The 56,724-nt window shown below is 37.6% G+C and carries 61 protein-coding genes and 2 tRNA genes; 21 read left to right on the top strand and 42 right to left on the bottom strand.

The window, feature by feature from the left end; translation table 11 throughout:
* Positions 1-45: 45 nt before the first annotated feature.
* From ND811_RS03065 to ND811_RS03040, 6 genes are read right to left on the bottom strand one after another with little or no spacing between them, the layout of a single operon-like run.
* Positions 46-1,185, bottom strand: coding sequence for a carbon-nitrogen hydrolase family protein (locus tag ND811_RS03065; protein WP_265350422.1), 1,140 nt, complete (start codon positions 1,183-1,185; stop codon positions 46-48).
* A complete protein-coding gene (locus ND811_RS03060; RefSeq protein ID WP_265350423.1) occupies positions 1,178-1,600 on the bottom strand; it encodes an NUDIX domain-containing protein in 423 nt (140 codons plus the stop codon). Before ND811_RS03060 ends, ND811_RS03065 begins: the two co-directional genes overlap by 8 nt.
* Positions 1,597-4,047 carry a hypothetical protein gene (locus ND811_RS03055; protein WP_265350424.1) on the bottom strand — a complete coding sequence of 817 codons (2,451 nt, stop codon included), beginning with the start codon at positions 4,045-4,047 and terminating at the stop codon, positions 1,597-1,599. Before ND811_RS03055 ends, ND811_RS03060 begins: the two co-directional genes overlap by 4 nt.
* 4 nt (positions 4,048-4,051) lie before the next feature.
* Positions 4,052-5,494, bottom strand: a complete 1,443-nt coding sequence (locus tag ND811_RS03050) for an MDR/zinc-dependent alcohol dehydrogenase-like family protein (RefSeq protein WP_265350425.1) — start codon at positions 5,492-5,494, stop codon at positions 4,052-4,054.
* A complete protein-coding gene (locus ND811_RS03045; RefSeq protein WP_265350970.1) occupies positions 5,494-6,159 on the bottom strand; it encodes a rhomboid family intramembrane serine protease in 666 nt (221 codons plus the stop codon). The genes ND811_RS03050 and ND811_RS03045 overlap by 1 nt, the downstream gene beginning before the upstream one ends.
* Entirely contained in the window at positions 6,159-6,977 is an 819-nt protein-coding gene (locus tag ND811_RS03040) for an adhesin OmpL37 family surface protein (protein WP_265350426.1), read from the bottom strand. Before ND811_RS03040 ends, ND811_RS03045 begins: the two co-directional genes overlap by 1 nt.
* Positions 6,978-7,076: 99 nt before the next feature.
* Between ND811_RS03040 and ND811_RS03035 the strand changes: the two genes are divergently transcribed.
* Positions 7,077-7,682 (top strand): hypothetical protein, encoded by a 606-nt coding sequence (locus ND811_RS03035; protein WP_265350427.1) that lies wholly within the window; start codon positions 7,077-7,079, stop codon positions 7,680-7,682.
* Positions 7,679-8,716 (top strand): zinc-binding dehydrogenase, encoded by a 1,038-nt coding sequence (locus tag ND811_RS03030; protein WP_265350428.1) that lies wholly within the window; start codon positions 7,679-7,681, stop codon positions 8,714-8,716. The genes ND811_RS03035 and ND811_RS03030 overlap by 4 nt, the downstream gene beginning before the upstream one ends.
* Before the next feature lie 65 nt (positions 8,717-8,781).
* On the opposite strand, the gene ND811_RS03025 is transcribed toward ND811_RS03030, so the two are convergent.
* Entirely contained in the window at positions 8,782-10,734 is a 1,953-nt protein-coding gene (locus tag ND811_RS03025) for a PP2C family protein-serine/threonine phosphatase (protein ID WP_265350429.1), read from the bottom strand.
* Positions 10,735-10,769: 35 nt separating this feature from the next.
* Here ND811_RS03025 and ND811_RS03020 point away from each other — a divergent pair, with 35 nt between their 5' ends.
* Both ND811_RS03020 and ND811_RS03015 read left to right on the top strand, forming a co-directional pair.
* The gene (locus tag ND811_RS03020; protein WP_265350430.1) at positions 10,770-11,066 is read left to right on the top strand and encodes a hypothetical protein; all 297 of its coding nucleotides are present in this window, start codon (positions 10,770-10,772) and stop codon (positions 11,064-11,066) included.
* A gap of 18 nt (positions 11,067-11,084) precedes the next feature.
* Positions 11,085-12,026, top strand: coding sequence for an NAD(P)H-dependent flavin oxidoreductase (locus tag ND811_RS03015; RefSeq protein WP_265350431.1), 942 nt, complete (start codon positions 11,085-11,087; stop codon positions 12,024-12,026).
* Between the two features lie 44 nt (positions 12,027-12,070).
* On the opposite strand, the gene ND811_RS03010 is transcribed toward ND811_RS03015, so the two are convergent.
* The 4 genes from ND811_RS03010 to thyX are packed head-to-tail and all read right to left on the bottom strand — an operon-like array spanning position 12,071 to position 16,453.
* Positions 12,071-13,360 carry a protein-disulfide reductase DsbD family protein gene (locus ND811_RS03010; RefSeq protein WP_265350432.1) on the bottom strand — a complete coding sequence of 430 codons (1,290 nt, stop codon included), beginning with the start codon at positions 13,358-13,360 and terminating at the stop codon, positions 12,071-12,073.
* Positions 13,361-13,370: 10 nt separating this feature from the next.
* The gene (locus ND811_RS03005) at positions 13,371-14,768 is read right to left on the bottom strand and encodes a hypothetical protein (protein ID WP_265350433.1); all 1,398 of its coding nucleotides are present in this window, start codon (positions 14,766-14,768) and stop codon (positions 13,371-13,373) included.
* Complete coding sequence (locus ND811_RS03000; protein WP_265350971.1) at positions 14,765-15,478, bottom strand: FecR family protein; 714 nt, start codon at positions 15,476-15,478, stop codon at positions 14,765-14,767. Before ND811_RS03000 ends, ND811_RS03005 begins: the two co-directional genes overlap by 4 nt.
* A 51-nt stretch (positions 15,479-15,529) precedes the next feature.
* A complete protein-coding gene (thyX, locus tag ND811_RS02995; RefSeq protein WP_265350434.1) occupies positions 15,530-16,453 on the bottom strand; it encodes an FAD-dependent thymidylate synthase in 924 nt (307 codons plus the stop codon).
* 91 nt (positions 16,454-16,544) lie between these two features.
* On the opposite strand from thyX, the gene ND811_RS02990 reads away from it, so the two are divergent.
* Positions 16,545-18,422 carry an alpha/beta fold hydrolase gene (locus ND811_RS02990; protein ID WP_265350435.1) on the top strand — a complete coding sequence of 626 codons (1,878 nt, stop codon included), beginning with the start codon at positions 16,545-16,547 and terminating at the stop codon, positions 18,420-18,422.
* Positions 18,423-18,435: 13 nt separating this feature from the next.
* Here ND811_RS02990 and ND811_RS02985 read toward each other — a convergent pair whose 3' ends face one another.
* A complete protein-coding gene (locus ND811_RS02985; RefSeq protein WP_265350436.1) occupies positions 18,436-18,957 on the bottom strand; it encodes an SRPBCC family protein in 522 nt (173 codons plus the stop codon).
* Between the two features lie 51 nt (positions 18,958-19,008).
* Between ND811_RS02985 and ND811_RS02980 the strand changes: the two genes are divergently transcribed.
* Entirely contained in the window at positions 19,009-19,482 is a 474-nt protein-coding gene (locus tag ND811_RS02980) for a nuclear transport factor 2 family protein (protein WP_265350437.1), read from the top strand.
* 71 nt (positions 19,483-19,553) lie between these two features.
* Here ND811_RS02980 and ND811_RS02975 read toward each other — a convergent pair whose 3' ends face one another.
* From ND811_RS02975 to metG, 4 genes are read right to left on the bottom strand one after another with little or no spacing between them, the layout of a single operon-like run.
* Positions 19,554-19,910, bottom strand: coding sequence for a rhodanese-like domain-containing protein (locus ND811_RS02975; protein WP_265350438.1), 357 nt, complete (start codon positions 19,908-19,910; stop codon positions 19,554-19,556).
* Between the two features lie 2 nt (positions 19,911-19,912).
* Entirely contained in the window at positions 19,913-20,515 is a 603-nt protein-coding gene (locus ND811_RS02970; RefSeq protein ID WP_265350439.1) for a phosphoribosyl-AMP cyclohydrolase, read from the bottom strand.
* Entirely contained in the window at positions 20,515-21,810 is a 1,296-nt protein-coding gene (locus ND811_RS02965; RefSeq protein ID WP_265350440.1) for an adenylate/guanylate cyclase domain-containing protein, read from the bottom strand. Before ND811_RS02965 ends, ND811_RS02970 begins: the two co-directional genes overlap by 1 nt.
* A gap of 4 nt (positions 21,811-21,814) precedes the next feature.
* A complete protein-coding gene (gene metG, locus ND811_RS02960) occupies positions 21,815-23,863 on the bottom strand; it encodes a methionine--tRNA ligase (protein ID WP_265350441.1) in 2,049 nt (682 codons plus the stop codon).
* A gap of 120 nt (positions 23,864-23,983) precedes the next feature.
* Between metG and ND811_RS02955 the strand changes: the two genes are divergently transcribed.
* Positions 23,984-24,475, top strand: coding sequence for a tellurite resistance TerB family protein (locus tag ND811_RS02955; RefSeq protein ID WP_407658861.1), 492 nt, complete (start codon positions 23,984-23,986; stop codon positions 24,473-24,475).
* 98 nt (positions 24,476-24,573) lie between these two features.
* Here the strand turns inward: ND811_RS02955 and ND811_RS02950 are convergent, their stop codons facing one another.
* Entirely contained in the window at positions 24,574-25,284 is a 711-nt protein-coding gene (locus ND811_RS02950) for a class I SAM-dependent methyltransferase (RefSeq protein ID WP_265350443.1), read from the bottom strand.
* A gap of 23 nt (positions 25,285-25,307) precedes the next feature.
* On the opposite strand from ND811_RS02950, the gene ND811_RS02945 reads away from it, so the two are divergent.
* The 3 genes from ND811_RS02945 to ND811_RS02935 are packed head-to-tail and all read left to right on the top strand — an operon-like array spanning position 25,308 to position 27,715.
* Complete coding sequence (locus ND811_RS02945) at positions 25,308-25,781, top strand: TIGR04452 family lipoprotein (protein WP_265350444.1); 474 nt, start codon at positions 25,308-25,310, stop codon at positions 25,779-25,781.
* Positions 25,782-27,038, top strand: a complete 1,257-nt coding sequence (locus ND811_RS02940; RefSeq protein WP_322113426.1) for a serine hydrolase domain-containing protein — start codon at positions 25,782-25,784, stop codon at positions 27,036-27,038.
* Between the two features lie 2 nt (positions 27,039-27,040).
* Positions 27,041-27,715: an START domain-containing protein gene (locus tag ND811_RS02935; RefSeq protein WP_265350446.1), complete on the top strand. Its 675-nt coding sequence runs from the start codon at positions 27,041-27,043 to the stop codon at positions 27,713-27,715.
* Positions 27,716-27,793: 78 nt separating this feature from the next.
* Here ND811_RS02935 and ND811_RS02930 read toward each other — a convergent pair whose 3' ends face one another.
* From ND811_RS02930 to ND811_RS02920, 3 genes are all read right to left on the bottom strand, one after another.
* Complete coding sequence (locus ND811_RS02930; RefSeq protein ID WP_322113712.1) at positions 27,794-28,456, bottom strand: hypothetical protein; 663 nt, start codon at positions 28,454-28,456, stop codon at positions 27,794-27,796.
* A gap of 17 nt (positions 28,457-28,473) precedes the next feature.
* Positions 28,474-29,268 carry a hypothetical protein gene (locus ND811_RS02925; RefSeq protein WP_265350448.1) on the bottom strand — a complete coding sequence of 265 codons (795 nt, stop codon included), beginning with the start codon at positions 29,266-29,268 and terminating at the stop codon, positions 28,474-28,476.
* Positions 29,269-29,779: 511 nt separating this feature from the next.
* Positions 29,780-31,456, bottom strand: a complete 1,677-nt coding sequence (locus tag ND811_RS02920) for an acyl-CoA dehydrogenase family protein (RefSeq protein ID WP_265350449.1) — start codon at positions 31,454-31,456, stop codon at positions 29,780-29,782.
* A 132-nt stretch (positions 31,457-31,588) separates the two neighbouring features.
* Between ND811_RS02920 and ND811_RS02915 the strand changes: the two genes are divergently transcribed.
* Complete coding sequence (locus tag ND811_RS02915; RefSeq protein ID WP_265350450.1) at positions 31,589-32,065, top strand: crossover junction endodeoxyribonuclease RuvC; 477 nt, start codon at positions 31,589-31,591, stop codon at positions 32,063-32,065.
* Here the strand turns inward: ND811_RS02915 and ND811_RS02910 are convergent.
* A complete protein-coding gene (locus tag ND811_RS02910; RefSeq protein ID WP_265350451.1) occupies positions 32,057-32,806 on the bottom strand; it encodes an SDR family oxidoreductase in 750 nt (249 codons plus the stop codon). The two genes, ND811_RS02915 and ND811_RS02910, sit on opposite strands and share 9 nt — an antisense overlap.
* A gap of 138 nt (positions 32,807-32,944) precedes the next feature.
* On the opposite strand from ND811_RS02910, the gene ND811_RS02905 reads away from it, so the two are divergent.
* Positions 32,945-33,535: a TetR/AcrR family transcriptional regulator gene (locus ND811_RS02905; protein ID WP_265350452.1), complete on the top strand. Its 591-nt coding sequence runs from the start codon at positions 32,945-32,947 to the stop codon at positions 33,533-33,535.
* Positions 33,536-33,587: 52 nt separating this feature from the next.
* Here ND811_RS02905 and ND811_RS02900 read toward each other — a convergent pair whose 3' ends face one another.
* From ND811_RS02900 to ND811_RS02890, 3 genes are all read right to left on the bottom strand, one after another.
* Entirely contained in the window at positions 33,588-34,118 is a 531-nt protein-coding gene (locus tag ND811_RS02900; RefSeq protein ID WP_265350453.1) for a DUF1697 domain-containing protein, read from the bottom strand.
* A 38-nt stretch (positions 34,119-34,156) separates the two neighbouring features.
* Positions 34,157-34,429 (bottom strand): YdeI/OmpD-associated family protein, encoded by a 273-nt coding sequence (locus ND811_RS02895; protein ID WP_265365511.1) that lies wholly within the window; start codon positions 34,427-34,429, stop codon positions 34,157-34,159.
* A gap of 296 nt (positions 34,430-34,725) precedes the next feature.
* Complete coding sequence (locus ND811_RS02890; protein ID WP_265350455.1) at positions 34,726-35,730, bottom strand: arylesterase; 1,005 nt, start codon at positions 35,728-35,730, stop codon at positions 34,726-34,728.
* Between the two features lie 134 nt (positions 35,731-35,864).
* On the opposite strand from ND811_RS02890, the gene ND811_RS02885 reads away from it, so the two are divergent.
* Entirely contained in the window at positions 35,865-36,155 is a 291-nt protein-coding gene (locus ND811_RS02885) for an LIMLP_16025 family protein (protein WP_407658855.1), read from the top strand.
* 88 nt (positions 36,156-36,243) lie between these two features.
* Here the strand turns inward: ND811_RS02885 and ND811_RS02880 are convergent.
* Positions 36,244-36,315 (bottom strand) — tRNA-Pro (locus ND811_RS02880).
* Positions 36,316-36,377: 62 nt separating this feature from the next.
* Positions 36,378-36,866, bottom strand: coding sequence for a phosphohistidine phosphatase SixA (gene sixA, locus ND811_RS02875; protein ID WP_265350456.1), 489 nt, complete (start codon positions 36,864-36,866; stop codon positions 36,378-36,380).
* A gap of 72 nt (positions 36,867-36,938) precedes the next feature.
* Here sixA and ND811_RS02870 point away from each other — a divergent pair, with 72 nt between their 5' ends.
* The 4 genes from ND811_RS02870 to ND811_RS02855 are packed head-to-tail and all read left to right on the top strand — an operon-like array spanning position 36,939 to position 39,488.
* Positions 36,939-37,457, top strand: a complete 519-nt coding sequence (locus ND811_RS02870; protein ID WP_265350457.1) for an RNA pyrophosphohydrolase — start codon at positions 36,939-36,941, stop codon at positions 37,455-37,457.
* A 21-nt stretch (positions 37,458-37,478) separates the two neighbouring features.
* Positions 37,479-37,766 carry an acylphosphatase gene (locus ND811_RS02865; RefSeq protein WP_004785122.1) on the top strand — a complete coding sequence of 96 codons (288 nt, stop codon included), beginning with the start codon at positions 37,479-37,481 and terminating at the stop codon, positions 37,764-37,766.
* Between the two features lies 1 nt (position 37,767).
* Entirely contained in the window at positions 37,768-38,784 is a 1,017-nt protein-coding gene (locus ND811_RS02860) for an aldo/keto reductase (protein WP_265350458.1), read from the top strand.
* A gap of 14 nt (positions 38,785-38,798) precedes the next feature.
* Positions 38,799-39,488, top strand: a complete 690-nt coding sequence (locus ND811_RS02855; RefSeq protein WP_265350459.1) for a hypothetical protein — start codon at positions 38,799-38,801, stop codon at positions 39,486-39,488.
* Here the strand turns inward: ND811_RS02855 and ND811_RS02850 are convergent, their stop codons facing one another.
* Genes ND811_RS02850 through ND811_RS02830 form a run of 5 tightly spaced genes read right to left on the bottom strand, consistent with a single transcriptional unit; the run spans position 39,489 to position 43,783 of the window.
* Positions 39,489-40,202: a histidine phosphatase family protein gene (locus ND811_RS02850; protein WP_265350460.1), complete on the bottom strand. Its 714-nt coding sequence runs from the start codon at positions 40,200-40,202 to the stop codon at positions 39,489-39,491.
* Positions 40,203-40,634, bottom strand: a complete 432-nt coding sequence (locus tag ND811_RS02845) for a hypothetical protein (RefSeq protein ID WP_265350461.1) — start codon at positions 40,632-40,634, stop codon at positions 40,203-40,205. It lies immediately after the preceding gene.
* A complete protein-coding gene (locus tag ND811_RS02840) occupies positions 40,624-41,655 on the bottom strand; it encodes a phosphotransferase family protein (protein ID WP_265350462.1) in 1,032 nt (343 codons plus the stop codon). Before ND811_RS02840 ends, ND811_RS02845 begins: the two co-directional genes overlap by 11 nt.
* A 4-nt stretch (positions 41,656-41,659) precedes the next feature.
* Positions 41,660-42,835 carry an acyl-CoA dehydrogenase family protein gene (locus ND811_RS02835; RefSeq protein WP_265350463.1) on the bottom strand — a complete coding sequence of 392 codons (1,176 nt, stop codon included), beginning with the start codon at positions 42,833-42,835 and terminating at the stop codon, positions 41,660-41,662.
* A gap of 45 nt (positions 42,836-42,880) precedes the next feature.
* The gene (locus ND811_RS02830; RefSeq protein ID WP_265350464.1) at positions 42,881-43,783 is read right to left on the bottom strand and encodes a LysM peptidoglycan-binding domain-containing M23 family metallopeptidase; all 903 of its coding nucleotides are present in this window, start codon (positions 43,781-43,783) and stop codon (positions 42,881-42,883) included.
* A 255-nt stretch (positions 43,784-44,038) separates the two neighbouring features.
* On the opposite strand from ND811_RS02830, the gene ND811_RS02825 reads away from it, so the two are divergent.
* Both ND811_RS02825 and ND811_RS02820 read left to right on the top strand, forming a co-directional pair.
* Positions 44,039-44,761 carry a CPBP family intramembrane glutamic endopeptidase gene (locus ND811_RS02825; protein ID WP_238735323.1) on the top strand — a complete coding sequence of 241 codons (723 nt, stop codon included), beginning with the start codon at positions 44,039-44,041 and terminating at the stop codon, positions 44,759-44,761.
* Positions 44,758-45,516 carry a hypothetical protein gene (locus ND811_RS02820; protein ID WP_265350465.1) on the top strand — a complete coding sequence of 253 codons (759 nt, stop codon included), beginning with the start codon at positions 44,758-44,760 and terminating at the stop codon, positions 45,514-45,516. Before ND811_RS02825 ends, ND811_RS02820 begins: the two co-directional genes overlap by 4 nt.
* Positions 45,517-45,552: 36 nt before the next feature.
* Here ND811_RS02820 and ND811_RS02815 read toward each other — a convergent pair whose 3' ends face one another.
* On the bottom strand, positions 45,553-45,888 hold the full coding sequence (locus ND811_RS02815) for a hypothetical protein (protein WP_100789015.1): 336 nt from the start codon (positions 45,886-45,888) through the stop codon (positions 45,553-45,555).
* Positions 45,889-45,909: 21 nt separating this feature from the next.
* Between ND811_RS02815 and ND811_RS02810 the strand changes: the two genes are divergently transcribed.
* Positions 45,910-46,338 (top strand): DUF423 domain-containing protein, encoded by a 429-nt coding sequence (locus ND811_RS02810; RefSeq protein WP_135745317.1) that lies wholly within the window; start codon positions 45,910-45,912, stop codon positions 46,336-46,338.
* Here ND811_RS02810 and ND811_RS02805 read toward each other — a convergent pair.
* Together ND811_RS02805 and ND811_RS02800 are read right to left on the bottom strand one after the other, a co-directional pair.
* Positions 46,314-46,640: a hypothetical protein gene (locus tag ND811_RS02805; protein WP_135572973.1), complete on the bottom strand. Its 327-nt coding sequence runs from the start codon at positions 46,638-46,640 to the stop codon at positions 46,314-46,316. The two genes, ND811_RS02810 and ND811_RS02805, sit on opposite strands and share 25 nt — an antisense overlap.
* Positions 46,641-46,674: 34 nt before the next feature.
* Positions 46,675-48,180: a carboxypeptidase M32 gene (locus ND811_RS02800; RefSeq protein WP_265350466.1), complete on the bottom strand. Its 1,506-nt coding sequence runs from the start codon at positions 48,178-48,180 to the stop codon at positions 46,675-46,677.
* An 83-nt stretch (positions 48,181-48,263) separates the two neighbouring features.
* Here ND811_RS02800 and ND811_RS02795 point away from each other — a divergent pair.
* A tRNA-Gly gene (locus ND811_RS02795) sits at positions 48,264-48,334 on the top strand.
* A gap of 503 nt (positions 48,335-48,837) precedes the next feature.
* Here ND811_RS02795 and ND811_RS02790 read toward each other — a convergent pair.
* The 8 genes from ND811_RS02790 to ND811_RS02755 all read right to left on the bottom strand — a co-directional run bounded on the left by ND811_RS02790 (position 48,838) and on the right by ND811_RS02755 (position 56,440).
* Positions 48,838-50,124, bottom strand: a complete 1,287-nt coding sequence (locus ND811_RS02790) for an SMP-30/gluconolactonase/LRE family protein (protein WP_265350467.1) — start codon at positions 50,122-50,124, stop codon at positions 48,838-48,840.
* Positions 50,117-51,364 (bottom strand): SMP-30/gluconolactonase/LRE family protein, encoded by a 1,248-nt coding sequence (locus tag ND811_RS02785; RefSeq protein ID WP_265350468.1) that lies wholly within the window; start codon positions 51,362-51,364, stop codon positions 50,117-50,119. The genes ND811_RS02790 and ND811_RS02785 overlap by 8 nt, the downstream gene beginning before the upstream one ends.
* On the bottom strand, positions 51,364-52,254 hold the full coding sequence (locus ND811_RS02780) for a M24 family metallopeptidase (RefSeq protein WP_265350469.1): 891 nt from the start codon (positions 52,252-52,254) through the stop codon (positions 51,364-51,366). The genes ND811_RS02785 and ND811_RS02780 overlap by 1 nt, the downstream gene beginning before the upstream one ends.
* A gap of 85 nt (positions 52,255-52,339) precedes the next feature.
* The gene (locus ND811_RS02775) at positions 52,340-53,086 is read right to left on the bottom strand and encodes a helix-turn-helix transcriptional regulator (protein WP_265350973.1); all 747 of its coding nucleotides are present in this window, start codon (positions 53,084-53,086) and stop codon (positions 52,340-52,342) included.
* Positions 53,087-53,278: 192 nt separating this feature from the next.
* Positions 53,279-53,701, bottom strand: coding sequence for an iron chaperone (locus ND811_RS02770; protein WP_265350470.1), 423 nt, complete (start codon positions 53,699-53,701; stop codon positions 53,279-53,281).
* Positions 53,702-53,724: 23 nt separating this feature from the next.
* Entirely contained in the window at positions 53,725-55,116 is a 1,392-nt protein-coding gene (locus tag ND811_RS02765) for an MATE family efflux transporter (protein WP_265350471.1), read from the bottom strand.
* A gap of 3 nt (positions 55,117-55,119) precedes the next feature.
* The gene (locus ND811_RS02760; protein WP_265350472.1) at positions 55,120-56,082 is read right to left on the bottom strand and encodes an SRPBCC family protein; all 963 of its coding nucleotides are present in this window, start codon (positions 56,080-56,082) and stop codon (positions 55,120-55,122) included.
* Positions 56,075-56,440, bottom strand: coding sequence for an ArsR/SmtB family transcription factor (locus ND811_RS02755; RefSeq protein WP_265350473.1), 366 nt, complete (start codon positions 56,438-56,440; stop codon positions 56,075-56,077). Before ND811_RS02755 ends, ND811_RS02760 begins: the two co-directional genes overlap by 8 nt.
* Between the last annotated feature and the right edge of the window lie 284 nt (positions 56,441-56,724).

Here is a 56,724-nt window from a genome sequence, read left to right as displayed (position 1 = left end):
AATCGTCAAAATTAACGTTTCAAAAAATGTAGTTTCGCAAGAAATTTAAAAGTACAAGTTTAAGATCGTCGGAGTTTCGACCGATCTGACTTGATCCTCATTGGAAAAGTCTCTAAGATTAAAAGTTTTTCCATTCCATTTTTTACCATATAAGTGCCCTGTTAAGAACACTTGAACAAGGTCTTGTGCTTTAGTCGATTTGATGTTTTTAGCCATTCCCTCCTGTTTCCAAACATTAGGATCTTCTAAATCAAACGATTGCCATTTCATTTCTGGATAAGATGCTGAAGGAGAAATTAAACCATCAATTGGTTTTCCCACTAAACGATTGTAAATATTGTTATCGAATACTTCTTGTCCTATTAATATGGCTACTTTCCAACCAGGAACAACCCAAACGCGATCCTGAGTATTTTCACCAGGAGAAAGTATTTTTAATTCTTCTTCCGTTAAAATAGTTTTTTTCACAATAGGATCCATCAATTTTCCATCTGCGGAAAATGGAATGGCGACATTGTAGAGAGGTCCTTTCGGATCTATAACAAGACTCCCCTTTACAATTTTAGGATTTGGTAATACGATTGTTCCTGCTAAAATAGGTACATTGTATTGTTTGGCAAGTTCAGAAAACGTCCGAACGTAAACTTCCGCCATTTTTTCTGCTTTTAAATATAACAAATCGGATAAAGAAAAGTTCTCACCTTTGGTTTTTAAAGCCAATTCTAAAGAATCAGCATTTAAAAATCTAGATTTTTCATCTAAAAATAATAATCCTGTTCCAAGATGTTCGGGAAGAATAACTATTGTTTTACGGTCAAAAATTCCGGATGATTTTCCTTTGATTAAAGTTTCTTCTATGCGTTCCCGCCACCACTCTTCCTTAACAAAGTCCTCCGGTTGGAGCACTAATTGAATCCCTACTAAATTTCCGTATTTTCTATCGGTTCCATTTGTTTGGACAACTACGTCATTCCATAACTTTGTTGGTTTAGCAATCTCCTCATCTATTTCAGGTTTGCTTAAATTAAAATCAAATTTGAAATCAAAACTAAAGTCTGGTTTAGGAACATCAAATTTTGGCAATGTAGTCTGATCGTCTTTTAAAAGTGATGCAGAAAAAAAACCAAAACCAAAGAGAACTAAAAAGAGAAAAATTTTATAAGGTGGAACATATAAGTTATGCATATTTTTTTAAATAAAGTCGAACTGCGTCCAACATGTACTCCGAAAAAAGATTGGATGGATCAAAAGTAGAAATATCAACCCAATCCATATAGTCGTGTTCATCAGATAACTGAATTTTCCCATCCAAAAGTTTGGCTGAGTAAGCAATGATAACACAAGGGAAGTTTCCTTCATTTACCCTATGTTTATGTATAAAAATTGGTTCAGGATTTACATCAATTTTAATTTGGTCTCCCAATTCTTCCGATACTTCCCGAAAGATGCTTTCAGACCAGTCAGAAAAAAATTCATCTTCGTTCATCCTACCGCCAGGCAAGTCCCCATGTCCAGACTTCCGATCTCGTAAAACTAACAGTTGATTTCCATTACGAAGAAATAGTTTTTGAGTTATTTGAAAGAAACCATGTTTGCTCACAACAAATTCCCCCAAACATCGATTTGGTGATCTACTGCATATAAATCTGGTTTTGGAAGATTTTGCGTCTTATAATAATGAACCATTCCAAGTGATACACTCGCCAATTGCGATATAATTGGATCCATTGATTCAGTAGGTACACCAAAAAACAAAAAGTTCACAGGACTTCCATCGCTAACTAGATAAACTTCTTTTTCAATTTGTTTATTTTGGATTTTAAAAAGAATTCTGGAGCCTAAATCCATTTGAGTTTGCGGATCCAAAATTCGTTGAAAGGAAATTTCCAAGTCCTCTTCCCTTAACTTTGGATTTTCTGACAAATTTAATTCTTTCGTCCAATTGATAAAGTCATTAAACTCAACAGTTTTTGTAGATCCAGAAGCAATAAACAGTTGTTTGTGTTTGCTAGTTAAAATCCATGACTCCCAAGATTTTGCTGAAATAATTGATTCTCCTGTTACACCGATGATCAAATCAATTTCTGCAAATTCTGAATCAGTAACATGTGAAAAATTTGATTTTAAAAATCTAGATTCGGATTGTATCTTATGATCCACTTCCAAAATATCTAAGTTACTTTCATGAAGGAATCCACCGATCAAAAATTTTTTTAAAAATCCTCCGATGTTTCCATTTGAACCAAGTAATAAAATTTTTCTTTTTGATAATACTTTACCAATTCCATGCAAAGTATTGTCCAATGCATTCAAAATGGAACGAGCTACTTCCTTAGATTCTTCCTTAGTTTTTTCATTGGATATTGCGATAGAAAAAGCAGGTAAAAATAAAGATTTTTTCTCTTCTTTAACTTTCACCAAACGATCATAACCATTTCGGGTATGCTCCACAGTTCCAATTACATAAGTTTTTAAAATTTCATTAAATGATTTTTCTTTAATGGTTGGATCTTTTGCCTCCACCCAAAACTCATCTAATACAGATCCGAACGACACTCCCTCCAGTGCACGTTCGTTTAGAATAGGTGCTACATATCCACCATCTTCTATTAGAATTATTTTTTCATTTTTGGGAATTAAGGATAATAATTTGTTTAAAAACAAAAATATTGCCAATCTTCTCATGGCATCGAAAAAACCTAATTTGGCTTCTTCTAATTTATGACGGAATGTGGAATGAATTTCAAAATCACTATACAGGGGAGAAATGCCGTAATAGGGTGTATGATTCTTGGTTAGTTTGAATTCAAGGCCTGCCATAAAGAACGTTTCGGTTGGTATATCTAACAAAATATCAAGATAAACCGGTGGAATATTTCCACCATACTTTACAAAGGCGACGTCGAGAGAATTTACTTTTAATCTTCTAAAAGTTTCGATTAAAGAAATTATTTCAGAAGTAACATGGTGGATTAAAAAGACATTCACACCTTCAAAACTAAATTTGTGTCCATTTCCATTGGCAATTTGTTCCAAAATAGGCATTCGTTTTAAATAGAAGGATGAGTCGAGTAAGGTTCGCTTCTGATTAATGCTAAAATTCAAAACCCTATCTAATCGCGAAAGGTCAACGTAAACAGAAACTTTTCCGATCAGAGCCCGAATGGTATTTCCTTCTTTTATTTTTTTTGAGGCCGAAGAATCTTCTAATAAGAGAAATAGCTTTTTTAAAATAGATAAAGAAACGCCTGGGTCTGAACTTAGAATCAAATTACGGTATTGTTCTTCCCAATAAAAATTTATATTAGTCAGTTTTCCAAGAGGAGTTTTTTCAATTTGAGCAAAAACCTTACTGAAATGACTGTTCTCTTCCTCGTAAAAAGTTTCTCCCTTCTGGGCTGCGTTAATCATCCCATTGCTAAGTGACTCACTAATTTTTGACGCACCAGCAATGTATGTTCTCGTATGTGCATCACTAATCACTTCGTGTTTAATATTGGCTAAGTTTAGACAACCATCTTCTTGTGTATCTATTGTTATGCGAAGAAAGAAGTCCCCAATCCTATATTGACTAGAAACTCTTTCCATTAGGATATAATAACCTGAAGGATGGATGAACTCTGCCTCGAATGGAAACAATAATGCTACCGAAGAGTTTCTGTTCGGGTCCTCACCATAAAATTCAGGGTGAATTTTTTTTGCTATCGATTGCTGCTGAAAAGATCCAAATACAAAACGTAAATTCTCTTCAAATTGTTCACGAAACAAAACCCAATCTTTTAAAATACCTGCTCTTGCAAACACCTGGACATGTTGGATATGCATATCTACTAATTCATGATTGATAGTAGGATTTATTTTATAAGTAAAAGATAAATCTCCAGGTAAAGAATGTAATTGATTTCCAATTTCTTCACCGATTGTTCGAGAAAGAATCGATAGTCCAAAAAAGATTCGTAAATGTGTAAGATCAATCTCCCAAAGACCATCCTCTATGGGAACAAGTACCGGGCCTAAGGAAGTATGTATCTGTTTGTTAGTGTTCATAATACTATTTGAAATCTACTACTACCTTGATGCTTGATGGATCTTTGGCAGTAGCATAGGCTTCTTCCAATTGGTCTGATGAAAACCGGTGAGAAATTAAATTTGTTTCTAGTGCATGTGCAATCTCTGGGTTTTCGCGTAGAAGTGAGATTGCCATATGAAAATCTCCACATCGAGAACTATGAATCTCTTTTTTATCAGCAAAAAATTTTGCCACCAAACTTGCATCATCTGGCCATTTATCAACTCCACTAGGATCGACAAGGATCGCTCCACGCGGACGAACCAAAGAGTTTTCATGATTTGGGTTCGGACGAATCGCAAGACTCAGTTCTTCTGGATTGGAAACTATCACTAAATCAAACCTTGGCAATCGATTAGAAAACACATCAGAACTTAAAATATTTTCAGCATCCGTCGCATCACCATCGAAAACAATAAATTGTGTTTTCAATTTTTCTTTAATGGTATTGGAAACACCGCCAAACACGAATATGTTTTGGTTATTTCGGTTTTCTTTTTCCCAATGAAATAAGACATTTTTATCGGAATACGGAAGGATAGTAAGTTCATCCACCACAAGTTCCGTTAAATGCGCAAGTCCTGCCATTACTTGGCCATTAGTAGTTTTGAGATGGACTTCTCTTTTTGCCATTTTCAGAGCAGAAACAAAGCCCGTTCCAGTCGAAGTTGTATCATAAACTATATCGAATTGATTTTTTAAGTTATCAACCTCTGTATTTCGAAGATCGATTACTTCATCAGCACCCATTGCTTTGGATAAAGTCACTAAATGATCATGTCGAGTAATCGCCGTTATGCGAAAATCGGCTTGATTCGTTTTTCTATAAGATGCAAGAGCTGCCAAAATTAAGCTACCTAAACGACGAGGTCCAAGAACAGCCACATGATCACCTCGTTTTGGTGGTGAAGCAAGAATTGCTTGTAGGGCAGCTGCAAAGGGTTCCATAAGAACGGCTGCTTTTGGAGATACTCCTTCCAATGAAATTGCAGCGTGAACAGGAGCGAGGATATAAGGGCCAAAACCACCAGGAAGGCGGTCAATCCCGAGAACTCGCCTTTCGGGTGAATGAGTGGGAATCCCTTCTTTGCAAAAAACATCTGGAGACTTGTCTCCGCGAGCTTCGTAAGTATCGTTAATTTCTACGACAAATTGTTTCCCTTGGTTCTCACCAAGTCCTTCTGCTAGAACTTCGTGTCCGATGATTTGAGGGAGAGGAAATGGTAAAAAACGTCGGTCTAGATCTGTGGAGCAAACCCCACATGACAATGTTTTTAAAGGTATATAACCTGGTCCTAAGTGGAGGTAGGAGTCACCGTTTCGTTTGATCTCCCAACCTTCCGTTTCGTTGCCAAAATACTCGTATTCAGCTGATTCAAACGAGTCATCGGATTTGTAATCCTTCGCTCGAAATTTTAAGTTCATTACCTATTGTTGATAAAAAAAAGAAGAATGATCGTCAATGTAAAAAAGGTAAAGTTGAGAAGAAAGCCCTGCCTGATTTCTCTCCTTTCTTTTTCACCGAGTAAATAACTCGTAACAAAGACTGAGAAGAAACCACCAAGATGAGCCCAATGAGCTACGTGGTCACGTGCAAACAAATTAGTTACATCAGAATAAACCATCATCCAACCAAATAGAAAAACAGGAAAAGGTATAGATTTTGTTTTTGTAATCGGAAAACGAAAAGGGGAAAGAAAAGTTGCCGCTGAGGCCAAACCGGAAATTGCTCCACTTGCTCCCACAATTGGCGTTCTATCTCCAAAAATTAGTCCCCTTACGATTCCATCACCTAATACTGATAATATTCCTGCCATAAAATAAAACAGCAACCACCGTGCTTTACCTACTCGATTTTCTACCACTCGACCAAGTAGAAGAAGGAAAAACAAGTTCGAAAGTAGATGGGCACCCGATCCATGAAAGAAAGTGGATAAAACCCAATTGATTGGCTCCAATTCTCCTGGAGTTGCAATGAAATATGGCCCGATTAGATCAGGAAAAAAAATAGAAACAACTGGATATAAAAGAAAAAGAAATAATGAAAAACTGGCAGTGAGAGGGAATTCCCAAATAAATGATCGCATAATTATTGAAATGTGGGTGGAGTAACTTCTTCTGGATTTCTAACATAGGCAGGATCGAACCCAGGAATCCCTGTTGCCAATTCATGTAAATCAGGCTGTTTCCAAATGAGTTCGTAATAATCTAAAGAGCCATAAGAATCAAAGTGACTATCATATAACAATCGTAAGTATTTTTCTCGATCATTAAAAATGATTCGATTGACTTCGTGAACCATATCAGCAAAAGTTTTAGTTTCTTTATCAAATTCATCTACCGAATCATGTAATAAGCCAAGTAGGACTATGTACTTTTCCGCTTGTTTAAGTGATTTTAATGAATAAGCCAATTCCTGGAGTTTCATCAAATACAAATAAGGACGAATGTTTTTCCCCACTAGTAATTTCTGTTTGGCAACCGCGATTTCTCGATAACCTAATCTTAGATATAATTTAGTTTCTGTTTTCTCTTTACCATTGGCAAGCCTAGCCAATCGTCCCAATTCAACTTCCAATTCTTCAATTTCATCTTCCAAAACATAAATATACAATTGAATCAGTAGACCTTGTGTTCTCCGAAGTTCAGAATAAGAACGACCCAAGTCCATTTGCAAATGAAGAATTTCAGATTCGATATGGTGTTGTACGCAACGTTTGAAGTATTTTTTTTGATCATCGGTACCCCGATTGCTAATTGTGGAATTCAATATACGTAAAAACTCGTAGTTATCCTTAAGTCCATAGCTAACACGAATTAACTGAGTAGCTTTGGAACTGGACTGGTCCGGTGTCATCTCACCGATTGCTACAAACAAGAGCATAAATATGACCAAAAAACGTTTCATCTATGAGAATAGTTTCGGTCGTACATATAAAACATTAACGTGATAAAAAAGAAAAGACATATACGTCTCATATTCTAGAATTATGTCGGAGAAGAACCTGTGCAAAAGTTAGGATCACTACCAACTTCCCCTCTGGAAGCCATCGACCTCCTGAAATCTGAAATGGACCAACCAGTCTGGGAATCCCGTCTTTTGGATTTGATGAAATTGGCGGCCGAAGGAGATAAAAATACCTGGACTATGATTTATCAAATCATTAGGGAAGCGGACTCTGGTCGACTGAGTTGGGGGTATCATAAATCCTTACTCTCTGGTATGGTATATCTTCTCTCGTATGTGGGTGATTCAAAGAGTTATCGAGTACTGCTGAATTATGTCAAATCACTCGACCGTGCCATTCCCATTGGTGCGATGGAACTTATCTCTGATTTACTTCCCACTTTTGCAGAACTAGACGTTCGAGAATTATTTACCATTGCCTCCAACTCTGATGAATTAAAATCAGCTTTTGGCGTTCTTGCTTTATGCAAACTCAATTTGGAAAACAGACTTTCCGATGATGAAAAAGAAAAACTAAAAGAGTTTTTATCTACATACAAAAATTATAAATACTACCTCACTGATACAATCGAACTAACGTTAGAACAATTAAATGAAACGGATGCGGGCGACATGTTGACGGAGTTAGATGGAATCTTTCAATGAAAGCAGCAGTACTCCCACAAGGTTCAAGATCACTTGAAATCCAAGATTTGGATCTCCCTTCCCTTCTCCCTAACCAAGTAAAAATCAAAGTCAAAGCCTGCGGAATTTGTGGTTCTGACATCCATTTGGTCCTCCACGGAAAAATGAAGGCTACTTATACCCCTTGTGTGCCAGGGCATGAAACTTCAGGAGTTGTAGAAGAAGTAGGAGAACAAGTCACCCGATTCAAAAAAGGTGATCGTGTGGTTGTCAGCGCAGGGACTTCTTGCGGAAAATGTAAACACTGTTTGGCGGGTAGAGAAAATCTTTGTGAAGAAATTGGTGTTCTTGGTTTTAACCAACGTGGTGGATTTGCAGAGTATTTACAAATCGAAGAACGTTATCTTCACAATTTGCCAGATGAAATTCCATTTACGGAAGGTGCTATCCTTGCCGATGCCGTCTCCACTCCCTACCATGCCGTCAAATACCAGGGTGAAATCAAACCGGGAGACACGGTGGCCATCATTGGATGTGGAGGACTAGGAATTCACGCTGTAGCCATTGCCAAGGCTTTGGGTGCTGGCAGAATTTTTGCTGTCGATATCGATAGTGGTTCTCTGGAAAATGCAAAATCATACGGCGCCGACGAACTTATATTAGTTGAAAAGAATATGCAAGTGGGCAAGGTATTAAAAGAAAAATCTGGCGGCATTGATCTGTTATGTGACTTTTCTGGATTTATGCCAAACATTGAAAATTCCGTTCGTGCCATGAATCGTGGAGGTAGGATCGTTCTTGTCGGAATTGGTAGGAATAAATTGGAAATACCGATGCCTTTTTTTCTGATTGAAAGACAAATTCGTATTACAGGCTCATATGGTTCCGATAGAAGGGCCATTCCCGAACTCATCCAACTTTATAAAGATAAAAAACTAAGTCTAACCAAATCCATTAGTGGAGTTCATAAGTTAGAAGAAACTAATGAATTTTTACATGCACTGGAAGAAAAAAAAGGAAATCCTATTCGGTTTATCATCAACCCAGAATTATAGTTTTTGGATCAAAGTTTAAGATACGATGGTTTATATTTTTTTAGTTTTAAATCTAAATATTTTTTTTATTTAATTTCGACTAATAAAAAACTTAAATCGTCCATTTGGTATTTCCATCCGGAAGAAAATCGAAAAAGCGAGTCCTGGACAATCGTCGCTAATTCCTGAAATTTTTGGTAACGATTGTCCCATAACAACGATTTGAGTCTCTCTTCACCAAAGCTCTCACCATCCTCATTTAATAAGTCAAAAATCCCATCGGTATATAACAAAATTTTATCACCTGGTTGTAGTTTGAAAGTGTCTTCTGCATACGGTACATGAGAAAACAAACCCAACGGTTTTCCTTTCACTGTTAAATGAATTATTTCTGATTCGGAGTTTCGAATTAGAAAAAAGCCTGGATGCCCCGCATTGCTAAAGGTAGCTGTATACGATTCTGTATCAATAAATACATAAGAGGCAGTAATAAAAAGATTTTTAGTTTTTCCAACCAAATGCCTGTTCATTGAATGAAAAACCCTAGAGGGAAATTGTAAATATGCTCCCGCACCCACAAAAGCCATTTTGGACATAGCAGCTACCATTGCCGATGAAATTCCATGCCCCGACACATCTGCCATAAGAATCGCCCAATTGCCTATACTATCTTTTGTATGATCAAAGTAATCTCCGCCAACCGATTCTAAATTCTGTGAAAATCCAATGATTCTAATCCTTTCATCTTCATTGTATTTTGGTGATAATAATGATTTTTGGAGAGCATGAGCCAAAGCTAAATCCTTATCAATTTGAATTAACCTTTGCAATTCCTTGTTTTTATTACGTAACTCGGCGTTCATTCTGTTTATCGAATGCAGAAGTTGCCAATAATGTTTAAATACATAAAATCCAAACAAAACCAACATGATAAAAAATCCATAATGAATAATTCTTTTTCCGTGTGGAAACAATTCAAGATCAACTAGAATATCATGCAGTCCTGCAAAAACAATGATGAGCAAACCCAAGGTAATCGTTCGTAAATTTTTATTACCTTTTGCGAGAACGTAGACTGAGGAAAAAATTGTGATAACAGCCTCTAATACAATCACCCAATTGTAATCATCTTCGCTATTAAGAAACGAAATTCCATTTTTATAATTACTTATAATCGAAATGACAAAAACAATCACATGAATACTTGCAAGAATCTTAAATAAATTTCGGAAGAAAGGAGGAAAAATCCCGATTAAAAAGAGCAAAAGTGCAAATGGGAAAAATGCAAAATTAATATATGTTAGTGGAGTGATGATATACGAAAACTGACTCAGAGAAAATCCAACAAAACCATTTAGAGCTTCTAAAAGAGAGGCAGAAAAAAGAAGAATCGAAAAATTTAAAAAAATATTTTCTCTTCTCCTAAGAAAATAAAATCCAAGAAATATTGTGGAAAGCACAAGTAAAATCGGTGCAAAAAAAGTTTCTGGAAAATTTTCCAAAAACAAATCTACAAGTGCCATCGAATGATCTTTGAAAAAAACTTTGCGATCCATTCCGATAAAACCATGATACCGGGATTGGAATTGGATGATCAGTGAACCAGAAGGATTTTGGTTTAAAGGAATGATGTATGGAAAAAAATGATCCTGAAGTTTTGATTCAAAAACTAATTCGTTTCCCTGGTAGATTTTAAATTGTTCCAAAGCAATATCAGCATAAAGAACAGGACTTTTCAGTTGTCTAACAAATTGATCGCTGAATTTAATATAAAGATATTGGTTTTTTAGAAATTCAAACCCCAACCGGTTGGGTTCCATTTTCTGCCAAAGATTGTTTGGAATGGAATTAGGGTCCTTTGATTCCTCCGAAGACCAATAGTAATACCGATCCAAAAGATAAATTGACTGTTGGAATTGCCGATCAGGGGTAACTTCTGATTGCAAATCCAAACACCCAAATAATTGGATCAGAATCCCGAAATAAAGAACAAACTGTAAGAAGGTGTGAATCGATTTATATGATTTGACTTCTTTCAAAATTTGATTCCTATAGGATTAGCAGGATATGTTTAATGAATCGCAATCGATTCCTATCACTTTTTTACCTACTCCCCCTTCTATTATTGTCTCTTACCACAATCGTGGCCCAAGAAGAGAAAACTGCCCAAGAACGATTTGTGGAAGACAAAATGGAATGTTATTCCATCGCCACGGAAATTGACGGACAAGAATACCAAAAATCACTGAAATGTATTTCCCAAGATTCCATCTGTTACATTATCCAAGGTTTTGCGATGAGTTGTATTCCTCGCTCAGGAAGATACTCATCCGAACTACCTAATTTAATTCCAAAACCGACTCAACCATAATCGTATAACGGGAGATTTATGAAAATCAAAACAAAAATTACAGAAATGTTAAAAATTGATCTACCGATCATTGCAGCGCCAATGTTTCTCGTCTCCTATCCGGAGTTAGTGGTAGCAGTATCGGAGGCTGGTGGAATCGGATGTTTTCCGTCTTTAAATTATCGAACTCCTGAACAGTTACGAGAAGGAATCTTAGAAATTCGTTCCAAAACCAAAAAACCGATCGGTGTCAATTTGATCCTTCACAAAGAACATAACCCGAATTGGGCGAAACAATTCGAAGTAGTTATGGATTTAAAAGTCGAACTTATCATTACTAGTTTGGGGACTCCTCGAACCATTGCTAAAGAAATCAAAGCCAACGGATCTACATTATTTTGTGATGTGACCACACTCAAACATGCAAACATTGTAGCAAAGTCGGGCGCAGACGCCCTCATAGCAGTTTCCCAAGGAGCAGGGGGACATGCGGGTGCGATCACTCCTTTTGCATTAATTCCTTACTTGAAAAAAGAAGTTGGACTTCCTGTGATTGCAGCTGGTGCCATTTCCACTGGATCACAAATGGCAGCTGCCTTATCTTTAGGTGCAGATGCAGTGTATATTGGAACTCGTTTTATTGCAACTCCAGAATCTAAAGCCCAAAACGAATACAAACAAATGTTAATTGATTCAAGCCCAGACGAAATCATTTACACCGAAAAAATTTCAGGAATTCCTGCAAACTGGTTAGCAAAATCAGTAGAACGGTCTCCAGATGTTTTAGAAGACGGTCCGAAAAAAATTGCCGCTGGTCACGCTGGAGGTGAAAAAGCCGTTGAACAAGAATACAAACGTTGGAGAGATATTTGGTCTGCCGGACAAGGCGTTGCACAAATTGAAGAATTAAAACCTGCAGGTGAAATTGTAAAAGAAATTGCTAAAGAGTATTTAGCAACCTTAGACAACCTTCCTCGATAAACGAAAATTATGCGAACTGATCAAAAAATGGTCAGTTCGTTTCCCTAAAGTTTTTTTACGGCTTCAATCATTCCTTTCGTATCCAAATAATCATTCGATTTATAGATCATCTTTCCGTCAGCATCGAGAATGAGAAAGAATGGGAGTCCAATTTTTAGCTCAGGATAATTCGGATTGTCCGCAAACTCTTCAAAAATGGGATCGGTATCATAAACTTTCCATAGAATGGCATTGCTTTTAAAAGTTTCATTCCATTCCTTATGCGAAATTGTAAGTTTTTGAAACTCTTTGCAGTTCGTACACCAATCAGCATAAAAGTCTATAAATATTGGTTTCCTTGTTTCTTTTGCGATTCGATAGACATCCGCTTCTGTGCGATGCCATTCTAAATTCCCGTGAACTTCCACTGGTGCGGAGTTTGTTTTTAAATGTGAAGACCCCGGTTCCAGTTTCCATAATGACAATTGCAAAAGCAAAAGAAGAATGATAAACGAAGTAAAAGCACCCATTTGTAAAAGTGCCAATTTCATTTTTTCGTGAGGCAAACCATCCTTCTTTTGCAGATAAAGAAATACCAAAGCCAAGGACCAAAGGAAAAATACTTTGATAGAAAGAAGTGAATCAAAACTCCAAAGGACAAAGGCTTTTTCTAAATAAGTAAAAGAAAAATAAAGGATCATTAAGGCTAAAATCCATTGCACGGCCTTCATCCACTTTCCTGATTTCGGAAGTGCGAAACCAAAAACTCCAATCAATAAAAAAGGAATCCCAAGTCCTAAACCAAAAACAAACATTTTAAGTGAAGTAAAAAGAATCGGGAACAAACTAATCCCTTCCGTCTGGTAAGCAATGAGTTGGACAAGGATTGATACAACGACTGGACCCACACAAGGGGAGGATAGAAGACCAGCCCCCACTCCCAAAAAAAAAGTATTCGCATAACTTACATTTTCCGAATTTCTTAAGTCTCCTGCAAAAAAAGGAAAATATAAAAATTCAGCCACGCTGAGTCCCAAAACAAATAACAAAATAGCAAGAATAACTTGTGTTTCAGGGTACCTTAAAAATGAATTGAATGCCCCTCCACTTAAACCCGCAATCAGGCCAAAAACCGCATACATACTGGCAAGACCTACATAGTAAACGAAAGGATGTGACCATTTATGATTAGTTACTCGGGATTTTAGAATCCCAGCCGTAATGGGGTATAAAGGATATACACAGGGTAAAAGACCCGCGAGTAACCCACCTAAGGCCAAAAAGAAAAAACTATAAACGGAAAAAGATCCAGAAGACAATTGGGATTCTATAAAAGATTGGATTTCAGATACCATACTCGCTGTCTTAGAACGTGGCTGTGGCTTTCAAAACAATACTTCGATCCAATCTTCCATATTCGGAAATAGGATGTGCTACTGGTTTTGAAAACTGTTCTATATATTCGACACGATTTGATGCCTCCCCGGTACTGTCTACATACCATTTATTTGGTTCACCTTTAGAATCATACGAACGTACTTCCGTATATCCCAGTGCCAGTCTGGCGGAAGGAGTCATAAACCATTCTCCGAAAATTTGCCTTGTTATATAGTAAGATTGGTCGGAATACTGAGGGCCAGAGGCTCCTGGTTTGAATCGTACCCAAGGCTCTCTTTCCACACTTTCTGTGGCTCGGAGACCGGGAGAGGGTCCACCAGTGGCGATTTCGCCGCGCAAAACAAGGCGAAGAGTCCCGTTTCCAATTCCCGCCCATAAATAGGCTCCCCTTCCTATAGATTCCACTACTTTAGTCGCCGGTTGGTAGGGAGCTAACTTATCTACGATTTCCCCACCCAATTGTTTTCTGGCCATTCCGCCCAAACCTAAATTGAGAGTGTCTTTCCATACCAAATGAGATTCGACAGCAATTACTTGTTCTTGGTTTAGAGAAACACTGCCTTGTTTTCTAGTTGCAGGATTGCCATCACTTACGAGACAGCGAGTTTTTCCTTCACGACATTCATCACTCGCATAACCAAAAGCATTCGATGCTCTTCCTAAAATATGAAGCCCTGTTTTTAAGTTTTCGGTCCAGGATGGTTCCCATCCTAGCTTCCCAATTACATCGTAACCGGTATTTGTCGTATTCTGAGTATTTCGATAACCTTCTCCATTGACAATGGCTGTTTGTACAGAAAAAGAATTCCAGCGAAAGATGTAATTGATACCAAGGTCCACCGGATCTTTTGCAAAACCCATCGACTCTAAAGGTGATTTATCAAAATATCGCCAGTCATAATTACCTGACCATACAGAGAACATATGAGGTAATTCAAACATCCCAATTTGAATTTGGTGTTTTGTATTTCCCAATTCAAATGTTTTAGCCAGATTCGCTCGCCTAACCAAAAATACATAAGGATTTGATTTATTTCCTGTACCGGCTAATGTATCGTTTGTCAAAGAGTCGTTTCGGAGGATTTCTCCCCAAAACTCCGCTTTAATACCCAAGTCTTCCCATTCCTTAGACATAGTTACCATAGTCCAAGGAAGAGAGAAACCAGCCTTCTCAGAAGGAGAGAGGTCTGTTGTTCCTGATGCTTTGTCTCGAATGCGATAAGAAAGCGTGGGAGTTACAATGGCTCCAAGTTTCAATCCATAGTAGCCATCTGGTTCGTCTTTTTTCGTTGTGACCACTTCCTCACCAAAGATTGGATAGGTGAAGAAGCAGATAAATACAAAAACTTTGAGAGAAAATTTCACTTTTTACCGTAAGTTTCGTCCGGAGTAAAACTATTATCTTCCCAACCTACTGGTTTATGGCATGGCAAACAACGAGATAACATTGGATTATCTTTTCGTTTTTCTTTGAACTTGATGGTAGCACCGTCCTTTGTGATTAGTTCTTTATAATCATTTTTTTCTAATTCAGTGGTACCTAATTTGACTGCACCACCTGTTCCTTTAGAAAATTCAGAGCCATTAATGTTTACAAGTCCTTCACAAACACAAGTGTATCCTTTTTTTTCTTTTTCTTCGTAAAACACACCAAATGCTGTTCCGCGAACACCTGCGGTAGTTGTAGGCGTTGAAACTTCAAAATTTCCTTTTTTAAAATTACTAACTCGAAACCAAGCTGCACCTTTTTCTACATAGGCTTTTGCGACTTTATTTTCCGAACTCCATTCTTTTAACGTAAAGTCGGTGTTTGGTTGGATTCGAATCTCTGTTTCTTTAAACAAAAAATCCACTTTGGATCCATTGCCTGTTTTGATTCGGTCTCCTACCTTGAGGATGTCATTGACTTTGAGAGTTTTCCAAAGTTTGGAAGAATCTGTAGAAGAAAGAAAACTCACCTTACCGCGGGTAAAAGTTGCCACGGCAAATTCTTCCGCAGAAAGAGAAACGCAGGTTAGTAGGATGGAAGAAAGGGTTAGAAGGATTCTGAGGCTCATAATCCTTCTAACAAACATATTGATAAAATTTATCAATTCATTTATCAATAAATTTACAAGAATAACATCCTACCAAGGAATGTTGAACCCCATATTCATTAATTTAGATTCCAATTCCTCACGTTCACGGCTTTTTTTAGCGGTGGAACCTTGTTCATCTAACAACCCTAGTTCGATTGCCTTTTGTTTGGCTCCTTCTTTACCAGAAGTGTTTAGGGCATGAATGATTTGAGCATCGTATTTTGTGAGGTTCAGAGCATTCAATCGATAATCGACAAAGGCCTCCCATGCATTCGGAACCCATTTTTGAACAATTTGTTCTCCAATTGTTTTTGCAAAAAGGCGGATTTCCAATTGCGCATGGTCATCCATCCGGAGAGCCAAAAAATGAAGTAAATTATGAAGGTCTATTTTCCAATAAGCTTCCGTGTACGTCGCCAAAGGAAGATCTTTCCTCGCCTGTTCACGAGCAACACCCATTTCTAATCTTTCATTATAAATATCCGCAGCGAACTTTTGAAACTCAGTTTCTCTTTTTGTTAGGTGGTCACCTTTGGATGATTCTAAATATCCATCGCTACCTTGTTTATTCCCAACCGATTGGACCCGCCATTCTCCAGGGAGAGTTGTTTGAGCGGAGTCGATGGCTACGGAGTAACGCGTAGAGTATTCATTGACATTTGCCATACGGTGGCGAATCCATTGACGCCAAGTGTCCATAGGAACTCGAACATGTAGCTTTAGTTCGCACATTTCGAAGGGAGTGCTATGGCGGTGGCGCATCAAATACCGAATGAGGCCGCGGTCTTCATTTACTTTTTTTGTTCCTTTTCCGTACGAAACGCGTGCGGCCTGAACGATCGACTCATCGGATCCCATGTAATCAACAAGCCTGACAAACCCATCGTCCAGAATCGGAAAGGGTTTTCCTAAAATGGAGTCTAATTCGGGAACGGATACTCTTGAAATGGATTCGAAATCAGATTGTTGCATATTAGCTTTATTTTTTAGTTCACAGGCATATGAAAAGTCGAAAATAGAGTTATAGCGTACCGTATCGCCACATAAATAGAAAGGATGCTAAATGGCACTTGAAGAAAATTCGTTGGAAGATCGTTTGATCAAAATTTCCACCAGAGACAGCAACAAAAGTCTCATGGTAAACCCGGACAAGATTTACATTTTTCCGGTACCCAAAAGTACGTTCCAATTTTTGGAAAATATTTGGCAATCCTTCGCAAATAAAATGGTTTCCTTAGTTGACTTCAACGATGATCCCATTTTTAACTTTTCCATTTTTGAAGTCATCGACCAAGAGGAAATGAAAATTGTAGCTACTGCAACCCACTTCAAACTCAAAGAAATTGCAGAACGCAGAAAAATTCCTGGAATTGAAGAATACATCAAAAAATCGCGCCCCATCCATTTGGCAGATCCGCGAAATGAGTCTGCACGTTTTATTAGAAAATCCATCATTGATTTTAATAAAGGACTAAGACCCGAAGTCACTTTTATCAATCTCAAAGAAGAAGAAATTCATCCAGAAAAAAAAGTATTACTTTCTGAAACAATGAACCATGCCATTGGAATTCCTCTCTTTGTGAATGAAAATCCAATCGGGATCCTCTGGGGCATCACAAAAGATCCAATTCCTGAAGATAAAATTCGTCCACTGACACTGCAACTCTATTCCCTGTTTGATGTAATTGAGTTTGTTGTCGCAAAAGAAATGGAATCAGGTAATGATCATTACATTGCCCAGAAAAATATTGAGAAAGCTGATACAGTTTCAAACTCAAGAAACTTGTTTTACACAACCACAAAAGACCAAAAAGAACCAGTCACTTCAATCATTTTCAAATCACACCAATATAACATTGAATATAGGATGGACGCATCCTTCATTATCCCGACTACAGACGGTTATGCGGTATCTTTAAAAAGTTTTACACCTGAAAAACTAAACAATACAGGAAAAAATCTATTACTCATACCCGGTTTCTTTTGTAGACGATCTGTGATGGATAAACTGGCAAAGGAACTTGCACTTAAATACGGATACCGCGTTTTCCTAATGGATATGAGAGGAAGATCGAGACAGACCATGCCTAAACATGGTAAAAAAGAAGGATGGACTGTTGACAATTATATCCAAGATGACTTTCCTGAAGTATTACGTTGGATTCGTTGGCATTACCCGAGCGAAAGGACAGTGGTTCTTGGTCACAGTATGGGGGGAATGATTCCAAGGTTTTATGTATCTTCTTATGAAAAAATCAAAGAATCCAAGGAAGAATTCAATTTACCAAAACCAGAAGAATACATTGCTGGGATTGTTTCCATTACTTCACCGAACTATATCAGCTTAAAATCCAATTTCATAGGACTTGATACATTGAAACGTGGGTTTAGTATGCTCCCGCATAAAATGATTTCCGATATGATTTTAAGTATGGCTAGTTTTTCAATGCAAGCCACAATCCAAACCATTGACTTAAAAAAATTCTTTAAACTCATTTTGAATCTACATTCGAGTTTACGAAGTTTTAGTTATAACATTGGAACCAAAGTTTTGACGATCAAAGACTTTGTGGGTTATAAAGAAATCACTCCACCAGAATGGTATTTCCTCATGGAAGATGTGTTTTGCGAAGAATCCGTTTCTGTGATTATGCAGTTTTTCCAAAGCCAAATCTCCAACGAAAGAAGTTTCTGGTCAAATGATGGACGTATCAATTATACAGAAAATTTCTTAAACAACTTCGATATGCCAATTTATAGTGTAGTTGGTACCGTCGATAAAATTGTTCCAGAAGAAACTTTAACGGAATTAAAAGATCTCAAATCGGAAAACAAGGTGATCACTTATTATGAACAAGGTCACCTTGGAATTATCTTTCATGGAGAAACGGTTAGAAAAATTTGTAAAGGGATCGATGAATGGATTCAGGGATTAAAATAATCCCATTATTCCCCTAACGACCGCTAAACCGGTTGCGAATGAGCTCCATCTCTTTTTGGAGAGTGGCATCCCGACCGGCAAGGAAATATGCCCCTCTCACAGGGACACTTGTGATTTCAGAGTCCTCAGTAATTGTCACAACTGTTCCTGGAATTTTTCTTTCTAAAGAGTAAGTCCAAGACCCTCGCATTTTAAAACTAGCATCCGTCAGTTCAATTTTCCAAAGTTTATTGGGAATGGATTCGCGAAGTTCAAAAATCATATAGCCACCCATATCCGGTGTTTCTTCCCATTTTTGGATTATACCATCGGCCCTAGTTTCTAAAATTTTGATGGCCACCACTTCCTTTCTACGATTGGGAAGATCATTTACATCAGTAATGTAAGCCCAAATTTCCTCAGGCTCAGCCTTCAACCATTCGCTTGTTTCTGCATGGAATTTCGAATCTTGGAAATAACCGACTGCTAAAAAAAGACCTACGAGTCCAACGAGTAAAAAACTGGTTCCAAAGGCAAAAAGAACAATTCGATTCATAACTTTTTTTCTTGCTAAGTCTTAGATTGATCAATCATAATCTTTTCCACGATGCATCCAAATGAAGAGTTAATTCAAAAGTTTTACACAGCTTTCCAAAACAAAGACGGCCAAACTATGGTTTCCCTTTACCATCCCGAAGTTGAATTCCATGATCCTGCCTTTGGTCATTTAAAAGGGAAAGAAGCAGGTGCCATGTGGCTGATGTTATTGGAAAGAAGTCAAAACTTAACGATTCGATTTTCGAATATTAAAGCGGATGATACCAAAGGATCTGCAAACTGGGAAGCAGATTATAATTTTAGCAAAACTGGTAGAACCATCCACAACAGAATCAATGCAAACTTTACTTTTAAAGACGGAAAGATACTTACTCACAAAGATCATTTTTCGATGTGGAAGTGGCTCGGAATGGCAATGGGTCCCGTAGGATATTTCCTCGGCTGGTGGCCTGCTCTTGGAAACAAGGTACGCAAAGAAGCAGTCACCGGATTACAATTGTATATGAAACGAAAACGTATGTAGTTTGTTAGTTGCCATAGGGAACACAAATTGTTTTTTTAAATACAAATGGCTTCCCTATATCTTTTTTGCTGTTATGGATTGGGCATATTGGAAAGCCCTCCGGCGTTCGTTACGTCGGAGTATCCAATCGATTCCAAAAAGGATTTGGCACTCCCACTTCGACCACCTGATGCACAATATACAATGATGGATCTGTTTTTATCACCGAATTCATCCAATCGTTTCGAGACCTGGTCTACAGGAATATTGATCGCACCAGGGTAGTGACCAGACTGAAACTCAGCAACAGTCCTCACATCAACCACAAGAGCACCCGCATCAATTTTTTCTTTTAGGAGCGAGGGATTGCCACCTAACGAATTTTTAAGTTTATAAACAATAAAAACAACGCATACAACAACTAAAACGATTAAAACAATTCGATTCAAATCTAAGCTCCCACCTTACTTTTATAGACGAATGAAATTGAATCATTCGGGCCAAGCTTTCGAAAAAAACAAGAATAATATCCTGTATGGCATGCAGCACCAATTTGGCTAGTAACGTACTGCACAAAAAAAGGATTAGAATGTACATAAATCGCAGAAAGGTTTTGAAGATGGCCCGACTCTTCACCTTTCACCCACTTCCCTTGTCGAGAACGACTATAATAGGTTCCAAGTCCAGTTGTTACGGCAGACAGAAGGCTATCTTTTTTTCCCCAAGCTAACATCAAATCCTTGCCAGACTTGTCTTGTGCAAGAAATGGCGAAAGAAGTGGAATTGTATTTTGAAACGAAACCCATTCTTCTTCCGTTAATTTTAAACTTCCCGATTCCCATAACAATAGTTTATTGAAAGTTTTCAAACTTGGATCAATCTCTAATAAAGCATCTTCATCGCAATCGATAAACAATTGTTTTCTATCAAAATCAAAATGATTCACAATATCTTGTGCAAGATCTGAGTTCACCACTTTTAAACTCACTTCATTGGAATCAATGGATGGTTTCGATATGATTGTGATCTCTTTTTCTTTTGGAAGTTGGATCATTAATTTGTCTCCACAGATAAAATTTCCGTCGTTTTTGTTTTTCCACGAAGAGATAATGTACCCATCGATTTGATTTTTAAATTTTGTCGAAATTCTAAAGAAACTTGATCATACAATTCTTTCGAGATTAGAAAGTTTCGTTTTAACTCTTTTCCTAGGGATTCCAATCGGCTGGCAGCATTAACCGTATCCCCAATAACAGTGTATTCCAATCGTTTCTCCACTCCCACATTTCCAACGATGACTGGACCATAGTGAACCCCAATACGAATGGTTATTGGCTTTTCTCCAATTGTTTCTCTTTTTTGATTCCAAAGGGAAAGAGCATGTAACATTGCGACACCGGCTCGGACAGCATTTGTGGCATCATCCTTCCCAGGAAGAGGAGTTCCAAAAGTAACCATCATTCCATCTCCGATAAATTTATCGAGTGTCCCATTGTGTTCAAAAACGATATCTAACATAAAACTATGATATTCGGAAAGGAGTGACATGGTTTTTTCAGGTCCCAGGGATTCTGAAATTTGAGTGAAATTGGCAATGTCACAAAATAACACCGCAACGATTGATTCCTTCCCACCTGGCTTAAAGAATTCATCACCAGCCTCTCCCATTTCGTTGACAACATTTGGAGAAAAATAACGAGAAAGCTGGGACATCTTAATTTCGTTTGTCACTGCTGCCAACACTGTTCGCCTAACACGATAGGTAAGATATGCCAAAAAAAATCCAAGAATTCCGATGATTCCCATAGACATGATATAATTATTAACATGTGCGGCTGGACCAAGAAAGGCTTCTTTAAAACTTTCAGTACTAACAAATCTGGGATCTTGCTGCGCATAGATCAAAATACCAGCTTGGCTAACCACAACACCCAAAGCATAAATCATTGGATATATGGGTTGGATGCTAAAGGCGTTCATCACTAATGTTGCAGCAATAATAAAGTGTAAATAAGTTTTGATTAAGTAAGTTCTTGGGACTTGCGACTCTCCGCCTACCGCATTGTACCAAATAAATGGAAGAATGGTGATGATGAATAAATCTATCAAAACACAAAATAATCCCACAAAGGAAACAAACTTTCCCTTTTGCAAAAACTTAGACAAAATATATAAAACTAAATTTAAACCTAACGAAATAGAGGCGATCGTTAAAAGTTCGAATAAAGTTTGGGCAACAAAGAAAGTAGCAATTGTCAAAAAAGAAAAAATTAAGATTTTCCCGTAGAGACTAAACTTAATCCCTTCAATCTCCTTTTCCCTTAAGATTTGTTCTGACTTTGTTGCCATAAATCTATTTTAATAGATCTCCTGGATTTGCATCACGATCAGGCACAAATAAAGATAAAGTTTTTTCTTTTCCTGATGCCAGTAACATTGCTTCCGATAATCCAAACTTCATTTGTCTTGGTTTTAGATTGGCGACCACAACAACTTTTTTCCCAACCAATTCTTCTGCTGTATAACTTGCTTTGATTCCAGCAAAAACATTTTTGATTCCTTTTTCTCCAAGATTTACTTTTACAAACAAAAGTTTGTCGGCTCCTTCGACTGGGTTTGCTTCCATAATTTGTCCAACCCGAAGTTCGACTTTTGAAAGTTCGTCTATGGTGATAAATCCATCTTCCGAAACTGTAGGCGTCGTTATCTGTGAAGAAGGATTTGTTTTTCCTGTCTCAGATTTTGACTTCTCTGGATTTGCTTTTTGAAATGCTTCTTTGGTTTCCTCTATCATAAGTGAAATATTTTTTTCCTCTACCCGTTTTGATAACATTTGGTATGGCCCAAGAACTTGATTCTCAAGTGTTTCTTTCAGATTTAAAAAACTTAAACTCTCTACTTGGAAAAGCTGGGCAACTGAATTAACAATTTTGGGAGTAACCGGCCCCAAATAGGTAAATAGAATCTTTGCACAATTGAGCGAAGTTGTCACAACCTCTCTTGCTTTTTCTACATCAGTTTTGATCAAGTTCCAAGGAGCATAATCATTTACGTATTTGTTTACTTTATCTCCAAGACCAGTAATTTCTCTCATCACCTTAGAATAGTTACGCGACTCATAAGCTTCTCGAATTTCTAACTCTTTTGATAAAAGTTCCGAAACCAGTGATTTTCCCTCTACAGAAAGACTTCCTAACTTGCGATCCATTTTATCTAGAATGGAGGTAGACACCCGGGATACTAAGTTCACAAGATTTCCAATTAGATCGGAATTGACTCGTGAGACAAAATCATCAAAAGAAATATCCACATCTTCCATTCCCGAACCCAAACGGCAGGCCAAATAAAATCTAAAGTGTTCGACATCTAAATATTTTGCGAATGTGGAAGCATTGATAAATGTCCCTCGAGATTTAGACATCTTCTCACCATTCACCGTTAAAAATCCATGAACATTGAGTTGAGATGGAGTTTGGTAATCGGCTCCCATTAACATTGCTGGCCAAAAGAGTCCATGAAAGTATAAAATATCTTTCCCGATAAAATGAACTATTTCACCTTTACCGTCTTTCCAAATTTCATTGAACTTCTTTTCATCCTTTAAAAAGTTCATGGCTGAAGCCATATATCCAATTGGTGCATCCAACCAAACATAAAAGTATTTATTCTCTTCTTCAGGAATTGCAAAACCAAAGTAGGGGCCGTCACGACTGATGTCCCATTCTTGTAATCCTGAGGTAAACCATTCCTTTAATTTTTTCTGTGCTCCTTCATTCAATCGACTTTCGCCTTCGATCCAGGTCTGCAGTTGAGTTTGAAAGTCTTGGAGTTTAAAAAATAAATGTTTGGATTCTTTTAGGACAGGTGTTGTTCCACAAATAGAACAATAGGAATCTTTTAAATCCTTAGGAGAATAGCTTGTTCCACATACTTCGCAAGAATCACCATATTGGTCCTTTGCTCCACATTTAGGACAAGTTCCTTTAATAAACCTGTCCGGAAGAAACATTTTATCATGTTCGCAATATGACTGTTCAATGTTTCTAGCAACTATGTGGCCTTTTTTCTTTAAAGTGAGATAAATAGATTCTGAGAATTTTTTGTTTTCTTCTGAATTTGTCGTATAATAATTATCATACGATACACCAAAAGAAGTCAGGTCTTTGTAATGTTCTTTCTGCACTTCTTCGATCATGGTTTCGGGAGTTTTACCGGCTTTTTTTGCGGCGATCATAATGGGTGTTCCATGTGTGTCATCAGCACAGAAAAAATAACAATTGTTACCAACTAACTTTTGGAAACGTACCCATATATCTGTTTGGACTGCTTCTAACACATGACCCAAATGGATAGAACCATTGGCATAGGGAAGCGCGCTTGTAACGAGAATATTTTTCGACATAGATTAATTCCAGTTTCCTGATTCGAAGTTCCAATTCAGCCTATTTTTCTGAAAAATCAAGAAAAGAGAAAAAAAATGAAGTTGAACGGAGAATCTGAAGCAATAGAATTCCTGATTGTTATGGCAAAGAAAATCGTTCAAAATTTGAAACAAGTTAAAGGGAACAAAAAGAATCATCCAGATTCCATCCAATCAACGTTGGACATTGAAAGTGACCTTCATATTGAATATGCCAAAGTCCTACTGAGTCTGTGGTCCTACGCATGCCATGCTGACGGGCAGTTCAAAAAGAAAGAAGGGGAAATTGTCGGAGAACTCGTGAACGTACTATTTGAACCCGATTGCCTCTTAAGTAGTTTTCAAACCCAAAAAAAACAAGTTTTGGACATCTTATCGAAAACTTTTGAAAATCCACTACCAATGAAAACGATAACCAAAGTAGTTTCAGACAATGATGAGTATGCTTTGAACTTTTTTGAAGATGCGGTTTGTATTGTTGCATCCGATGGTTCTCTTAATAAAGATGAGATTCGATTTTTGGAAGATTTAGCAGTGGAACTAAAAATCAGCCATATGGATAAAGTAAGGGTCGAAAAAAAATACCTAAGCTAACACAAATATGCTTCTTAATAAAGCACAACAAACCAAAGGATACCTCGTTTTTTGACATTGGTATGGTATAAATGATCAACCAGGGCATTTTATACTCTTTAATGTCTTGGTTTAGAATAACAAATCCAGTGGCGATCTGTGATTGGTTCTAAATTCAATTTTGTATTTAGCCTGACAATCTCCAACATTTCTTTTACTTCTTCGATTCGGTAAGCTGCAAGTAAACTATTGTAAAAATCCTTTTTTAAAACATCTGGCTCGTTATTCGCATAACGCTCTAATAGGTGATCTGCCATGTTTAAGGAATCAGGTCGCATCAAATCAGAAATAAAAATAAAACTATCTGTATGAATGGATCTTTGTACTGCTCCCCAAAATTCAAATGGATCATGCAAATGATGCAATAATGAATTTGAAAACACTAGATCAAATGGAGATTCAGGAACAAAGTCTTGAACGAGTTCTTTTTTAAATTCCATTTTTTGGTTTCTTTTTTTTGAAGTTAGTGTACCCATACGCTTCTTACATAGATCTAACATGAACTCGGAACCATCGACAAACGTAAAATTTGAGTCTGGAAATTGTGAAAATAGTCGAGATGACATGTCACCTGGACCACAACCTAAATCTAAAATAGATTCAGGAGTAAACTTTAGGGGAAGTCTATCTTGAAACTTACGAATGAGAAAGGAGTGAGCCATCTCGAAGTCAGCTTGGGCGTAAGACTCTACTTGGATAGGGTCTTCCATAAGTTCAGGCTCAGGAATCCGAACCATGTGGTGAAAGGAAAAGTTAACAGACCGTTTCATTCTCTATTAAGGAAAAATATATCATGAAGCAAATTTTTCTATCCATTCTTTTCTTTGTCTTTCTGACAAATTGTATGCTTACTGAAGCAATTGGCATTCCCACTTATGGGGCAGTTAAAGGTTCTGAGGCAAAAAAAAGAATCTCCGATGCCATATTTGAAGCCGAATCCACCGCATCTTCTTTCTGGTTAGCACAATCAGGTATGAAAGGGGGACAAGGTCCAATCTCTCCTCTTCTCTTAATCAACGGATTTTTGGCCAAATTTATATATTCCTATCTCGCAGAGATTGATGATGAAGAATTTTTTATGGAAGAGAGTGTTTTACAGTGCGAAACAGATATTCGTACCAAAGGAGCTTTGGTTTTGGGAGCTACCTACGATAGTTTAACAAATGTTGGTGGAGTGACTCGTGATGCATTGTTATTACCTGAATTTGCTTCCTGTGATTTAGAAAATACAGGAAAAATTATCACATTGGAACCAATACGCTTTTAAATGAGGACAAGGATGAAACCAATTATTTCAATTATATTCGTATCCATTATTTCTTCTTTCATAGTCTCTTGCCAAAAACCAGTTACAACAGATAAAAACGCGCAGTCGTTACTTATCGCAGGAATTTTAAGTTCCTGCTATAGCCTTGACTCCTGTTTTGATCAATATGCAAAAACTACAGATGAAGGTGCTAGTTTCCAAGTATTCGATGCATCAGGTAACAGAATTTATGCGAGAAAATCCCTTCTTGATTATAATACATATCGACCCATTGCTTCGGGATCCAAATGGGTGACTGCCATTACGGCAATGAGAGCCATTGATTGTAATGCCGATAGTACAACCTATGCAAACTGTGGGACAGTCGCAACAGGCTCCTGCGCCACAGGTGGAGCTTTATCATTAAGTAGAACCACGGGAGATATTCTTGGTTGGACTGGAACGAAAGGAACCATTACCCTTCGTCAGTTATTGTCCTTTACCTCTGGCCTCAATGCCGGTGGAGGTAACGGTTCTGGACAAGCCAGTTGTATTTCTTCCTTACCCATCGGTGCTTCCGGTTCGCAAAAGGATAATTGTGTGAATGAAATTCGCGATCAGTCCACAGGAACACCTGGTGCGTTGTACCAGTATAATTCAAATCATATGGCAGTCGCACAACGTATGTTAGAGATCTCCTGCGGAAAGACTTGGGATACTCTATTTACGCAACTTATCGTTACCCCATTAGGATGGGACGCAAGCCAAGCTGTTTGGAGAGGAAATTTCAGAACGGGTGAAGACACTGATGGAAGTTTATCTGGTGCCTACGGACTCTCTATTTCTCCAGAGCATTATGCGCGAATGCTCAATGCTTTACTCACTAATGGAACTGCAAAAAATGCATTGGGAGGAAATATTGCCAACTTCCTTTCTACTACTTCGGTGACAGAAATTTTGGCAGACCAATACAACGGTGCCAAGATTGGATACTCCCAATTTTCTGCTTTTGGTTATCGTTGGCAATACGGTCTCGGAAACTGGCGGTTTTGTACCACAACGGATGTCCCTTCTGAATGCGATAAAGACCTTATCTCTCACAGCATCGGAATCAATGGATTTTTCCCGTGGTTAGATAAAAATCGAAATTATATGGCAATTCTTGCTGTAAATAATGTGGGAAGAAAAAATGGATTGAGTTTGTTACCAGCAACGTCAACCTCATTATTCTTTGCAGAAACAGTGAGACCTCTCATTCATCTACAAATAGGTAAGTAACCATGACAAAAAAACAAATTCTAATTTTGACTTTGGTAGGTATCTCCTTCCTATCAAATTTATCTTCTCTCTTTGCCCAATCATCTGAATGGTCAGAGTCCAAACGTAAAAAAGGAATCCAAGTATTAACTCGCCCTTTTCCTGGCTCCAATTTAGATGAATTTTTAGGTCGAACCGAAGTAGATGCTTCTATTGCTCAAGTCATCACTCTTTTGACCGACCCTGCTTCTTGTAAGAATCTTTATCATCAATGTAAAGAACTCACGGTGCTTTCCGGTACTGAAAAAAAATCAGTAGTTTATCTCCGTAACGGTGCGCCTTGGCCAGTCAATGATCGTGATTTGATTATGGATAGAAGTTTTGAACAAAATGATAAAACCTTAGCAACTGTGATGAAAATCAAACGGCTTGATTCCAATGCACGCCCTACTCCTTCTGGAGTCACTCGCATGGAAAATTTTGAAGGTGTTTGGCGTATCATTCCACAAACCAATGGAAAACTAAAAATTGAATACCAAGCTCACTTTGAACCGGGTGGGTCCGTTCCCCAATCAGTAATCAATTTAGTTTTAACGGACACACCTTATGAATCGCTTCTGAATTTAAAAACATTGGTGGAAGAAGGAAAACATAAAGACGCAAAATTTGACTGGATTAAAGAGCCAACTAAAAACTAGCCAAAACATTTGCTTACGCAAGTTACCTAAAATTAGAAATTTTGGCTTCGCAGGGACGTCTGTTTTAGGTCTGCGGAGTCAAAATGCAGTTCTAAATCCATAACTAATAAAATTGGATCCGCAATTAGGATCGGGGGGACAATACAAACCAAAAATACCTGACCTATGATGAACCCTTATAAATAATTCTGTTTTCCGTTCAAAGGGTAAATAGGAGCTAAATTCCACCATCATATAATTTAACAATGCTCTGGATTCAATGGCGTCTTTTTGCAAACCATCCAAATAGTATCCTTTAGCTTTATTTTCTAATTTTGGATTTTCAGAAGCAAGTGATAATCCTTCACCTAACGATAAACTAAAAGGGGAACCATACATTCGATCGATTTTAACTATATAAAATCCATTTACTTCCCAATGGTTCATTTCTCCAAAATGTTTAGTGACATTTCCTTCCCACAAAAAATCAAACCAACGAATTCGGTAATCAAATGGCCGAGAAATTCCTAAACTACCAATATAAGATTCTCTATAGTCAGTTTTTTGACGAAATACAATAGGAATAAGATCTGTGGTTGTAAAGATACCTCCATACACAACCAAACTCCAATTTTCTTTTGGTACAGAAACGGAATGAAGGTCTCGCCAGGGGAAAAGCGCAGAAATAAAAATAAATGTTAACAGCGGACTGATTTTATAAAAAAACACTCGAATGAATTTTATTTTTTGCATTTGAATCAATTGAAAATATAGCTTCTTTATGGTTGGAACCAGTCCACGTTTCTTTTCTCCCATTCCTTCAGTTGCGAATGGATATTGTCGTAATTCTGAAGAAACAATCTTCTTAAAAAAGTTTCATATTCTTTGCAGTTTTCTGTTTGAGATTGTTCCAGTGATTCTCTTATTTTACTTGGTTTTTCTTGAATGCAGTATTTTTGCAATGCCGATGGGTAACGATTCGAATTAAAAGCAGGTCCAACGATACTCGTACCAGTGCCAATATAAAATGGCATTGGAGCCCAAACAGTTTCATGGGTGGAAAGAAATGAAATTCTATGCAAATTAGTTTCACCAGATGTCCAGACTAGTTCTGCTTCTGTTTCCATTGTTCCATAGTACAACATTGTTAACGCAAGTAAACTCACCCCAACACTGTAAAAAGGTCTTTGACTTTCCTTTCGAATGACAATTGTAAGGTTATCGATATTAGACAATTCAAAGCCACGATCCCACCTTGGAAGTTCATTTGGGTTGATTGGTTTTTCTTCTTTCGGTTTAGGTGCATGGTCTGGATTTGGTTCTGGCAAAGGAACTGTTTTCAAATCTACAACATTTGTTTTTTCATTTAATAAAATCGCCGGCGGCACTGGAAAAATTTCATTAAAAACTTTTGCAAGTATAGGATCTGTTGTGGTCCATCGAATCGAGATCATTTTGTTTTTGGATAGTTTTGCCTCTGAACTAAGCTCTGGCATAGGAGTTTTGCAAGAGAGAGAATAAGCCAAAAAGATCCATAGAAAGGTGTGGAAAAAAAATATTCGAATTATTTTCACTGAATCTTGTAACTCCTTATTTAGTAAAATATCGAAAATTTATCGTAAAACACAAGTCATCTGCTAAAAATAAGTGACGGAATGTCAAAATTAGTTTCTAATGCTTGCTAGGTTTTGCACATGAAACTTATTAAATATTTTATTCTTCTGTTGGCATTTTTTACTTTATCAAATTGCGAAAGCGAAATAGCAAATGTAACAGGTAAATGCGAAAAAGAAAAGAAAAAATCCAAACAATGTTTACTTTCCACTGTTCTAACATGCGAAAATAGTCCTGATGCAGTACGTTATCGAAAATTAGGAATTAATATCTGTACTGATGTTGACGGCTACTTTTTTATGATTCATACATTTTGTGACAAACCTGTGGAATGCTAACCGGCGGATAGATACATTAATCAACCTGACAAAGAAGCATTACGAACATAAAAAAAGCCCGATCTCTCGGGCTTTTCCTTTTTTTGCCGAGATGGATTACCCATTCGGCAAAAAGTTTGGCTTAGTTTCTTAATTAAGAAGCAAGTGCTTGGTCGAGTAGATCCTTCGCAACTACACGAAGCGCCATTACTTCTTCCGCACCTTCAAAGATAGAGAATACACGAGCATCCACAAAATAACGTGATACTGGGTATTCTTCTGCATAACCCATACCACCGTGAATTTGCATTGCTTCTCTTGTCACCCACTCAGCAATTTTAGATGCATACAATTTTACAAGTGTTGCTTCCATTTGGCCTTTGTGTTCATCGAGTAGTGTTGCTACATAGTTTGTATACTGACGAGTTGCTTGCACAATCATTGCCATCTTCGCGATTTTGAACTTGGTTAAAGTATAATCGTAAATTGGTTTTGCGAATACTTTACGTTCTTGGGAATAACGAAGAGCGGCTTCGAGAGCGGCTTGCATCACACCGTTGGCACGAGCGGCTGTTTGGATACGTCCACCAGCAAATCCTTCCATTTGGAAATAGAATCCTTTTCCGCGTCCTGCATCTCCACCAAGTAGGTTTTCTTTCGGAACAAAGTAATCTTCGAAAGATACTTCGTAAGAATGCATTCCTCGGTAACCAATGGTTCCGATTGCTTTCCCTTGGATGGTTCCACCTCCATCTTGTTTATAGCTGAACTCATGGCCATCAAAGGATGGTTTTTCCGCAAGTAGGATGGAAAGACCTCTATGTTTGAGACTTGGATCGGATTCTGTACGACAAAGGATGAGAAGGAGATTCGCATAACCTGCGAATGTGCACCAAGTTTTTACACCATTGATCACAAATCCACCATCTACTTCTTTTGCAGTTACGGAAACTCCAGCAACATCCGAACCGTAGTTAGGTTCTGTTACCATAATTCCTGCAAATTTTTCACCTGATGCAAGAAGTGGTAACCACTTGTTTTTTTGTTCTTCGGTTCCCCCTTTGAGGAGAGCTTTGGACATAATTTCTGGTCTAGTGATGAGGGAACCTGCCGCACCAAGGGATCCACGAGAAAGTTCTTCTGTTACGACTAACATGGAAATGTTATCTGGACGATCATCTGGTTGGATTCCACCAAATTGTTCTGGAATACAAAGTCCGAAACAACCCATGTCTTTTAAGCCATTGATGATTTCTGCCGGAATCAAATCGTCATGTCTATGAATGTGTTCTGCATGAGGAACCACTACGTTTTCAGCAAAATCTTTGAAGATTCCACGGAAGTTTTCATGGTCTTCGGAAAGGCCGTAAGCGCCGAAGTGTCCAAGTTCAACGATCTTGTCTACAATGGCTTCATAGTTTTCCATTTTTGACGCTGCTTCTACGTAAGCATTGATTTCATCAGAAAAAAGTTTGGAGAATAGTTCTTGGTAAGTTAGTTCATACTCGGCAGGACGCGCTGCGAGTTCAGAACGAATATTGGATACAGTTTCAGCCACAAAAGTAAGAGCCATCTTCTGTTCCATTTCGCCAGTTCCCTTGGAAGCATCCCAAGCATAAACGATAAAGTTCTCAGCAACACGTTGTTGAGCTGTCATCCAAGCCAATTGGTAAAACACATGTTGCGTTTTGTCCATTTTGCTTACGGATACTTTGCCGTTATCGGAATTTTTCTGAGCGAGTCGTTTGGTTACATCATTGAGGAGGGCGGCTTGAGCACTAAGAGCCTTCTCCGCCTGGGATTTTTCGAGTTTCACTGCCGTTGCGGTCATGTGTTTAACGTTCCTGCGGTGGTTTTCTTCCACTATACGGAAGGAAAGTACCTTGTCATTTTCATTTTTAGACTAGGTTTTGGGTCGGGGCGGGCCAAACTGGGCAAAAGTTGGGGCTAAGGAAAGAAATTATTGAAAATCATCGGCATTGACCCTGGATCCCACCGCGTGGGGTATGCGATTCTTTCCTTTCCTGAAGGATTACGCCGCAACCCCGAACTTTTAACTTACGGAACTATTGAAGTGGCTCCAAAAACCCCTTCTCCTGACAACCTCCTCCATATCCGAAAGGAACTGATGGACATTCTCACTGAATTCCAACCGGAAGCTGCTGCTGTAGAAGAACTCTTCTTCGTTCAGAACACAACCACCGGAATGAAGGTTTCAGAATCTCGCGGAGTCATTTTACTTTCGCTCGGTGAAAAACAAATTCCTGTTGTCTCCCTCACCGCGACTCAAATCAAAAAAGGAATCTCTGCCAAAGGGAACGCCACCAAAAAAGAAGTTCGGGCAGCGATCCAAATGATTTTGGGATTTAAAGATCTAAAAGGCCATGATGACTCCTGGGACGCCATCGCTTGTGCCTTTGTAGGCCGCTCTTTAGTTTGATGCACTCCTTGCCTGGTTCATAGACAAAAAGATTTCATTCTTTTGTTCCCGACTCGCATTGGCAGAGACTGTAGAAAAACCTGTGGTGATTTCTAATTCTCCATTTTTTAGCCCGGCTATGACACCATCAGCATATTCATCTAAATTGAGTCCCGCCGTATGTGTGTTAGGAATTCCTAAATCAGTATCTACCATCGGTGGAGAAACTTCAATTACCTCAATCGGTTGGTTACGAAATTGGAATCGTAATGTCAAAGTGAAAGAATGTAGAGCTGCTTTGGTTGCACTATACACTGGTGCATAAGCCAAAGGGATATGTGACAATCCAGAAGTAGTATTCAAAATTGCTGCATTTTTCTTTGCAAACAGATGTTTAGCGAATAACATAGAAAGATGGATCGGAGCAGCCAAATTTACGTCGAGCTCCTTTCCTAAATCAGACCAAGGTTCCACTTCGTCCAGTTTGGGATACCTTTGTATACCTGCGTTGTTGAATAATACGTTCAGTTCTGGAAAATCTTTTGTAGTTTTTTCAAACAACTTTTCTCTTTCTTCAGGTCGAGAGATATCAAATAGATAAGTCCCCCAACTAGGATAAGATTTAGAAATTTCTTCCATCTTTTTTACATTCGTTCCGCAAACCAAAATTTGATTTCCGAGATTGGATAGTCGTTTTGCTAGTGCAAGACCAATTCCACTTGTTCCCCCGGTGATGAGGATTGTATTTCCATTCAATATCATAAATTTTTACCTTTCCTTTACTTACATTTACGTTATTTTGTAAGTTACAAAAAGTCAAGTCCGTAAGTTTAAAACTAACATTTTTTTCATTTTGTAATTCGAGATTGACCCCCCTGCTCCGAATTCAATCCTTTCCTTATGCCAAGAACTGGTCTTACCGCTACGGAAATCCAAGACAAAGCAGTAGAAATCGCAATTGACCAGATGCGAGCCAAGGGTTTTGAAAAGGTTCGGTTGGTGGACGTGGCTAAAGAAATGGGAATTAGCCATGCGGCCCTCTATTCTCACTTTCAAGACAAAACAGCCCTTCTCGATGCAGTTTCCGAACGTTGGCTTGTGAAGTTGGATGAGAAACAGGATTTACTTGTAAAAGAAAAACGAGATCCCATCCAAAAGATTCTCACCTGGTTTCAAAACCTCCACCGGATGAAATTGGAAAAAGTAAAACTAGATCCAGAATTGTATAAAGCATTCGATATGGCGGCAGAAGAGTCCAAACCCTTCATCCAAACTCATTTATCCAATATGCATAGCCAAATGTCGAGTTTGGTCACAGAGGCTATGAGCCAAAAGAAAATCAAAAAACGCGATGTGAACCAAATCACAGAAATTTTGATCTCAGCGGGAACTGCTTTCACACACCCGAAACTTGTGGCCCAACATTCAGATGTGAATAGAGAACCGTTGTTAGTGGATACGATTGAAGCTGTATTGAAGGGACTTGCTTAAGATGGTGATTAACTTAAAAACGTAACTTTCTAGTTTTCACTATACTTTGTTTTTACTCTGTTTCTCCAGCCAAAAACCTTGCTGTGTTTACATTTCGTATCGTCATGGACTTGTACAATTTATGGCTGATGAGTTTTGCTAGTTGGCTTTTGTTCACATTTTCTCTTTTGATATTCCAAATGAGAGCACCTTTTTGATAACGAATCTCTAAAAATTCTTTTTTGAGAGGAAGTTCCTCAATGATCTTTTTGGAATCGGCTTCTGGAAACAAATAGGCAACATCCGTTCTTTGCGTGGAGTCATTTTGCCATTCTTTTGGGATCGCATTTGCAATTTTTTTCATTTCTTTTTCTGTCTTTACGATCGTGGGGATTTCAAATTTGAAAACTTTTTCAAAACTCTTTTCTATTTTGAATCGAACTGTTTTTGTGTCATCTTCTGCTTCAAAAATGATATTTCCTGAATTGATATAAGTAGAAACTTCAGTGTATCCTAAGGATTCCATAAGGCTTCGTAGTTTTTTCATTTCTACCTTTCTGTTGCCTCCTACATTGATTCCTCTGAGTAATGCGATGTATTTCATATTGGTGTTATGTAAATTTCAAGCGACTGCTGACTAATTTAGTGCAATTTTTGTTGATTCTTCATCATTTCCAAAATTACCTTCATACGTTTTTCTCTTGTTTCAGGAGTCTTCGCTGTTTGTAATCGCCAGGAAATTGCATACAAATTTGTTTTATTCAGTGTTTTAAAGAATTCATGTGCCTTCTGGTCTTTTACTAATTTTGCTAAAAAATCAGAAGGTATTTCCATTTGGCTGGGAGACTCATAAGCCTTGTCCCATCTCCCGTCTTTTTGTGCGGCTTTAATTTCTAAAAGTCCACTTGGTTGCATTCGCTTCTCTTTGATTAACAAAGCGACTTTCTCCCTATTTCGTTTTGACCAAATACTCTTTGACCTACGTGGAGTAAATTTTTGGAGCCAAGATTTTTCGTCATACTTTTTTTTCTGGCTATCGATCCAGCCAAAACAAAGTGCTTCATCTAATGCTTCTTCATAGGTGATCGATTTGATTTCAGTGTCTTTTTTGTAAATTTGAAGCCAAATTCCATTCGGGTATTTTGCAAAATTTAACCCAAATACGACGGTCTACCCAAGACCATCGTATCCTTATCTATAAAAATCTTTCCTTATGGTCTTGGACAAACTAAAAGAAAATCTTCAAACACTTGTGAAATCAAAAGTCTGTTTTTGAAAACAAGTCCTGTACTACCTGCAGAAATTTCAGCGCCTTCGTTGGCATAGACTTCAGTAACTTCTTTGTTTTCTGGATTGATTTTAAATATACGAGTGGGCGCTAAATTCGTTCGGTTCATTACGTGACGAATGAATTTATAAGTAGAGTCATGAGCTGCAAGCCATAGCATTCCATTTTCATCTTCTAAAATATTGTCAGGGCCTGCACCGATGGCTATGGATTCCAAATACTTTAAATTGATCTTTCCTGCATTTCGTTCCACTTGATAAACACGAATGGCTTTTTCAGAAAATACTGACCGGTACAACAACTCATCATTTCCTTTTTTTCGAATGTAAATTCCGTTCCCTAACATCACCGGAACATTTAATGCCTGGAATGTTTTTCCATCATAATAAGCTATGTCGGCCCGACCACTACGAATGATCATATCCCAATATTTACGAAAGGTGTTACTTGTCCCATTGTCATTGGAAGCAAAAATTTCTCCGGCTTCATTCATAAAAATATCATTGGGACTTGTGAGAGTGGGATCACTCAATGTTTTTGAATGAGTCCATTTACCTGATGTCGATCTTTCAAAAATTTCAATGGTATGTGGATTTTCATCTACTAAAGTATGAGAAATCACGGCTAAGGTATCCACACCTTTCACTTTCGCATAACTAATCCCATGTGGTCGAAAGTTTTCAGGATAATTAGTTTCAATTTTTTTAGCTTCTAATTTTCCATTTGGGTTAGTGAAAGAAACTTCAAACAAAGCACCGATATCTTTCAGTCCATTGCGGCGCTCATGGGAAGAAACAATGACCGTAGATGTATCTCGGATAAGATCCAAATCTTCGGGTCCAGGAGTGCCTGGAATTCGTTCGCAGCCAACAATGGGTTTTTCTTGGATGGGGCTACTGCAATTAGCAAACAAGAAAACAAGGGTCAAAATGTTGAAAAGATTCCTTAGGGTTTTTAAGCGCATCCGACCATTTTAGCCCAGGAATTCAGAATCCTCCAGAAAATTCTTTCTGGACATTATTGTGCAGTGCAAAATAATGGAAAGAGAAGGAGTAACATCCGATGAGCAATGTGGAAAACAAGCTACAAGATATCGTAAATGCTGGGATTGGCGCCGTAAAGACTTCCAAAGAAGTTTGGGAGAAACTGGTCGTTGACCTAAACGAGAAAAAAAGCAAATTTGAAACCAACTTTCAAAAGTTGAAAGAGCAAGGCGAAAGCGATACCAGCGACAATGCCCTAAAAGTAAAAATGGGTGTGGCTTGGGGAATCGTTCGTTTTGATGAAATCAAAGACAATGTAGCTAAATATTTAGATAAAGTGAAAGAAGGAAACCAAAACAAACCTTCCTAAGTTATATTTGTATATCACCATCCTGAATTTTCTTCCGGCAGGTTTGTTCGCAGGCCTGCTGGGTTTTTTAAAATAAAACTTTTGAACTTCGGAGTGACCGGATTTGAACCGGCGACCCCTTGCCCCCCAGACAAGTGCGCTACCGCTGCGCTACACCCCGTGTTCTGGAATCCAAAAACCCTATGATCGAAAACGGGTCAAGTCTTACTAAGAATTAGAAATTCAAATGCCTAGATTGTCTGGAGAAATAGCCCAAATAATTTGACCGTGTGCAAATTTCTCCCGAGCTACGTTGATGGCAATGGTGGAACCAGGTTGAAAGATTAAATTTTCTGCAGCACTTGAATTTCCCAAAAGTTTTGCAGCGAAATAAGTAATGTCTGGATTATGACCAACTAACAAAACCGTATCGGAGTTTGTAAAATTAACTAAACAAGAAATAATATCTGTGCAACCTTTGCCTGCTAATAGATCATCAGACGGAAGCATTTCACAACTGTATTTCAACTCTTCAGATAGAATCTCCGCTGTGTGTTTCGTTCTTGTATAAGGGCTATAGTATACTTGTTTAACAGCTAAGGATGAGTTTTTAATAAACTTACCGATTTTATGAATATCACTGACACCTTTGTCTGTTAGATCCCGTTGCGAATCAGAAATCGTTGAGCTTGCGTTTTCCGCCTCACCGTGACGAACCAAAATGATCTTCATATTACTTCCTAAGTCCAAGATTGGAACCTCGGACTGGCGGAGAAACAAAAAATTAAGGAATTTCTTGCGAAAATGGATGATAGAGCCATTCTAAGAAATATGACAGACAAACCCTACCGCAAAAATGTAGGCATGGTGGTTTTTAACTCTTCAGGCAAAGTGATTGTAGGAGAACGAGTGCAATTCCCAGGTTCTTGGCAGTTTCCTCAAGGTGGAATCGATGAAGATGAGGATTATCTAGAGGCCGCTAAACGAGAATTATATGAAGAACTTGGAATCAAAAAAGCAACTTATGTAACTGAATATCCAGATTGGATTCCTTATGACTTTCCTAATTCATTGGGACTCAATTCTCACTTACAAAAATTTCGTGGGCAATTACAAAGATGGATACTATTTTACTGGGATGGAACCTTAGAAGAATGCGATTTGGTCCATCATGAACAAGAGTTTTTAACGGTTCAATTTATGGAAATTGAAGATACGATTGGGTCCGTTGTTGAATTCAAGCGAGCCGTATATGAGAAGTTTGTTCCTCTTTTTAAAGCTGCCATTCAAAATTACATTGCAGAGAATTCTAAATCCAAGTAAGTTCTAGAAAGGAGACTATCTTTGGGAAAATCAGAAGAAGCGAGAGCGCGAATTTTAATACGGGGAATTGTACAAGGGGTCGGGTTTCGTTACTATGTCCTCCAAAAAGCCCAAGAAATGAGACTCAAAGGTTATACTCAAAACTTACCCAATGGTGAGGTGGAAGCAGTTGTTGAAGGTGACAAACTTTTTATCGAAGATTTGTACAGAGCCATGCAACGAGGACCAACAAAAGCAAAAGTGAAGGATCATGTCATTGAGTGGAGTGATCCAAAAAATCAATTCAGAACTTTTTTAATTAAAAAATAACATGAAAAAACGAAGACTTGGCAAAACAGGAATGGTGGTTTCCGAAATTTGTATGGGAACCATGACTTTTGGCTCCTCATGTAACGAAGATGAGGCGTTTCGAATTCTGGATCGTGCTTACGATGCAGGAATTGATTTTTATGATACCGCTGAAATTTATCCTGTCCCTCCACAAAAATCTTGGGTGCATCGAACTGAAGAAATTTTCGGAAAGTGGCTCAAAACAAAACCTCGTGATGGTATCATTCTGGCAACGAAAGTTGCAGGCCCTGGTCACGGTTGGTTTAGTCCTCCTCTCCGCGAGGGAAAAACGGCATTAGACAAATACCATATCCGTCGTGCAATTGAAGGTTCCTTACAACGATTAGGCGTTGAAACCATTGATTTATACCAAACCCATTGGCCAGACCATGATGTATCGTATGACGAAACTATGGAAGCTTTAACAGAACTGAAAGAGGAAGGAAAAATTCGATACGCAGGTTGTTCTAATGAAACTTCTTTTGGACTGATGAAAAGCCTTTGGACTTCCGACAAACACAATCTAATTCGGTATGATTCCATTCAAAATAACTTTTCGATATTGAACCGTCGTTTTGAAGATGAGTTAGCACAAGTTTGTCGAAAAGAAGGAGTGTCTTTGTTACCTTATTCCCCTCTTGCTGGCGGAGTCCTTACTGGAAAATACAATGGGTCTGTTCCTCCTGAAGGGGCGCGATTTGTCCGTTATATGGCTGAGGGCGAGAGACAAAGGCGAATGTCGAATCGTTTCTTAAATGAAAACACTTTGGCATCCACTGCAGAATTGTTAAAAATTGCCGAAAAATATGGAATGAGTGCCACTGTCCTTTCTGTTGCTTGGAGTAAACAACATGACTATGTTGCTTCTACCATCATTGGAGCCAATACTGTAGCACAATTGGATGAGTCTTTAAAAGCAACCGATGTCATTTTATCTGATGAAATTCTTTCGGATATTAATCTTGTTTCTAAGAAGATCCAATACCCGATGGGTTAAGGTAAATAAAAGCAATGAGTTTAAATTCTTACGATGATCATTTAGAAAGAAAACCCAATGGAGAACAAATTCCATCGGAGAAAAAAATCTCAACCTTTGAAAAGGTCACTTCGGGAATCTTTCGAAAGTTATTAATTCTATTTTTGATTACCTATCTATTCCCAGAATGTTCTAGTTTTGGTCCTAAAAATGCTCAGAGCAGCCTTATCATAGTTCATATGACAATTGTGAAGGATGAAATGATTATGGACGAATTGATTGATCCAAGGTTTCAAAAGGTTACACTTAAAAAAGGTGATAAAACTTTTGAATACAATGAAAGTTCGGAGCATTACTATTACTTTCAAAATTTAAAAGAAGGGCAATATGAAATTCATGATGCGGTCCACCTCTTGAATCGTGGTGCTTCCGACTTTGCTTTTGGAAGTACCAAACAACCAACAAAAATTGATATCGATTTTGATCGTAAGGATATTGAAAAATCGCGAGTGGATCTGCAACCGGGAACAGTTGTATTTTTGGGAAGTTTTCACGTCACAGTTGATTTTAAATTCCAAGAAGAACCAAAAATTACGATTCGTTATAGTAAATCCAATGAAGAAGAATTAGCTGCTATGGAACATTTGTATAAAAATTTTCCAAGAACCGGTTGGGGACAAAAAGCAAAAAATAGACTTAAACTTCTATCTTCATTTGCACAATAGTTATACCAAGGTAACCAAATCAGGATTTTGTAAGTGAGGTGTGTTATTCCAACTCACTGGCTCCCAATGGCCATTTTCTCTTCTAAAAACACTAAGAGAAGAATTGGTGATCGATTTCATAAATACCGGAAATTCAACAGGTTGCATTTTACACGATAGACCCATCATAATGGCTATGGGAGTGCTGGACGAAACGACTAATGTACTTTTTACATCATTTGGTATTTCTTTTGGGCCAAAGGAAACCTTTTCTACATATTCTTTGAATGTATAAGGTTCCACAGGATCCCAAACTCCATGAACCCAATCATTTAATACAATTTGAATGAGTTCTTGGAAATAGTCTCTTGTTTCCTCTTTTCCTTCTTCCCAGGCTTTTTTATATGATTCAAATAATTTAGCAAAGTTATTATTCGCATGACGAATCTTAGCTGCAAGCCCTAACCACATTTTGGAATCAAATTCGTCCCAGGCTGAATTTTCAACTGGTTCAGGAATACAAAATAAATCATTTGAAAAACTTTCAATAATACCTTGGGCAGTTTGTTTTTGGCGATTGAGTGTACCTGTATACACAGAATCAAATTCAATTCTTTGGCTTTTGAAATATTCACCTAATAATTTTGCTTGTTTCCAACCATGTTCTGTTAATTGGTCATAGTTTTTTCCAAGGCGGTCTGCCTGTCCGTGACGAACCAAATACAATAATGACATTTATGTTTGGAACCTCGGATTTGAGATGGCCAAGTTTTCTTTGAGTTGGTTTTTTGCAAAATTCCAAATTTTACCACCTGGTTTTAAATCGGAGTTTGTTTTATCTTTTGTTAGGTTCCGAATTGTATTGGCAAATTCTTTGTTCCAACCTAAAAGCAAATTGTATTTTTCCTTTCTGGTTAAATTTGCAAATTCTTCAGATTTAAATTTTGTTTCTAAGTCAGAAATTTTTAAACCTAAGTTTTGGATACGGCGAAAGTCCGATTCAAACTCAGAAGATTCCATTTCTCTTGTAATCACTCCCAACATATTCCAAGAAACTAATGTTTTGTATGATAACAAATCATCCCCTTCCAATTTAGGAAGAAGTTCCTTCATTAAAAAATCCTGAATGGAGGAAATGAGTTCCTTTGTTTCTGGTCTATATTGCATTACTTACCTCTTCAATGAGACGCATAGCTTCCCATTCCATTTCTGAAGTTCGCCGACCAATGGCCGCCAGTTCAATCCCTTTGTCTTTACCCGATAAATGTCTTTCTGTTTGTTGTGCGCTTCCAATGGCCCAACGAACATTTCCCATAATTTCCCAAAAAGTTACCTTAAAAGGATCCACAGGAATTCCCGAAGTGTTTTGGTATGCTTGGTAAAAATCTTTACGATCACCAAATCCACCCACTTCTTTATTAAGCCTTCCAAATCGCCAGTCGCGCATACACAACCAAGCAATGTCTTCGTGACGATCCCCAAAGTGGGCAAATTCATAATCTAAAATTCCTTGGAGTCCTTCGGAGTTCATCATAAAGTTTCCGGTGCGAAAATCCCCATGAACGAGAACTATATCATCAATCGAAGGGGCATTGGATTCTAACCAAAACAAACACAATTCAATGGCCGGGTGCGCTTCAGGAAGTTCATCTAACGACTGTCTTAAATCAGAGATAGCAATAGAAATATAATTCTCTTTTGTGACAATTTTTAGTTTTTGTTTTAGTTCTTCATCAGAAACAAAACTCGGTTTTACCGTATGGAGTTTGGCTAAGTTTGCAGCCAGATCTGATACCATACGGGATTTACGATAGGCATCTAGTTCTTTGTCCTTAGTGATGTAACGCCCCGTTGCCCTACCTGCAATTTTTTCCATTAGAAAAAAAGGAGAACCTATGACATCGGAAGTTTCTTCCAAAAAAACTGGAGTCGGAGTTTTGACACCTGCTTTGTAAACAAGTTCCGCAACTTTGAACTCATCTCGTTTTGACAAAGAAGAAAGTAAACTCGCTCCTTTATCTGTACGCAAAACTAATGACTGTTTTCCGGATTTGGAAATCAAGTCCAAGGCATAATTGTCTTGGCAAGCTCCTCCGCTTAAATGTTGCATTTGGGAGACTTTAACATTGTCTTTCCAAACGGAAGATAAGTGGAGTTCTACTTTTTCTTGTAAATCCTTAATTTCCATACTCCTAAAAGTCCCATTTTTCTGAAATGTAATTTCGACCAATGACCATCTTATGCACTTCAGATGGCCCATCAGCAATCCTTGCAGCTCGTGCATCCCTGTAAAACAATTCTAAAGGCAAGTCTCTCGAATATCCTTTGCCTCCACAGATTTGGATTCCCATATCAATGGTATTACATAAGGACTCGCTTACTTTCCATTTTGCCATAGATGTTTCTTGGCGAGCATCTTTCCCTTTTTGCAATAACCAAGCCGCTTTCAAAGTCAAAAGGAAGGCCATTTCAATTTCTGTAGCACGTTCGGCAAACATCCATTGGATACCTTGATGGTCAGCTATTCGAGAATTAAACACTTCCCTTTCTTTCGCATAACTTCGAGCAATTGCTAAGGAACGTCTTGCCATACCTGTCCATCGCATACAATGAGTTAAGCGAGCAGGACCTAATCTTTCTTGAGAAAGTCGAAATCCTTCTCCCACCCTACCAAGAACCATATCTTCAGGAACTTCTACGTTTTCGAAATTTAGTTCGCAGTGTCCACCAGGTCCATGAGAACCCATAAGTTCAATTTCCCGAACCATTGTGTATCCTTTCGCATCGGTTGGCACAAGGAACATAGTGGTTTTGCGGAAACTCCCATTTACTTTTGCCATCACAATCAGATATTTTGCCCCATTGGCCCCTGTACAATACCACTTACGACCATTGAGGATGTATTTATCACCTTGTTTTTCGGCATTGGTCTGTAAGGTGGTAGGGTCTGATCCTGCCCCCGGTCCTGGTTCGGTCATTGCAAATCCTGTTCGTAAATCGCCTTTGATGAGTGGGTGGAGGATTAATTCTTTTTGTTTTTCAGAAGCAGCAATCGAAAGTAGATGCATGTTTCCTTCATCGGGAGCATCACAATTAAATATGTATGGAGCAATAGGGGAACGACCCAGTTCACTAAAAATAATACACGTTCCTATTAAATCTAAACCCAATCCACCTTCTGATTTTGGAAGATGTGGTGTCCAAAAACCAGCTGCCTTTACTTTAGCACGCGCTTGTTGGTTAATGTCTTCAGGCATACGACCTTTTTCATAATCGTAATGTTTTTCCAGAGGGATGATTTCATTTGTAATGAAGTCTTGGATATTTTTGCGAAGTGTTTCTACTTCTTGGGGAATTTCAAAGTCCATTGATTCCCAGAATTACAAGAATCAATATGAGTCGTAAATCTTTTTTTAATGAGATCGAAAAATAGGTCTTTCACGTTTTGAATTTCTTCTAATTTCAAAATGCAAATGTGGACCGGTCGCTCTACCTGTTTGTCCAACTTCCCCAATTTTTTGACCCTTATTTACTTTTTGTCCTACATTAATATTAAAATCTAAAAGATGTCCGTAACGAGTTTCGTATCCTAAACCATGTTTTAAGATGATTAAATTTCCATAACCACCTTGTTTACCTTTGAATATTACTTCACCATCCATAGATGCAAATACGTCTGATCCTTGTTCGGCGGCCAAATCTATCCCACCATGAAAGGTATCTTTTTTAGTGAATGGATCAATTCGTTTACCAAAACCAGAGGAGATCCTGGCTTCCGTTAATGGGAATTGAAATCCAAATCCATAGAAAAAAGATTTTTCGGATTTTCCCATGGATATACCTGGCAAAAACCATTTTTCTCTTTCGGAATCATATTGTAATTTGTTGGAGTCGAGATTATATTTTTCAGCTAATACTAGTTTGGTTTTTCCATCCCCAGTTGTTTCTTCGGGATGAAAGGTTCCGCGCATATTGGGAATTTCTAATATCATCCCTGGTGATAAATCATGTGGTGAACTGAGCTCGTTTACAGAGGAAAGAGTTTCCAGGTCCATTCCTGTTCGTGCCATAATTTTAAAAAAATTATCTTCCTTCCGAACTTTGTATTCATAATATTTCAGGGGAATCAGTTCTTCTTTCTTTGCTCCAGACTTGGAGATTCGTAAATTTTCTTTAATTTCCGAACGAAGATTTTTTAAGGAAGGGTTTGTATATTCCAAATTTGCCAGAGTGAGTGGGCTAGATAGGAGCGACGAGAGACTACTGAAAGTAATCAGAATCAAGGCCCATTTTGGAAAATTGACGGTTTTAGACATAATCTTCTAATTTGAATATCGGCCATTTCCGAAAAAAACGATGACGATTCTTGCCGAAATTGAGGAACTGTAAGGCAGATGCAGAATCGTTTTTTTGAAATTTTTCGACTGACAGCCTATTCGCTGGGCCTGGTTTATATATGTTCTTTCTTCTATTCTATTATTTTCTTAGCTTTCGTTAACAATTCGGTCCTGAGTGACCGGATCCCCGAAGAACAGTTACTTCCCCTCTACGAAGAATATTGGGATGGCAAAATGGACTTTGCCACAATGCTATCTGAATACGAAAAAATTGTCACACCGATCAAGGACCAATTTCAAAAGGAAATCACTGCCAATCCCAGTTTGCTATTATCTCAGTTTTACGATAAGGTGTTTTCTGAAAAACCTCATTACCTATTAGGTCATTCCATACCGTGGTTTTTATGTTATGTGGGTCTTGGATATTTACTTTATAAAAAAGTATTACAAATTCCTGTAACAAACCTTCAAGATGAATTATCCATCCCTATTTTACTTCGTGGTATGGCCAATGGATTTATCTGTTTTATCGTCGTAGTTATCTTTGGATTGATATTAGAAAGGTTATCGGTTCCTGTGGAATCAGGAGTTTTTGCAAAAAAACTTTATGAAGCCCTTCATGGAAACGGGTATTTATTAGCCTGGGGAATTTATGTTGTGGGTATCATTACAGGAATTCTGGAAGAAATCTTTTTTAGAGGATTTTTACTAAAAGCCTTTATTGATAAGAACCTTGCCCAAGAAGGTTTGTTCATAGTTTCACTCCTTTTTGGTTGGCTGCATTATGGAGAAGGGACATCGGTTGCCATTCCATTTATTATCTGCGGAGTGGGCATGTTTTTTGGATATATCTATATTAAAACCGGAAATATTTGGATTGCGATGGCTTGTCATGCCACTTATAATTCGTTAGGTTTAATTAATGCATACCTTCAACTTCCCGGAGTCCAATCATGAAACCATTTAAAAGATTCCGGTTCCTACTTTTACATATTGGTTTTTTAATTTTTCTTTCTACAGGTCTTAATAACTCTCTATTTGCCGGAGAGACAGTAGAAGTTTTGGGTGGAGCTGAAGATGTGAATCTTCGTTTGGTGGCCCTTTTAAACAAATTAGATCCCGATTTTTATGCGGATGAAAAAACACAAGGTTTTGTTTACAGATACAGACATCGTTGGAAGAACCCATATGATTTTAATATTTACGTAGGGAAAGTTGGGAAAACTTCTCCTGATTCCATCATTCGCATTGAATCACCTAGACGTGGTCAAGAAAGGATGTGGAAACAAATTTTGGAACAAGAAATTCTACAAAAATCCCCACATGAATCTGCAGTTCCTCTCTCTGAAAAATACCATATTGTTTCTCAAGGTTTAAATTTAATTACACCAATGGCCTCGGTTGGTTATAACTCTTGGAACTCTCCATTATTCACAAATCGAGATACTTTTGTGAGTATGAGTATTTATTTATTATGCGATTTAATTTTGGCAGGTGGGGCTTATCTTTATGCCCAAGAAAATTTACCTAAAAAGAATATTTGGGACAATATGGCAAACGTAAAAGGCCCAGGAAGTGTTTGGGAATCACCGAATGCCGTAGGAATATTTGCAGCCCTTGCTGTTTCCAGAGCGGTTCGTGCCTTTGATGCTTGGGAAGATACATCCGCACATAACAAAACTGCTCAATTTGGTTGGTCGTTTAAATTTTAATCGAAAGAATCAAACGACCAAACTTCCCATTTTCGATTATGATTTGAATAGGTCTCTCGCTGCGTCGGCCGCACTTGACCTTTCAAAGTCTTCTCTCTCAATTAAAGTTAAGTCTAAGCCTTCTTTGTCGATTCTACTTAGAATCTTTCCAATATCTGCCACCTTACTCAGTTTAGTTGCCAAATATTTAAATGTAACTCCACAATCAGGGCATTTTTTATCTTTTAGATAGTTGAGACCCAACTTTTTACAATTTCCACAAGTTCCATAGAGATCATCAATATAGAGTAATTGTTTTTTTACATCTTCTACATTGAGTTGTCGCCAAACTCTAACAAATTTAGTATTCTTTCCAGATGCATCTGAAGTCATAGGCAATAGGAAGTATCGTTAATGAATCTTGTCAAGAAGCAATCCTCTGCGTTTTTAATCCTTCTCATTTGTATTTCTGGTTTTTTAGCTGTTGCCATCGGAGCATTTGGTGCCCACGGACTAAAAAAAATAGTATCCCCCGATTTGATGATCATTTATGAAACGGGGAACCGATATCATTTTTATCATACATTGGCATCACTTGTCGCATTTCTCTTGTTACAACATTCTTTGGTATCGGATTCGTCGAATAAAAGTAATACTTATTTGAAAATAGCAACATGGATGTTTCTATTGGGAATTTTGATTTTTTCTTTTAGTTTGTATGCCCTTGCCGTCACAGGGATTCGGGTTTTAGGTGCTATCACCCCCCTAGGAGGAGTGAGCTTTTTAATTGCTTGGTTTTGTTTGGGAGTTGGTTCTTTTTATCTTTTTGTTCCAAAAAAATAATTGCCTTGTTTACTGATTAAATTTCTAGAAATTAAGCCGTCAGCGATGAGTAACAAACCTTCGGCGGCTGCTTTTCTCGCTTCTTCTGTGCTGTCTTTTTGAAGAGACATTAGTTCATGTACATACTTTCTTTTTTGAATATCCAAAACACCTAACATAGAGCCTGCAATTTTTTCATCCATTTGCATAAATGCCAATGCAAGAGTTTGTGGTGGTGTTTCTATACATAAATAGTATAATGCAAGGTTATCGAAATATGATAATTGACTTAACTTCTCTAAAACTTGTTCTGATCCTGACATAAATAATCCTTTTGTATAATATTTTAAATTTTTACTATTTCGTTACTTCTTCAATTTTTCCATTTAAATAAGAAATTAAATATTTGGAATTAGCAGATTCACCTGTCACATCTCGCATGAGTGTATCTACATCATAAATTTTACCTTTAGAATGAATATTTTTTCTGAGCCAATTTAGGAGATCAGAAAAATCACCTTTCGCAGAAAATTTGTTATGCGAATCCGGATATTCTTCTGTGAATTTTTTGAAAAACTGTGAGCTAAAAAGATTTCCCAAAGTGTAAGTTGGAAAATATCCGAAAGCACCCATAGACCAATGGATGTCCTGTAAAACACCTTCTGCATCATTTTCTATGGAAAGGCCAAAACTTTCCTTCATTTTTGCATTCCAAATCTCTGGTAGATCTTTAACTTGGATATTTCCATTGATGAGATCTCTTTCTATTTCAAAACGTAAGATGATATGAAGGTTATAGGTAACTTGGTCTGCTTCCACTCTGATTTTTGTTTTTTCAGTACTATTGATGTATTGGTATAACTCTTTAAATGGAAGTTCTTTATCTGTGAGGCCAAAATCAGATATTAAAATGGGATAAACAAATTCCCAAAATGGTAAGGAACGTCCCACTTGATTTTCCCACAATCGGCTTTGCGATTCATGGATTCCTAAACTTAAAAATTCGGTAATTGGAGTTGGCCAGTCCGGCATAGATGACAATCCGGACTCATAAAGTGAATGACCTGTTTCGTGTAACACACCAAAGATGGAAGAAAGAGGATCTGTTTCAGAATACCTAGTTGTAATTCTTTTATCACCTTTCCCTAAACTTGTGGAAAACGGATGGTTACTAGTATCCAATCTAGATTCTTTTGTTGTTAAACCTAAAAGTGAAGGCAAACGATTGCAGAATTTTTTTTGTTTGTCGATAGATACCACTCCAGGAAATGGATTTTTAAATTTAGGAGCGGTGGCAACGATTGGTACCAGGGACTTTTTCAAATCAGAAAATAAAATCTGAATTTGTGCTGCTTTGGCTCCTTTCTCATAGCTGTCGAGTAGTGCATCGTAAGGCTCTGTCGTATAACCAAAATAATCTGCTTGTTTTTTAGATAATTGAACTAATTCCTCTAATCGATTTGCAAAGGAATGAAAGTTTTTTTCTTTTTTCGCTGTTGCCCATTCTGCATGCGCTAAGTTAGTGACTCGTGCAAATTCAGAAACAAACTCAGAAGGCAATTTATCTGCTTTCTCTTTTTCTTCCATCAGGACTTCCAACTCACGTTTCCAAACTGACTGCTCCCATTCGGGAAGTTCGCCAATAGACTTTTTAGCCGCCTCTATTTGGTTTAGAAATGATATGTCGGTCATCCATTCGTGGGTTAGCTCTGCAACGGCCGCAATTTGTGAGGATCGGTATTCTCGACCCTCTTCAGGCATCATCACCTCAGAATCCCAATGAAGGACGGAAGCTACATCTTGGAATAGTTTGATTTTACGGTATTGTTTTCGGTAATTTTCAAGTGCTTGGGGCAAGGCCATTGTCTCATTTTCTTCCTACCACACTTTCTGGAACCAAAAATCATTGACCCTTTACCCCCAACCAAAACTATGTATTTACTGTCGCGGGTGTGGTGTAACGGTAGCACAGCAGCCTTCCAAGCTTCTGGCGAGGGTTCGAGCCCCTTCGCCCGCATGACAATCTTTTCAAAAATCAATCAACATTCAAGATCCATTGGCTCGAACAGTGTCGCGACCTGAAATAGGAGTGACCCATAGGGAACGACTATTTCAGAAAGAAAGCCACGATGGCTTTCGACGAGCGACGCCGTGACTCGGAGCGCGGTGAGGACAGGATGTCCGAACAGCGGAGAGGGCGAGTCCCTTCGCCCGCATGACAAACTTTCCAACCAATCCTTATCTTCCTATCGATCAAATAGAACAGTGGCGCGACTTGAAACAGGGATGACCCATAGGAAACGAATGTTTCAGTAAGTAAGCCTGGATGGCGAATCAAGAGCGACGCCGCGCCTTCGAAGCGTTGGGCTTGGGAAGTTGTGAATTAGTCCCTGCGCCACCGATCGCAGTGGAAATCCTTTCCCAAAGGGAAAGATTGGAACGAAGAGCGGGATCGCCTCATAGATATTTGTTAAATATTGTATTAGTTGCGAGGCGCCCCAATTTATCAGCTAAAGATTGTTAGGATATGGCATTGTAACAAATCCCTTGAAACCATCTTGGTATACCGCTAGATATAATTTTTCTTTTCCAGAAACAACCACGATTATATAGGAAAAATAAACTTCCGTCATGCATAGCAAAATACAATGGGTTACTTCCGTTAGGTGAAAGAGCAAGTAGCCCAGTTTTTTTAGATACTGGTTGTAAAGATTCTGGTATGTAGAGGACTAGTCGTTTCCAAAATGGATGTTTGTGTAACCAAGTGATTAGTTTGGATCGCTCCACTGGGATTGCTATCCAAATGCGACCTTTTGAATCTCTGTCCATTCCATCAGGAAATCCAGGTAGACCGTCAATGACTATTTCATCTTTTCCTTCTTTATCTCCCATTAGGTGCAAACGGATAAGTCTCGATTTAGATAATTCATTCAGAAGAATCGAGGACTCAAAGTCTCCGTTGGAATATTCTAATAAAATACCGTCTAAATAAGTGTATTGGTATGCCATTAAACTTACAGTGTTATCTTTTAAATCATATTTCCAAAGATGACCATTCCGCCCAAGCGTGAGAACTTCTTGTTTAGATTGAATACTCACTCCAAGGATTGCATTAGGATGATCGTAAGGTTCTGTAAAATAAATTCTCTCACCATCCCTACTAATGGCTAGATCATCCGCCTTTTCCACATTACGACTGTTAATTTCATTTAATTTTGAAATAGGTATTTTTGTCTCTTTACCTTTCGCAAAAAAGATTCCAATATGACCATCTGAAGGTTCTTTGGTTTTATCCACTAAAGGAACCCGACTACCTATTTTTCGTAATTCTTTCTTAGAAATAGTGAGTTCGTAAATTCCTGGTACTGCAGAGGTGTTCGTCGCATGTTCTTTTCCACGAGACAGGCACATATAAATGATATCTTTATTTTTTGGATGAAAAACCATCCCTCCTGGTAAAAGCGGAGTTTTGATCAATGGTTCTGCTTGATTATTACTCAAATCAACTTTCCAAATCCAACCATCAATCGAAGCAACAAATGCTCTTCCTAAATCTTCTTGTAATAAGATCTCATCTTGCGCTGGTAAAGTAGACCCACTTATTGTTACATTTTGTTTGATGGGATCTCCTTCTGACTTGATAAAATTTATCTCAGAATGATAAGGTAAATCGACAGGTTCCTTAATTTGATTTTTGAAAATTTCTTCAGGTGTTCGACATGAAATTAAAACAAACAACAAACCTAATGAATGAAACGAGATTAGTTTAAGATTTTTAGTAAAAGATTGATTTAGTATCTTAATCATTAGAAGATTCACCTAACAAAATGCTAGATATCGGCATTGAATACAATCCTCTTGAGGAAGTATCAAAAGATGGAAAATATAGAGTATCAAGGTTTGGCACAACTACAGAAATATCTTTTATTTTGGATCCATCATGCATCGAGTAATATAAAGGAGTTTTCCCATCTGGTTTTAAGACAAGGATTCCTGTTTTTTTTGCTATTGGCAACAAACGCTGCGGAAGAGATAACAAAAAAGGTTTTAGCCAAGGATTGTTATGGATCATATTTACAAGACCAGATCTAGGTTTAATGATCCCGACCCAAATTCTTCCCTGATTGTCTCGCTCTAATCCATCTGCAAGTCCCGGAAGATTTTCTAATAAAACTTCAAAGGAACCTTCTTTTTTCCCACTAATATTTGCTTTGATGATTCTAAACTTTGTTGTTTCTGTAATGATTACAGATTCCTCTTTAAAATTAGAATGATCAGCGATGATAATTCCATCTACAAAGGTAAACCCACTCATAATAAGAGAAATTGTGTTTTGTTTTCTATCAAACATCCAAAGTTTACCATGAGGATAAAGTCCTATCGCCTCTGGAACAGCCCCACTTCCCATTGCAGCATCCGATCTTTCAAAGGGTTCAGAAAGATAGATTCGATTTCCATCCTCCGAAACTGCGAGATCATTACAAAGGGAAAAGGGCCGTGCGTTTGAGTCGTTTAGAGTTTTTATTGCAAAAGTCGGACGTTTTGCTTCGGAATACACAATTTCAAAATCTGACGGATCAGTTTTTGGCAGGTACAATAGAAGTGGTACTACTTTTTTTGATTTGATATTCACTTCATACAATCCAACCTGCTTTGTTTCTTCATAACTCACTCCTCCAAGTTTCGAAGCGCAAACCAAAATAGATTCGTTCTTTTTATTAGAAAACTGCAAGCCTGCAGGATTCACAGGAGGTTTGACCCAAGCTAACGCTGTATTAGTTTTAAAATCTAATTTCCAAATCCATCCATCCATCCCCGATGCAAAAGCTATTTGATCTTTATTGTCAAAAATTAAGTCATCATGTCCAGGTAAGTCCTCCATGTTTGTATTTAGATGAGTTAAAAAAGGATCTGGTTTACTTACTTTCAAAACTGATTCAGGAACTTCTCCCAGTTTATATGCTTTTCCAATCTTAATGTTGCTTGTATTACAAGAAAGGAATAACAGTAAGATCAAAATTATTGAATTTAGACTGATAACTTTCATTAAATTGCCTTAATACTTTGAGTTAGATATTTTTTTACATGAGGAACATCATCGTCTAACCAATAGGCTTTGTCCTCTTCCACAACGAGTATTTCTTCAAACTTAAATCCAGTTTTTCCTCGTCCAAGGTGAGGTTCAATGGCCCATAATCCGACTTTGTTTCCTTCGTGGTCCGGTGTTAATAATTCAGGCAAAACCTTATGAGATAAAAATTCGTAAGACCCTTGTATGCTAAACCAACTTGCAAAACTTATCGGTAATAAAGGAAATGAAATGTTAGGAAGGTTTACTTTATACACACGGTGGCCAAGAACGGCAAATGGATACAAAGAATGTACGTTATCAAATCCGGACTTTTTTGCATCCGCATCTATCTTCCACCAAATTTCAGAAGAAGACATTTTTGAATTAAAATATTTTGGGATTTCTTCTCGAAGGTGTAATAAATAATCCATACCTTTGTCGAGTTCTTGATTTTTAGTTAACGAAGATGAGTAACCAATGTCACCGATGTAACCATCAACAACTGGAGATACATCTAATATAAATGATTCATCTTCCGTTAATTTTTTTTTGCCAGGATGAAATTGAGTAAAACGTTTGTATCCATCAAACCTAGCATGTTCGCCAAACCAAGCAAAGGGCCTATGTAAAAAAACTTTCACACCGTGGTCACGCAAAAATTCATCCATACGTTTTGCTGTTTGTTTTTCAGTCCAACCTGGTTTCATTTCCTTCTCGATAGTCGTAACACATTCATAAGCCAGTTTTTGAGCTTTTAGAAATCCTAACTTTTCTTCAATAGAAGGAGTTTTGATCGATTCAGAATTTAGTTTTGAAAATTTTGAGGATAATTTTGATAATAATCCTCTTTCATTGGTTAGGGGCATCAGCTTCTCATATCCTTGTTAGAAAATAGAGGATAACAAAATATAAGGAACTGTGCTTGAATGATTCCGGTATTTTTAAGATTTATTACAGATTTTCATTAGGTTCGCAAAATCGAACTTCTGCAGTTTTTAAATGTCCAAAAAATAACGATGGTATAAATCCGAAATTTTCTTTGAATGTTCTAGAAAAATGAGCCGAGTCAGAAAAACCAGCTTCGTGCGCAGCCTCTGTTAAATTTTTTCCTGCTTTCAATTCTTTTGTCGCTCGTAATATTCGAACCCATAGCAGATACCTTCTCAATGGAATTCCTAAATTTTCTTTGAACAACCGGATCAATCTATCTTCTGAAATAGAAAAATCTTTACCTATTTCTTTCATCTTAATGCTATTTGGAATTTCCAATCGAATTCTTTTTGCAATCTTTTCAATTCTCGGATCAATTGTGGTATTTAATTTTTCAAATGGATAGACAGTCCGAAGTAAATTGAGTTGAAGTTGAGTAGCTTCCTGATCATCTAAATTTCCATAATACAATGACCAAAGTGAATCTAGTAACGGTGCGAATTTTTTTATATCTAACCTTTTTACTTCTCCAGGAGATACGGATTCTGAAATGGATCCAAATTCATACGTTTCTGGATCGATCAATAGTGCCACCATCTCTACTCCAGGAGAAATGGTTCTATGATATGTGTTTGGACCAACGAGAGCAACACGATATTCCTCTTTACCTAAATTAGTTTCAATAGTAATGTTTTTTTCTAATGAGACTGCAAGGGTTGCAGCATAATGCGAGTGAAAATCTGTTTGCATATTGTTAGTTGCAAACATTACTCGACTGTTCCATAAATAAAGTCTACTATTTGTTTCAAACTCCATCTATGATCTCCATTCAGAAAAACATGTGGCTTGATTTTTTAATTAGTCAAGTCTTCCTAATTGAAATCTATTATAAACAGACTACTACACAAAATTTATTTTTGTTAGAAAAGAAAGTAATAGTATCGAAGAAATAACATCTCTTCATTTACGATTTGGTTTAGATTTTTTTTTTTGAATGGGGCTCTTTTTTTTCGAAACTTTTTTCTTTGTTTTTTCTAGATTTTCTGCCACTCGAAATTTTACAATTTTTTTGATCAAAGGATAAGGTATAGGTTCATTCAACGGAAATTGAATAGAACCTTTACCAGATTTATACCTTGAAATCTCTTTTTGAAAAGCCTGGTTACCTGAAGGAAGTGCATAAAAACCTATATGTTTAGAAAAAGCTGCAAAATGTAATAAATTGCCATTTTGTACAAATGTCGGAATTGCATAACTAATTGTTTCCGTAGCCTCTGGTGCTTCTTTCTGGATGGTTTTTCTGATCTTCTGAAGAACTGATTGTACTTCTTCCGGAAAGTTTTGAATATATTCATCTATCGACTTTGTTATATTGGTTTTCATAATATGTCCCTACAATATTATTTCTACACTTTGCTTTGTTTCCAATGCCCTTTAGTAAACAACCAAAGAGTAAATACACCAACAGAAGATTCCGAAATCATAATGGACCAAAAGACTCCAGTGGATCCGAATGAAAAATATTTTCCTAAAAGATAAGCTAAGGGAATCTGAATGACCCAAAAGAAAACAATATTGATTTTAGTAGGTGTTATTGTATCACCAGCGCCATTAAACGCCTGTCCGGCGGCCATCCACCATGCATAAATAAAGTAAGAATAAGAGACGATTTGCAACCATTGTCCTCCAATTTTTATGACTTCTGGATCCTCAGTAAATATAGAAATTAAATTTTCGCTCCAGAAGAAATAGATGATGGATACTAAAATCAAATATCCCATATTACAAAATCCAGTATACCAAACAGATTGTTCTGCTCGATCCGGTTTTCCGGCTCCTAAGTTTTGACCAACTAACGTTGCAACTGCGTTTGACATACCCCAAGATGGCATCATAGTAAACATCATAGTTCGAAGTGCAATCGTAGCTCCTGCAACGGTCTGACTTCCAAACTCAGAAAGAATTCTCATGATGAATATCCACGAGGTCATACCAACAATCATTTGTCCTATCCCACCGAGTGATGTTTTTAAAATGCCGCGAATGGTATCCCATTCAATTTTCAGATGGGAAGCAAAAATCTTAATATGTTTTCCTCCTTTAAATAACAACCATAACTGGAAAAGGACTCCAATCCCACGACCTAAGTTGGTGGCAATAGCAGCCCCAGTGATTCCATAGGCAGGAATAGGTCCCCATCCAAAGATAAAAATTGGATCTAAAATGATATTTAAACCATTGGAAATCCACAAAACCCTCATAGATATTGCGGCATCACCTGCCCCACGGAAAACTGCATTAATAAGAAAAAGAAGGACAATTACGATGTTACCACCTAACATCCATTGCATATAGTGATAACCTTCATTTAACACCCACTCGTCACCACCCATGAGAGAAAGTAGTTCTTTCGAAAAAAATATTCCTGCAATTGCAAAAGGAACTGAGGCTAAAATAGCGATCCAAATGGATTGAATGGCAGCTATACCTGCCTTATCTTTTTCTTTTTCACCAATGCGTCGGGCAATAATTGCTGTCACAGAAAAAGATAGTCCCATTGCAACGGAATACAAAAGAAATAAGTATGTTTCCGTAAGCCCAACGGTTGCAATGGCGGAGGCACCCAAGGATCCTACAAAATAAATATCTACAACAGCAAAAACAGATTCTAATACAAGTTCCAAAACCATCGGAACAGAGAGTAAAAAGACAGCCTTTCTTATGCTTACTTCAGTATAGTCTTCTTCGGAACCCGCAAGAGCCTTTTTTAAATCTTCCCACAAACTAGCGCTTGTCATGTTTTATTTCTCCAAATATTGGCCTAGTCGAGAAAGAGTTTGTTTTCCACCTTCAATGGCACCAATTTTTAACTTTGCATTTCGAACGTTTGTATCAGAAAAAGTCATTTGCAACTTTACTAATGTCTGGTTCTTTTCGAGAGCAATTAGATTTATGTTCACTAAAAAATCATCATTTTTATTTTTATCGCCGGAGCCATGTATATATTCCAAATAATCGAATTCTTTAATTTCTTTATATTCAATAGTATTTGGCCAAATGGTCCCATCTGGTCCATCCATAGTAAATATCCATTTCCCACCTACTTTGAAGTCCATAGTTTTCGTAGTAGTTTTGAATCCATTGGGACCCCACCAATTACTGATTGTTAGCGGATTGGAAAATGCCTTAAATACAATTTCTTGTGGATGGTTCAATTTTCTTTCGATACAGATTTGATTAGCCTTCGGTAACGCATTTTCTTCCAATTTTTCAAAGCTCTCTGACCAACCTTCCTTCATTCCGGAATTCGCAAAGCCGTCACGTATTTGATTATTTGCAAATTCTGTAAGAAGAATCACTTTGGTTTTGCCATCAGACTCCTCAAACAATACCCGTAATTTAGAGTTTAGAATCTCTCTGTCGCCAGTAATTCCCGCCATTTTTTGAACTTCTTTTACCCATTCATCTGGATGTTCATCCACTAAATCACTTATCACAAAACTTTGGAAAGGTGTGATTTCTAAAAATTTCCCAATAATTGGATAATCGACTCCCTCTGGTGACCGCATAACAATTCTATATGATCCACCAACTTGAAAATCAAATTCAACTGTAGGATTTGTAAATCCTTTGGGTCCCCACCACTTTGCGATATGTAATGGATTTGTCCATACTTCCCAAACTAGCTGAATCGGAGCATCAAACGTTCGTTCGATGCGAACGACTTTTTCTTCTAAAGTAAAAATTGGATCTGATTTAAACATTGTTAGTTTTATCCTGCTGTTGTTTTTGTAGTTCGTTCAAATAGGCATCCAAACGATCCAAACGTTCTTCCCATAATTTTTTGTATTGTTCCAACCATTGGTTAGCTTCTTGTAAAGCCTCTACTTTCAAACGGCATGGACGATACTGTGCTGTTTTGGTTTTTTCAATGAGTCCTGCCTTCTCTAGAACTTTCAGGTGTTTGGAAATTCCGGGAAGACTCATCTCAAAAGGTTCTGCCAACTGAAGGACTGTCGCTTCACCAGAAACCAATTGCATCAATATCTTTCGCCGAGTCGGATCTGCCAATGCCTGAAACGTCGCATTAAGCGTTTCCTCAGGATCCTTTAATTTAACCATATAGCTAATTAACCTTTTGGTTAAATTGTGATCTTGTCTTCACTCTGTCAAGGGATTTCTAAGGTTTTTTGGCTGGGAAAGTTATGACCGGAGAATATTAGTACCCCACCCGATTTGAGGGAGGGGAACTGAACCCGCCTCCCAATGCAGCCCTTCTATCAAAATCCTTTCATTTCAGAAATCTAAATCACTAAAACTAAGAAAAAAATTTTGAAAAGTTCATGTTTGTTAATTTTACAATGTAAGGATGGACTCAAATAGAGTTTGCTTTTAAAAAACTTAAG

Origin of the sequence: Leptospira soteropolitanensis (genome assembly GCF_026151655.1) — a bacterium.
In the GTDB taxonomy this organism is placed as follows: domain Bacteria; phylum Spirochaetota; class Leptospiria; order Leptospirales; family Leptospiraceae; genus Leptospira_A; species Leptospira_A soteropolitanensis.
The sequence above is the reverse complement of the archived record's forward strand: the minus strand, read 5'-3'. Positions and strand labels throughout refer to the sequence as shown.

Excerpts from the sequence above, each read along its gene's own strand:
- ND811_RS02945 (WP_265350444.1), top strand. The coding sequence starts at position 25,308 with ATGAAGCAAATTTTTCTATCCATTCTTTTCTTTGTCTTTCTGACAAAT.
- ND811_RS02860 (WP_265350458.1), top strand. The coding sequence starts at position 37,768 with ATGAAAAAACGAAGACTTGGCAAAACAGGAATGGTGGTTTCCGAAATT.
- ND811_RS02810 (WP_135745317.1), top strand. The coding sequence starts at position 45,910 with ATGAATCTTGTCAAGAAGCAATCCTCTGCGTTTTTAATCCTTCTCATT.
- ND811_RS02785 (WP_265350468.1), bottom strand. The coding sequence starts at position 51,364 with ATGAAAGTTATCAGTCTAAATTCAATAATTTTGATCTTACTGTTATTC.
- ND811_RS02855 (WP_265350459.1), top strand. The coding sequence starts at position 38,799 with ATGAGTTTAAATTCTTACGATGATCATTTAGAAAGAAAACCCAATGGA.
- ND811_RS02830 (WP_265350464.1), bottom strand. The coding sequence starts at position 43,783 with ATGTCTAAAACCGTCAATTTTCCAAAATGGGCCTTGATTCTGATTACT.
- ND811_RS02775 (WP_265350973.1), bottom strand. The coding sequence starts at position 53,086 with ATGTTTGCAACTAACAATATGCAAACAGATTTTCACTCGCATTATGCT.
- ND811_RS02980 (WP_265350437.1), top strand. The coding sequence starts at position 19,009 with ATGCATCCAAATGAAGAGTTAATTCAAAAGTTTTACACAGCTTTCCAA.
- thyX (WP_265350434.1), bottom strand. The coding sequence starts at position 16,453 with ATGCAACAATCTGATTTCGAATCCATTTCAAGAGTATCCGTTCCCGAA.
- ND811_RS03020 (WP_265350430.1), top strand. The coding sequence starts at position 10,770 with ATGAATCGCAATCGATTCCTATCACTTTTTTACCTACTCCCCCTTCTA.
- ND811_RS02910 (WP_265350451.1), bottom strand. The coding sequence starts at position 32,806 with ATGATATTGAATGGAAATACAATCCTCATCACCGGGGGAACAAGTGGA.
- sixA (WP_265350456.1), bottom strand. The coding sequence starts at position 36,866 with ATGAAGATCATTTTGGTTCGTCACGGTGAGGCGGAAAACGCAAGCTCA.
- ND811_RS03040 (WP_265350426.1), bottom strand. The coding sequence starts at position 6,977 with ATGAAACGTTTTTTGGTCATATTTATGCTCTTGTTTGTAGCAATCGGT.
- ND811_RS02800 (WP_265350466.1), bottom strand. The coding sequence starts at position 48,180 with ATGGCCTTGCCCCAAGCACTTGAAAATTACCGAAAACAATACCGTAAA.
- ND811_RS02990 (WP_265350435.1), top strand. The coding sequence starts at position 16,545 with ATGGCACTTGAAGAAAATTCGTTGGAAGATCGTTTGATCAAAATTTCC.
- ND811_RS02920 (WP_265350449.1), bottom strand. The coding sequence starts at position 31,456 with ATGACCGCAACGGCAGTGAAACTCGAAAAATCCCAGGCGGAGAAGGCT.
- ND811_RS03055 (WP_265350424.1), bottom strand. The coding sequence starts at position 4,047 with ATGAACACTAACAAACAGATACATACTTCCTTAGGCCCGGTACTTGTT.
- ND811_RS02760 (WP_265350472.1), bottom strand. The coding sequence starts at position 56,082 with ATGTTTAAATCAGATCCAATTTTTACTTTAGAAGAAAAAGTCGTTCGC.
- ND811_RS02790 (WP_265350467.1), bottom strand. The coding sequence starts at position 50,124 with ATGATTAAGATACTAAATCAATCTTTTACTAAAAATCTTAAACTAATC.
- ND811_RS02935 (WP_265350446.1), top strand. The coding sequence starts at position 27,041 with ATGACAAAAAAACAAATTCTAATTTTGACTTTGGTAGGTATCTCCTTC.
- ND811_RS03050 (WP_265350425.1), bottom strand. The coding sequence starts at position 5,494 with ATGAACTTAAAATTTCGAGCGAAGGATTACAAATCCGATGACTCGTTT.
- ND811_RS02850 (WP_265350460.1), bottom strand. The coding sequence starts at position 40,202 with ATGTCATTATTGTATTTGGTTCGTCACGGACAGGCAGACCGCCTTGGA.
- ND811_RS02845 (WP_265350461.1), bottom strand. The coding sequence starts at position 40,634 with ATGCAATATAGACCAGAAACAAAGGAACTCATTTCCTCCATTCAGGAT.
- ND811_RS02815 (WP_100789015.1), bottom strand. The coding sequence starts at position 45,888 with ATGACTTCAGATGCATCTGGAAAGAATACTAAATTTGTTAGAGTTTGG.
- ND811_RS02780 (WP_265350469.1), bottom strand. The coding sequence starts at position 52,254 with ATGCCCCTAACCAATGAAAGAGGATTATTATCAAAATTATCCTCAAAA.
- ND811_RS02985 (WP_265350436.1), bottom strand. The coding sequence starts at position 18,957 with ATGAATCGAATTGTTCTTTTTGCCTTTGGAACCAGTTTTTTACTCGTT.
- ND811_RS03010 (WP_265350432.1), bottom strand. The coding sequence starts at position 13,360 with ATGGTATCTGAAATCCAATCTTTTATAGAATCCCAATTGTCTTCTGGA.
- ND811_RS02940 (WP_322113426.1), top strand. The coding sequence starts at position 25,782 with ATGAGGACAAGGATGAAACCAATTATTTCAATTATATTCGTATCCATT.
- metG (WP_265350441.1), bottom strand. The coding sequence starts at position 23,863 with ATGTCGAAAAATATTCTCGTTACAAGCGCGCTTCCCTATGCCAATGGT.
- ND811_RS02770 (WP_265350470.1), bottom strand. The coding sequence starts at position 53,701 with ATGAAAACCAATATAACAAAGTCGATAGATGAATATATTCAAAACTTT.
- ND811_RS02965 (WP_265350440.1), bottom strand. The coding sequence starts at position 21,810 with ATGGCAACAAAGTCAGAACAAATCTTAAGGGAAAAGGAGATTGAAGGG.
- ND811_RS02825 (WP_238735323.1), top strand. The coding sequence starts at position 44,039 with ATGGACTTTGCCACAATGCTATCTGAATACGAAAAAATTGTCACACCG.
- ND811_RS02755 (WP_265350473.1), bottom strand. The coding sequence starts at position 56,440 with ATGGTTAAATTAAAGGATCCTGAGGAAACGCTTAATGCGACGTTTCAG.
- ND811_RS03030 (WP_265350428.1), top strand. The coding sequence starts at position 7,679 with ATGAAAGCAGCAGTACTCCCACAAGGTTCAAGATCACTTGAAATCCAA.
- ND811_RS02905 (WP_265350452.1), top strand. The coding sequence starts at position 32,945 with ATGCCAAGAACTGGTCTTACCGCTACGGAAATCCAAGACAAAGCAGTA.
- ND811_RS02840 (WP_265350462.1), bottom strand. The coding sequence starts at position 41,655 with ATGGAAATTAAGGATTTACAAGAAAAAGTAGAACTCCACTTATCTTCC.
- ND811_RS03015 (WP_265350431.1), top strand. The coding sequence starts at position 11,085 with ATGAAAATCAAAACAAAAATTACAGAAATGTTAAAAATTGATCTACCG.
- ND811_RS02835 (WP_265350463.1), bottom strand. The coding sequence starts at position 42,835 with ATGGACTTTGAAATTCCCCAAGAAGTAGAAACACTTCGCAAAAATATC.
- ND811_RS02870 (WP_265350457.1), top strand. The coding sequence starts at position 36,939 with ATGGATGATAGAGCCATTCTAAGAAATATGACAGACAAACCCTACCGC.
- ND811_RS03065 (WP_265350422.1), bottom strand. The coding sequence starts at position 1,185 with ATGCATAACTTATATGTTCCACCTTATAAAATTTTTCTCTTTTTAGTT.
- ND811_RS02895 (WP_265365511.1), bottom strand. The coding sequence starts at position 34,429 with ATGCAACCAAGTGGACTTTTAGAAATTAAAGCCGCACAAAAAGACGGG.
- ND811_RS02955 (WP_407658861.1), top strand. The coding sequence starts at position 23,984 with ATGGCAAAGAAAATCGTTCAAAATTTGAAACAAGTTAAAGGGAACAAA.
- ND811_RS02820 (WP_265350465.1), top strand. The coding sequence starts at position 44,758 with ATGAAACCATTTAAAAGATTCCGGTTCCTACTTTTACATATTGGTTTT.
- ND811_RS02950 (WP_265350443.1), bottom strand. The coding sequence starts at position 25,284 with ATGAAACGGTCTGTTAACTTTTCCTTTCACCACATGGTTCGGATTCCT.
- ND811_RS02885 (WP_407658855.1), top strand. The coding sequence starts at position 35,865 with ATGAGCAATGTGGAAAACAAGCTACAAGATATCGTAAATGCTGGGATT.
- ND811_RS02900 (WP_265350453.1), bottom strand. The coding sequence starts at position 34,118 with ATGAAATACATCGCATTACTCAGAGGAATCAATGTAGGAGGCAACAGA.
- ND811_RS02970 (WP_265350439.1), bottom strand. The coding sequence starts at position 20,515 with ATGATCCAACTTCCAAAAGAAAAAGAGATCACAATCATATCGAAACCA.
- ND811_RS03000 (WP_265350971.1), bottom strand. The coding sequence starts at position 15,478 with ATGTTTGTTAGAAGGATTATGAGCCTCAGAATCCTTCTAACCCTTTCT.
- ND811_RS02805 (WP_135572973.1), bottom strand. The coding sequence starts at position 46,640 with ATGTCAGGATCAGAACAAGTTTTAGAGAAGTTAAGTCAATTATCATAT.
- ND811_RS02765 (WP_265350471.1), bottom strand. The coding sequence starts at position 55,116 with ATGACAAGCGCTAGTTTGTGGGAAGATTTAAAAAAGGCTCTTGCGGGT.